General features: G+C 42.0%; 42 protein-coding genes and 1 tRNA gene. 23 read left to right on the top strand and 20 right to left on the bottom strand.

Features of this window, described 5'->3' with window-relative positions; translation table 11 throughout:
* On the bottom strand, positions 1–1,745 hold a 1,745-nt coding region (locus tag LC605_RS10475), incomplete at its 3' end, for an SNF2 helicase-associated domain-containing protein (protein ID WP_229547486.1).
* A 124-nt stretch (positions 1,746–1,869) separates the two neighbouring features.
* On the opposite strand from LC605_RS10475, the gene LC605_RS10470 reads away from it, so the two are divergent.
* The 4 genes from LC605_RS10470 to LC605_RS10455 all read left to right on the top strand — a co-directional run bounded on the left by LC605_RS10470 (position 1,870) and on the right by LC605_RS10455 (position 6,436).
* Positions 1,870–2,430 (top strand): GNAT family N-acetyltransferase, encoded by a 561-nt coding sequence (locus LC605_RS10470; protein ID WP_229547485.1) that lies wholly within the window; start codon positions 1,870–1,872, stop codon positions 2,428–2,430.
* A gap of 284 nt (positions 2,431–2,714) precedes the next feature.
* Positions 2,715–4,871: a polyribonucleotide nucleotidyltransferase gene (locus LC605_RS10465; protein WP_229547484.1), complete on the top strand. Its 2,157-nt coding sequence runs from the start codon at positions 2,715–2,717 to the stop codon at positions 4,869–4,871.
* A 492-nt stretch (positions 4,872–5,363) separates the two neighbouring features.
* The gene (locus tag LC605_RS10460; RefSeq protein WP_229495593.1) at positions 5,364–5,588 is read left to right on the top strand and encodes a ferredoxin family protein; all 225 of its coding nucleotides are present in this window, start codon (positions 5,364–5,366) and stop codon (positions 5,586–5,588) included.
* A gap of 119 nt (positions 5,589–5,707) precedes the next feature.
* Positions 5,708–6,436, top strand: a complete 729-nt coding sequence (locus LC605_RS10455; RefSeq protein WP_229547483.1) for an ABC transporter ATP-binding protein — start codon at positions 5,708–5,710, stop codon at positions 6,434–6,436.
* A 673-nt stretch (positions 6,437–7,109) separates the two neighbouring features.
* Here the strand turns inward: LC605_RS10455 and LC605_RS10450 are convergent.
* Complete coding sequence (locus LC605_RS10450) at positions 7,110–7,880, bottom strand: pentapeptide repeat-containing protein (RefSeq protein WP_229547482.1); 771 nt, start codon at positions 7,878–7,880, stop codon at positions 7,110–7,112.
* A 396-nt stretch (positions 7,881–8,276) separates the two neighbouring features.
* Here LC605_RS10450 and LC605_RS10445 point away from each other — a divergent pair, with 396 nt between their 5' ends.
* Positions 8,277–8,543: a type II toxin-antitoxin system HicA family toxin gene (locus tag LC605_RS10445; RefSeq protein WP_229547481.1), complete on the top strand. Its 267-nt coding sequence runs from the start codon at positions 8,277–8,279 to the stop codon at positions 8,541–8,543.
* Entirely contained in the window at positions 8,527–8,739 is a 213-nt protein-coding gene (locus tag LC605_RS10440) for a type II toxin-antitoxin system HicB family antitoxin (RefSeq protein WP_229547480.1), read from the top strand. The genes LC605_RS10445 and LC605_RS10440 overlap by 17 nt, the downstream gene beginning before the upstream one ends.
* A gap of 217 nt (positions 8,740–8,956) precedes the next feature.
* On the opposite strand, the gene LC605_RS10435 is transcribed toward LC605_RS10440, so the two are convergent.
* The 3 genes from LC605_RS10435 to LC605_RS10425 form a co-directional block, all read right to left on the bottom strand.
* Positions 8,957–9,808: a zinc metalloprotease HtpX gene (locus tag LC605_RS10435; RefSeq protein ID WP_229547479.1), complete on the bottom strand. Its 852-nt coding sequence runs from the start codon at positions 9,806–9,808 to the stop codon at positions 8,957–8,959.
* Between the two features lie 544 nt (positions 9,809–10,352).
* Positions 10,353–10,493: a hypothetical protein gene (locus LC605_RS10430; protein ID WP_229547478.1), complete on the bottom strand. Its 141-nt coding sequence runs from the start codon at positions 10,491–10,493 to the stop codon at positions 10,353–10,355.
* 76 nt (positions 10,494–10,569) lie between these two features.
* Positions 10,570–11,652 carry an L-histidine N(alpha)-methyltransferase gene (locus LC605_RS10425; RefSeq protein ID WP_229547477.1) on the bottom strand — a complete coding sequence of 361 codons (1,083 nt, stop codon included), beginning with the start codon at positions 11,650–11,652 and terminating at the stop codon, positions 10,570–10,572.
* 316 nt (positions 11,653–11,968) lie between these two features.
* Between LC605_RS10425 and LC605_RS10420 the strand changes: the two genes are divergently transcribed.
* The 8 genes from LC605_RS10420 (at position 11,969) to rdgB (ending at position 22,827) form a co-directional block, all read left to right on the top strand.
* On the top strand, positions 11,969–13,747 hold the full coding sequence (locus LC605_RS10420) for an ABC transporter ATP-binding protein (protein ID WP_229547476.1): 1,779 nt from the start codon (positions 11,969–11,971) through the stop codon (positions 13,745–13,747).
* Positions 13,744–15,546: an ABC transporter ATP-binding protein gene (locus LC605_RS10415; protein WP_229547475.1), complete on the top strand. Its 1,803-nt coding sequence runs from the start codon at positions 13,744–13,746 to the stop codon at positions 15,544–15,546. The genes LC605_RS10420 and LC605_RS10415 overlap by 4 nt, the downstream gene beginning before the upstream one ends.
* A 26-nt stretch (positions 15,547–15,572) precedes the next feature.
* Positions 15,573–15,827, top strand: coding sequence for a TIGR03643 family protein (locus tag LC605_RS10410; protein WP_229547474.1), 255 nt, complete (start codon positions 15,573–15,575; stop codon positions 15,825–15,827).
* A 659-nt stretch (positions 15,828–16,486) separates the two neighbouring features.
* Entirely contained in the window at positions 16,487–16,861 is a 375-nt protein-coding gene (locus LC605_RS10405; RefSeq protein WP_229547473.1) for a 2TM domain-containing protein, read from the top strand.
* A gap of 389 nt (positions 16,862–17,250) precedes the next feature.
* Positions 17,251–18,135, top strand: a complete 885-nt coding sequence (locus tag LC605_RS10400) for a ParA family protein (RefSeq protein ID WP_229547487.1) — start codon at positions 17,251–17,253, stop codon at positions 18,133–18,135.
* A gap of 352 nt (positions 18,136–18,487) precedes the next feature.
* Positions 18,488–19,861, top strand: coding sequence for a hypothetical protein (locus LC605_RS10395; protein ID WP_229547472.1), 1,374 nt, complete (start codon positions 18,488–18,490; stop codon positions 19,859–19,861).
* 527 nt (positions 19,862–20,388) lie between these two features.
* Entirely contained in the window at positions 20,389–21,825 is a 1,437-nt protein-coding gene (locus tag LC605_RS10390) for a phosphoglucomutase/phosphomannomutase family protein (protein WP_229547471.1), read from the top strand.
* Between the two features lie 405 nt (positions 21,826–22,230).
* Positions 22,231–22,827, top strand: a complete 597-nt coding sequence (gene rdgB / locus LC605_RS10385) for an RdgB/HAM1 family non-canonical purine NTP pyrophosphatase (RefSeq protein ID WP_229547470.1) — start codon at positions 22,231–22,233, stop codon at positions 22,825–22,827.
* A gap of 19 nt (positions 22,828–22,846) precedes the next feature.
* Here rdgB and LC605_RS10380 read toward each other — a convergent pair whose 3' ends face one another.
* From LC605_RS10380 to thiD, 3 genes are all read right to left on the bottom strand, one after another.
* Positions 22,847–23,185: a P-II family nitrogen regulator gene (locus LC605_RS10380; protein WP_010996475.1), complete on the bottom strand. Its 339-nt coding sequence runs from the start codon at positions 23,183–23,185 to the stop codon at positions 22,847–22,849.
* A gap of 239 nt (positions 23,186–23,424) precedes the next feature.
* The gene (locus LC605_RS10375) at positions 23,425–24,033 is read right to left on the bottom strand and encodes a cell division protein ZapB (protein ID WP_229547469.1); all 609 of its coding nucleotides are present in this window, start codon (positions 24,031–24,033) and stop codon (positions 23,425–23,427) included.
* A gap of 176 nt (positions 24,034–24,209) precedes the next feature.
* The gene (thiD, locus tag LC605_RS10370; protein ID WP_229547468.1) at positions 24,210–25,031 is read right to left on the bottom strand and encodes a bifunctional hydroxymethylpyrimidine kinase/phosphomethylpyrimidine kinase; all 822 of its coding nucleotides are present in this window, start codon (positions 25,029–25,031) and stop codon (positions 24,210–24,212) included.
* 810 nt (positions 25,032–25,841) lie between these two features.
* Here thiD and LC605_RS10365 point away from each other — a divergent pair.
* Positions 25,842–28,256: a choice-of-anchor D domain-containing protein gene (locus LC605_RS10365; RefSeq protein ID WP_229547467.1), complete on the top strand. Its 2,415-nt coding sequence runs from the start codon at positions 25,842–25,844 to the stop codon at positions 28,254–28,256.
* Between the two features lie 496 nt (positions 28,257–28,752).
* Here LC605_RS10365 and LC605_RS10360 read toward each other — a convergent pair whose 3' ends face one another.
* Together LC605_RS10360 and LC605_RS10355 are read right to left on the bottom strand one after the other, a co-directional pair.
* Entirely contained in the window at positions 28,753–29,334 is a 582-nt protein-coding gene (locus tag LC605_RS10360; protein WP_229547466.1) for a thermonuclease family protein, read from the bottom strand.
* Complete coding sequence (locus LC605_RS10355; RefSeq protein WP_229547465.1) at positions 29,324–29,692, bottom strand: 2Fe-2S iron-sulfur cluster-binding protein; 369 nt, start codon at positions 29,690–29,692, stop codon at positions 29,324–29,326. The genes LC605_RS10360 and LC605_RS10355 overlap by 11 nt, the downstream gene beginning before the upstream one ends.
* Positions 29,693–29,798: 106 nt before the next feature.
* On the opposite strand from LC605_RS10355, the gene LC605_RS10350 reads away from it, so the two are divergent.
* The 3 genes from LC605_RS10350 (at position 29,799) to LC605_RS10340 (ending at position 32,616) form a co-directional block, all read left to right on the top strand.
* A tRNA-Ser gene (locus LC605_RS10350) sits at positions 29,799–29,883 on the top strand.
* A 1,410-nt stretch (positions 29,884–31,293) separates the two neighbouring features.
* Entirely contained in the window at positions 31,294–31,974 is a 681-nt protein-coding gene (locus tag LC605_RS10345) for a HEAT repeat domain-containing protein (protein ID WP_229547464.1), read from the top strand.
* Positions 31,975–32,049: 75 nt separating this feature from the next.
* Positions 32,050–32,616 carry a phycobiliprotein lyase gene (locus tag LC605_RS10340; RefSeq protein WP_229547463.1) on the top strand — a complete coding sequence of 189 codons (567 nt, stop codon included), beginning with the start codon at positions 32,050–32,052 and terminating at the stop codon, positions 32,614–32,616.
* 536 nt (positions 32,617–33,152) lie between these two features.
* Here the strand turns inward: LC605_RS10340 and LC605_RS10335 are convergent.
* Positions 33,153–34,661, bottom strand: a complete 1,509-nt coding sequence (locus tag LC605_RS10335) for a UbiD family decarboxylase (RefSeq protein WP_229547462.1) — start codon at positions 34,659–34,661, stop codon at positions 33,153–33,155.
* Positions 34,662–35,249: 588 nt separating this feature from the next.
* On the bottom strand, positions 35,250–35,972 hold the full coding sequence (locus LC605_RS10330; RefSeq protein ID WP_229547461.1) for a carbonic anhydrase: 723 nt from the start codon (positions 35,970–35,972) through the stop codon (positions 35,250–35,252).
* Positions 35,973–36,485: 513 nt separating this feature from the next.
* On the opposite strand from LC605_RS10330, the gene LC605_RS10325 reads away from it, so the two are divergent.
* The 4 genes from LC605_RS10325 (at position 36,486) to LC605_RS10310 (ending at position 40,880) form a co-directional block, all read left to right on the top strand.
* Positions 36,486–38,105: a tetratricopeptide repeat protein gene (locus LC605_RS10325; RefSeq protein ID WP_229547460.1), complete on the top strand. Its 1,620-nt coding sequence runs from the start codon at positions 36,486–36,488 to the stop codon at positions 38,103–38,105.
* A gap of 404 nt (positions 38,106–38,509) precedes the next feature.
* A complete protein-coding gene (locus LC605_RS10320; RefSeq protein ID WP_229547459.1) occupies positions 38,510–39,064 on the top strand; it encodes a hypothetical protein in 555 nt (184 codons plus the stop codon).
* 205 nt (positions 39,065–39,269) lie between these two features.
* Positions 39,270–40,052, top strand: a complete 783-nt coding sequence (locus tag LC605_RS10315; protein WP_229547458.1) for an ABC transporter permease — start codon at positions 39,270–39,272, stop codon at positions 40,050–40,052.
* 99 nt (positions 40,053–40,151) lie between these two features.
* Complete coding sequence (locus tag LC605_RS10310; RefSeq protein WP_229547457.1) at positions 40,152–40,880, top strand: hypothetical protein; 729 nt, start codon at positions 40,152–40,154, stop codon at positions 40,878–40,880.
* Here LC605_RS10310 and urtE read toward each other — a convergent pair.
* The 4 genes from urtE to LC605_RS10290 all read right to left on the bottom strand — a co-directional run bounded on the left by urtE (position 40,843) and on the right by LC605_RS10290 (position 43,286).
* A complete protein-coding gene (gene urtE, locus LC605_RS10305) occupies positions 40,843–41,541 on the bottom strand; it encodes an urea ABC transporter ATP-binding subunit UrtE (RefSeq protein ID WP_229547456.1) in 699 nt (232 codons plus the stop codon). The two genes, LC605_RS10310 and urtE, sit on opposite strands and share 38 nt — an antisense overlap.
* 48 nt (positions 41,542–41,589) lie before the next feature.
* Complete coding sequence (locus LC605_RS10300) at positions 41,590–41,994, bottom strand: type II toxin-antitoxin system VapC family toxin (protein ID WP_229547455.1); 405 nt, start codon at positions 41,992–41,994, stop codon at positions 41,590–41,592.
* Between the two features lie 17 nt (positions 41,995–42,011).
* Complete coding sequence (locus LC605_RS10295) at positions 42,012–42,293, bottom strand: hypothetical protein (protein WP_229547454.1); 282 nt, start codon at positions 42,291–42,293, stop codon at positions 42,012–42,014.
* A gap of 120 nt (positions 42,294–42,413) precedes the next feature.
* Positions 42,414–43,286, bottom strand: a complete 873-nt coding sequence (locus LC605_RS10290) for a PIN domain-containing protein (protein WP_229547453.1) — start codon at positions 43,284–43,286, stop codon at positions 42,414–42,416.
* A gap of 130 nt (positions 43,287–43,416) precedes the next feature.
* Here LC605_RS10290 and LC605_RS10285 point away from each other — a divergent pair, with 130 nt between their 5' ends.
* On the top strand, positions 43,417–44,016 hold the full coding sequence (locus LC605_RS10285) for a Uma2 family endonuclease (protein ID WP_229547452.1): 600 nt from the start codon (positions 43,417–43,419) through the stop codon (positions 44,014–44,016).
* Positions 44,017–44,054: 38 nt separating this feature from the next.
* On the opposite strand, the gene LC605_RS10280 is transcribed toward LC605_RS10285, so the two are convergent.
* The 4 genes from LC605_RS10280 to urtC all read right to left on the bottom strand — a co-directional run bounded on the left by LC605_RS10280 (position 44,055) and on the right by urtC (position 47,091).
* Positions 44,055–44,237, bottom strand: coding sequence for a type II toxin-antitoxin system HicB family antitoxin (locus tag LC605_RS10280; protein WP_229547451.1), 183 nt, complete (start codon positions 44,235–44,237; stop codon positions 44,055–44,057).
* A 407-nt stretch (positions 44,238–44,644) separates the two neighbouring features.
* On the bottom strand, positions 44,645–45,259 hold the full coding sequence (locus LC605_RS10275) for a Uma2 family endonuclease (RefSeq protein WP_229547450.1): 615 nt from the start codon (positions 45,257–45,259) through the stop codon (positions 44,645–44,647).
* A gap of 73 nt (positions 45,260–45,332) precedes the next feature.
* Positions 45,333–46,079, bottom strand: a complete 747-nt coding sequence (urtD, locus tag LC605_RS10270) for an urea ABC transporter ATP-binding protein UrtD (RefSeq protein ID WP_229547449.1) — start codon at positions 46,077–46,079, stop codon at positions 45,333–45,335.
* Positions 46,054–47,091 (bottom strand): urea ABC transporter permease subunit UrtC, encoded by a 1,038-nt coding sequence (gene urtC / locus LC605_RS10265; RefSeq protein WP_229547448.1) that lies wholly within the window; start codon positions 47,089–47,091, stop codon positions 46,054–46,056. The genes urtD and urtC overlap by 26 nt, the downstream gene beginning before the upstream one ends.
* Positions 47,092–47,210 lie beyond the last annotated feature (119 nt).

Here is a 47,210-nt window from a genome sequence, read left to right as displayed (position 1 = left end):
CGATCTAAGCTTATGAGTTTATCAAACTCAGCTTTGGAAATAGTTTGTCCCCCAATTGCCAATTGCCATTGGAAATTTAGTAGACTCTGTAACCCTAAACGTTCCTGCTTTTTCTTTGGGGTTTCGGCAGTAATTTTCAACCCCAAACGGTTTGCCCATCCTTCACGGTTTGCTAAACTGGGAGGCAAAATTACTCCCAAACCACTGTCTTCCAACCTCCAAGCTACAGCTTTGATAAACTCATAAGCTTGCATGGGGGTGATACGAGAAGATTGGGGATATTCGGTTTCTAAACTGGGTGCGTAGGCGCTTTGTGCCTTGTCGCCAGACATCGCTGGATATAATCGAGAAGCTAACCCCAAACCTCGCAAAAATGTTTCTTGTGGTTGGTCAATTGTCCGATTTTTATAAACCAATCGTTCAACTGGATTGTTCCAAATAGTTGCTGCATCCACCAAAAACTCAGGATCGTCAGCCGCTTGCAGAAAATACGCCAATGTCCAATCTGTTTCGCCAGACTCTGGAGAACGCAGTTTAAAACAAGTACGAAATAGAGTTTTAAGAGTTAATTGGTATTGTAGCGGCATAGTCCAAGCCTTCAGTGCCGCTTCCAGTCGTTCCACTTCCATTGTATCTGCATTAACTGTACCAGATGCACTAGTTAAGGCTTGCAACCACTGTCGCACCCCAGATGGTAAAGATGCGTAGGCGGAGTCCGTCGTAGACATCGCCTTAGCTTCAATTGGAAGTTGAGAACCCATCATTTCTCGCACTTGGGCATCTATCGTACTGTTGAGAAATCCCAAAAGTAATTCTTGAGGTTCGGCTGGGAAGTCTACTGCTAAGTGAGGGGATGAGGGGGATGAGGGGGATGAGGGGGATGAGGGGGATGACGAGGATCTTACTCCCTCATCCCCCCCTGCTCCCTCATCCCCCCCTGCTCCCTCATCCCCCCCTGCTCCCTCATCCCCCCCTGCTCCCTCATCCCCCCCTACTCCCTCATCCCCCCCTGCTCCCTCATCCCCCTGATAGGTGCGACAAACCAACGGCATCTTCGCAGAAAATTTTTCTAAGCGGGTTCCATCTACAGCACTATCTACGAGTACTTGCCATTTGGCAGCAAATTTACCATCTGATTGGCGGTCAATTGTTGGTAAAAACTTACACCGAGAGATTAAATCTAAACTCCAACGGGCAATCTGCGACCAAAAGCGTAAATCTCCACCCAAAAAGGCATCTTCCCCTTTCGCAGCATTTAGGGGAATAGCAGCGAGAAATTTGACTGCTTCGCTGGGGTTGAGGCAAAAACCTTCAACTCGCCACGGTTGCAAATATTGTGGCGAGTCTGTATTTTCCACCAAACTGCCAGAATGTACCGGAAAAATCGCTCCTGTTCCTTCGCTACTATCTTCTAGGATATAAGTTGGTAAGGCAATGATTTGGGAATGCGTTGGCAAGCTGATCTCATTGACACTGGCGGCTTTGCGTGTTCGCCCAGTAGTTGCGATGGCTGCGGCCGCGGAAGGCATCGCAGTTTGAGGTTGCTGAATAAAGTTGGTAATTGCCATGTTCTGAGAACGCAACCATTCACTCAACTCACCTGATGTCATTGCCAATGGATGCACTGGCATATCTCCAGATCCACTAAACTCAATATTCACTCGTGGCGATCGCCAAGTTTCCCCCCAAATAAATAAACAACTATTCCTATTTTTTAGTAACCAATTACAATGTAAAATCGCCATTTGCTAACTATTTAGATGTTCCCAAAACTCAATGCAGTCATTCTATTTTCTCAAGAAGAATTGTTAGTTAAATTTTGCATATAATAAATATTTAAGCAAATATTCTACATAAACCTTGTTAATAATGAAATTTCCTCTAATTAAAGTTTTAAAAAATGGGATATTGGTGGAACTAGATTATATGCATCCTCAAGAGGAGGAGGTTATAAGAGGATTACTCAATGTTGTAATTGTTGAAGGTAAAACCTATCCCCAAAGTCAATCTCTATCTCAGGCAGAATTCTCAGCTTACTGGTTAAGTAAGGATGCCTTTGTTGTCAGGACATCTGTTGTAGATCCTACACGGAAGCTAAAAGAAATATTAGGGGCGTTTTATTTAAAGCCAAACTTTCCCGGTCGGTGTAGCCATATTTGCAACGCTGGTTTTATTGTACAACCAAGGTTACGCGGTCAGGGTATAGGGCGGTTCATGGGAGAGGCTATGCTGTTGATAGCAGCAAACCTGGGCTACGAAGCAGTAATGTTTAATTTGGTCTTTGAAACTAATATACCTTCAATTACACTTTGGCAGTCGTTGGGATTTGAGATCATTGGGCGCATTCCGGGTGCGGCGAAGTTAGAGAATGGGCAGGTGGTAGACGCGCTGATGATGTATTTCAGTTTTGCAAATATACCTGGCGATTAGAAATCGCGGCTACACAAACGAACGCGAACAGCGTCTCTAAGAGTTGTCCGCCTGCGCGGACTTAAGAAATTGGAAACCCACGTAGGCGGGTTTTGTGTGTGTAGCCGCGAATTCCATTCGCTAGAGCTGTTTACACTCATTGAGATGCTCTCCACGCTGATCTTCTACCACACTTTGGGTTGAACGACTTGTCTATCTTTGTATGTACAAGGAGTCAGCTATAGGGCATAAATGTTAGGATTGCCACAGAAAGAGAATAGCGAAAGAGAAGGAAAAAAAACTGAATGGCAGAAGTTGATAAGTCAATATCCTTCGATGGTAGGGATATTCGACTGAAAGTAGGCTTACTAGCTCCCCAGGCAGGTGGGTCGGTTTTGATAGAATCAGGGGACACATCAGTTTTAGTGACGGCTACGCGATCGCAAGCCAGAGAAGGCATTGATTTTCTTCCCCTCACAGTAGATTATGAAGAAAGGCTATATGCAGCTGGTAGGATTCCCGGCGGGATCATGCGGCGGGAAGGTCGTCCACCAGAAAAAACAATCCTCACCAGCCGTCTTATAGACCGTCCCATGCGTCCTTTGTTCCCCTCATGGCTACGGGATGACCTGCAAATTATTGCCTTAACCCTATCGATGGATGAGTTAGTGCCGCCAGATGTGCTGGCGGTTACAGGCGCTTCCATTGCGACCCTGATTGCCCAAATCCCTTTTAATGGGCCAATGGCAGCAGTACGCGTTGGTTTAGTAGGAGATGATTTCATTATTAACCCCACCTATGCAGAAATTGAAGCCGGAGATTTGGATCTGGTAGTAGCAGGTTCACCACATGGCGTAATCATGGTGGAGGCGGGAGCCAATCAGTTGCCAGAACGAGATATTATCGAGGCAATTGACTTTGGTTATGAAGCAGTGCGGGACTTAATCAAAGCCCAGGAAGATTTAGTAGCAGAACTGGGTCTGGTAATAGTGCAAGAAGCACCACCAGCAGTAGACCAGACGCTAGAAAATTATATCCGCGATCGCACTAGTAGTCAGATTAAGAAAATTCTGTCTCAATTTACTTTCACCAAACCCGAACGCGATGCAGCTTTAGATGTCGTCAAGGATGAAATTGCCACGACCATCGCCCAACTGCCACCAGAAGACCCAATTCGAGTTGCCGCAACCGCAAATAACAAGGCACTTGGTAACACTTTTAAAGATATTACCAAATACTTCATGCGGCGACAAATCATCGAAGATAACGTTCGGGTTGATGGTCGTAAACTCGATCAAGTGCGTCCTGTTTCTTGTTTAGTTGATGTCTTACCAAAGCGAGTCCACGGAAGCGGTCTATTTAACCGGGAACTAACTCAGGTATTATCCACTTGTACTCTGGGTACACCTGGGGACGCTCAAAACCTCAACGATGACATGCAGCTAGACCAACACAAGCGTTATCTGCATCATTACAACTTCCCGCCTTTCTCAGTCGGTGAAACCAAGCCAATGCGTGCCCCAGGAAGGCGCGAAATTGGTCACGGGGCATTAGCAGAGCGAGCCCTACTACCTGTGCTACCGTCAAAAGAACAATTTCCCTACGTGATTCGCATCGTATCGGAAGTACTTTCCTCCAACGGTTCCACTTCAATGGGTTCAGTCTGCGGTTCCACCCTCGCTTTGATGGATGCTGGTGTACCAATTATCAAACCCGTCAGTGGCGCAGCAATGGGTCTGATTAAGGATGGGGAAGAAGTGCGAATCCTGACCGACATCCAAGGCATTGAAGACTTTTTGGGCGACATGGACTTCAAAGTTGCCGGCACAGATACCGGGATTACCGCCTTGCAAATGGATATGAAAATCTCCGGTTTGTCTTTGGAGGTTATAGCCCAAGCCGTCCACCAAGCCAAAGCAGCCCGGTTGCACATTCTGGAGAAAATGCTTGCTTGCATTGACACGCCGCGCACTGAAACCTCACCATACGCCCCACGTCTGTTAACAATCAAAATTGATTCAGACATGATTGGTCTGGTTATCGGGCCTGGAGGCAAGACTATTAAGGGAATCACCGAGGAAACTGGTGCAAAAATTGACATCGAAGATGATGGCACCGTGACCATTTCGGCTGTGGATGAGAACAAGGCCAAGAGAGCCAAAAACATCATCCAAGGCATGACCCGCAAGCTGCATGAAGGGGATGTGTATGCAGGACGCATCACTCGCATTATACCGATAGGTGCATTTGTGGAATTTCTGCCCGGAAAAGAAGGCATGATCCACATTTCTCAACTAGCTGACTACCGCGTTGGCAAAGTTGAAGATGAAGTAGCGGTGGGCGATGAAGTAATTATCAAAGTGCGCGAAATTGATAACAAAGGTCGGATTAATCTCACCCGCTTGGGTATCCACCCAGATCAAGCAGCAGCAGCAAGAGAAGCTGCGGCGGTAAATCGGTAACTCGATTTGGGATTTTAGATTAGATTAAATCTAAAATCCGCGATGCCTATTGTGAAGGCATCGCCGTATGCTTCTCTAATTAGGGCTTGCTGAAAAAGTCATAAAAAAGCAATTTTAAGGGTTGACCAGTTATTCAAGCATGGACAGAGATATTTTTATGTTATCTATAGCTTAATGTAAGTAGGTCGGCGCAATTAAAGCTAACTGGCTAAGGCTGTCATTTGTCATTTGTCCTTCGTCATTCACAAGGGTTTTAAGCCTATTTACGTTTTGTAACATATTTATGTTTTTTCGCGCCAACTTACTTATTTTTATTCCCTATTGATATATTACGGTAAAGCGATCGCTTAAAGTTGTCGCATCTACAGCCATCGCTAGACGTTTTGGCCCCATACTTCGGCTACCCTCAAGACAGGCTCAGTACAAGTGCCCTATGCCCCACTCCCCTGCTAGGCTAGAAATAGCCGATACAGAAAAGAGGGAATCGAAAATATGCCGCATACAATTGTTACAGAAGTCTGTGAAGGCGTTGCTGACTGCGTAGGTGCTTGTCCAGTAGCTTGCATTCATGAGGGCCCAGGCAAAAATGCCAAGGGAACCGATTGGTACTGGATTGACTTTGCCACTTGCATCGACTGTGGTATATGTCTCCAAGTTTGCCCAGTAGAAGGGGCGATTCTTCCAGAAGAACGACCGGAGTTGCAAAAAACTCCGTAATAGTCCATAGTCAACAGTCAATAGCTAATACTTATGTTTGACTTGACTGTTGACCAATGACAAATGACCAATGACAAATGACAAATGACCAATGACAAATGACCAATGACCAATGACCAATGACAAATGACTATTTACTAGATGTTCAAAATGTCCATGCTGGATACATCAAAGATGTAGATATCCTGCAAGGTGTGAATTTCCAGGTTGCACCAGGGGAATTGGTAACAGTGATTGGCCCCAACGGTGCGGGTAAATCTACTTTGGCAAAAGCAATTTTTGGGCTTTTGATTCCCCACACAGGCACAATTACCTTCAAAGGTGAAAGTATCGTGGGGCTAAAGTCCAATCAAATCGTCCAACGAGGAATGTGCTACGTACCGCAAATCACCAATGTCTTCCCCTCTCTGAGTGTTGAAGAGAACTTGGAGATGGGTGCTTTTGTGCTTAACGTTCCCCTGAAACCAATTAAAGATAAAATATTTACTATGTTCCCCAGACTAAGCGATCGCCGTCGTCAACGTGCTGGTACTCTCTCTGGAGGAGAACGCCAGATGCTAGCGATGGGCAAAGCTTTGATGTTGGAACCTAGTTTGCTGATTTTGGATGAACCATCTGCTGCTTTATCTCCCATCTTGGTGACACAAGTGTTTGAGCAGATTAAACAAATTAATCAGGCGGGTACTGCGATCGTATTAGTAGAACAAAATGCCCGTAAGGCTTTAGAGATGGCTAATCGCGGATATGTACTGGAGTCTGGACGCGATGCGATCTCAGGCCCAGGTGAAGAATTGTTGAATGACCCGAAAGTGGGTGAACTATATCTGGGAGCAGGTAAGAGACATTAAGTTTTTTTAATCACTCTTGCCCCATTCAACATAACACCAGTTTTAATATGGGAACTTCGTCAGGCGATAGCGATGACTGGGTTGGGCTGCATCTACGCTATCTATAACTAATACAAAAGCCATAATACTTCCTGCCACTGCCGCGGCCGTCGTTTTCGATGCTCAAAGAATTCTCCCCAATAATCCTTGCGTTTCTAATCACATCTACAGCTAGTTGAGAAGTAAAACAGGACATTCATTCAGGAAAAAGTGACCAGAACGTAAATTACCCGAATCTGCCAAAACCCCTATTAACAATTCGTAATTATTAGTTAACCTGAGTTTGACGAGTTAAATGGCGTCCGCGTAATTAGAAGAATCAATCTTAGTACAGCTTTGCGTAAAATCGTGGCCAATTGAGGGTTGAAATTTAAACGCATAGGCGCCTCGCCTTCCCGCAGGGTAGGGGCGCAAAGGGAAGCGCAAAGGAACGCAAAGAGAATTCGCTACGAATTAATGAAATGTTGTACTTAGGATTTACGCATTGACAATAAATCCAAAATATGAATCAGGTAAAAACCAGATCTTTAGGATCAAAGGATAATTAAGAAAAACCTGAAATAACCTATTTTCGTTAATTCAGATCACGATGAATTTGTACAGTGGGTGAGTCCTAAATCTGTTATTATCTCCCTCAAAAGGGTAAGAACTGGAGCAAGACTGAGCCAAGACTTCCCAAAAAGTCAACGAAACTGGGGCTACCAGCGCTTACCTTCTCATTTACAGGTGTTTGCAGCTCTTTAATAAAAGCTTGGGCTGTTAGGGTTCCAGGGCTGTTGTTTTGGGATGTAAACAATTTTTCAGCAACTTGGGCATCTTGGAATGCACCTTGTCTATCTAATATTTGGTAACGGGCGACACCACGAGCTAAATAAGCACCCGCATATTCTGGCTTAATAGCGATCGCTTGATTAAAATAATTGATTGCTTGCTGTTGGTTGCCTTTTTGCGCTTCTGCTACACCCCAAGCATAAAATTCTTCTGGTGAAGCAATTTGTGATGGTATCCCAACTGCACCCTGGAAGTTAACACTATTCAAGTAAGCACCAGTCAATTCTGCATTTGCTAAGTAAGTATTTCTCAAATCAGCACCGGTCAAATTTGCCCCACCAAATTTAGCTTTGCTGAGGTTAACACCAAATAAACTAGCCCCACTCAAGTTTGCACCCCGTAAATCTGCACCGCTCAAGTTTGCACGGCTGAGGTTAGCACCTGTGAGATTAGCACCGCTCAAATTGGCTCCAGATAAGTCAGCCATCACTAAACCTGCACTGCTCAAATCGCAGTTTTGACATTGTTTGGTTGCCAATAACTGTCTAATATCTTCAGAATTTGCTGCTTGTACGGTTGTTGTCAGACTAATCGTGGTTAAAAATGCAGCTGCACCTACAATTTGGTTTTTCATATTCGCGTAATATTTCTTACTCAATACTGAACATTAACTGAGACGGATTTATACCTCAGCCTATGATATGAGCAATGTCAACGATTTGTCCTCTGTAGTTGTGTATATCACTTGTAAGTAGGTCGGCACGATTAAAGCTAACTGGATAAACCTGTCATTTGTCCTAAGTCAATTGGTCATTAGTAAAGATTTTAAGCCTATTTACGTTTCGTAATATACTTTAATTTTTTTCGCGCAACTTACTTAAATTGGCGATCGCTTTTCTACAGAATGATGCGCCCCTACGTTCGCAAAGCGTCCCGCAGGGATGGGATATTTTTTTAACTGAAAGTCCCTTTTATTCCCTGATTGTAAAGAAATATGAGACGATAGAAACATCAAGACAGTCAGAAAAACGTGAGTCAGCAAGACAAACTTTTGGAAAAAATCCTCTCTGGGACTTCTGATACAGACATCCCTTTTGCCCAATTATGGCAACTTTTATATCGACTAGGCTTTGATGAACGGATTCGTGGCGATCATCGTATTTTTATCAAAGCCGATGTTGAGGAAATCTTGAACCTGCAACATAAAAGAGGAAAAGCCAAAAGCTATCAAATTAAACAAATTCGGGCAGTGATTCTCAAGTATAAGCTAGGAACTAAAAATGATGTTTCGCTATGAAATTATTCTTTACTGGAGTGAATTAGATCAAGCTTTTATTGCGGAAGTACCAGAATTATCAGGCTGTGCTGCTGACGGTGATACTTATCAAGAAGCCTTGCATAATGTAGAATTAGTCATGGAAGAATGGATAGAAACAGCTAAAGATTTAGGGCGTCAAGTTCCTCACCCTAGACAGCGTTTGATCTACATTTAATCTTCCTCTGGGTTCTAGCCAACTGAGCAAGATTGAGATTAAAGTTGCATAATCAGGGCGGGCTTTTTGGCCCACCCCACAAGATATTGAGAGAATTTTGATAAATTAGCCTCAGCTTAAAGGCGTCTTTTTAGCGCCTCAATCAATGCTTTGGTTTCGCGTTTCACCTGATCAGTTTCACCAGCCATTTCGGTTTAAGAACTTATTTCTACAATTACTAAAGCTGGTCTAATTTTAGCAATGCTGCAACTCGTAGTTCTGTTGCAGGGTGACTGGAGAATAAGTTACCCAAAAATTGTCCAGAGATGGAATTGATAATTAATAACGGCTCATAAGCTGGATTGGCATTTAAAGGCATCTCTTTTGCTGAGGCTTCTAACCGTTGTAACGCTCTGGCTAAAGCGCGGGGATTACCAGTTAATTTAGCCGAACCGGCATCAGCAGAAAATTCTCGTGTCCGCGAAATTGCTAGCTGAATAATAGTGGCAGCCACCGGCGCAAGCATGACTGTTAATAAAACACCCAAAGGATTTCCACCTCTGTTGTCATCTCGTGAACCACCGCCAAACCATAGACTGTAACTAACCATTTGCGCTAGGAATGAGATAGCACCAGCGACAGTAGCAGCAACGGCTTGTGTGAGGGTGTCACGATTAATAATGTGGGTCAGCTCGTGGGCGATAACGCCCTCGAGTTCATCTTCTGGTAATATATTTAAAATACCTTGGGTGACAGCCACAGCAGCGTGTTCTGGATCGCGCCCTGTGGCGAAGGCATTAGCACCTTGACTCGGAACGATATAAACTTTCGGCATGGGAATGTTAGCGCGATCGCTCAATCTCTGCACCATCCGATAAAGTCCTGGTGCTTCTCCTTCAGTTACAGGCTGTGCCTGGTATACTGCCAAGGCAATTTTATCTGATTGATACCATGAAAATAGGTTTGTTACTGCTGCTAAACCAACTCCGATAATTAAGCCACTATAACCGCCAATTACCCAGTAACTAATTCCGATTAAAAGACCACTTAGCGCAGCTAGCAAAGCAGCCGTTTTTAATTGATTTGTCATATTTTCTGCTCTCCTACTAATGCTGTCCAATGCTGTGTAAATTTTCAGAAAACAGCATTACTTCAGCTACATTTTGATTGTATCCAAGCTAAAATTAGATATATGGTAGAGAAAACCTATCACATAAGTGCGGTTTTCCCACTTAACTTTTTGAAATCCTAATTTAGTTGTTTTTGATTGGTGGAGTTGAGTGCGATCGCAAATTCCAACTACAGGTTCAATCAGTTCAAGATTATTTTGAGAACTTCTGCTGCGCCAAAATCTTATCTAGTCGCATTTCCCAAAAATTAAAGGTGCGATCGCTACTTTCAATGATCGCTCTTTGCACTAAGTACAGATGCAGCATTAATTCGTGGTGAATTGAGGGTTGAAATTTAAACGCATAGGCGCAACTCTACCAGACGCACTCGCGTTCGCCTTCCCGCAGGGTAGGGGCGCAAAGGAACGCAAAGAGAATTCGCTACGAATTAATGAAATGTTGTACTAAGTAAGTCGGCGGAAATAAATCCAACTATGTTACAAAACGTAAACAGGCTTAAAACTCTTACCAATGACAAATGACAAATGACCAATGACCAATGACCAATGACCAATGACCAATGACCAATGACCAATGACCAATGACAAATGACAAATGACAGCCCCCACCAGTTAGCTTTAATTGCGCTGACTTAGTTAATGCCATCGCTATTTTGTTACCCCGCATCATCAAAAACTGTGCGATCGCGTTGTTGTTCTTCTAGTGAGACTTAAACAACCTTTTACCCCCTCATGTTCTCAAAAATGGATAAATCGAGCTTACAAATCACCATAATATGTGATTTATATTTGTCAGTACTGTAGTGAATAAGTTGTAATCCAGAACGTTCTATTTCTTGCAACAGGTTAGGGATTTCATACTTATGATGTCGCCAAATAGTAATCTCTTCACCTTCAGACATTTCAATCTTTTTATCGATCCTCATCTGACTGAAATTTATAGTGTAATTATGACGGAGTTTCAGATTAGCAACTATACTATCTGTTTTTAAATCATACTTTCTCACCAGTTCACAATCTTCTGATTTAATTCCAATTTTCTTTTTAACCCATCCATATACTTCCTCTACATGATACTTGCAGCCACCTCTAACTATTCCATCCCATTTAGAATTAGAACCAGTTTCGTTAGTGAATATGAGAAAATCATTTTTTCCCATGCTATCTCTAAAATTTTTGAGTACCTCATCTCGATTTTGATGATTTCCAATGGTAACTCCTAAGTGTAAAAATATTTTTGCTGTGTCGTCCATTTCAAGACTAGCTTGATTTTGGAATAATATTTCGGGTATACAATGATTCTCTATATCAATTGTGGAACTAATAAACTCGATGAGAGGAAACCATTTTGTAAAATTATTTTTGGAGACATGAAGTAGTTCTTCACTAATATCTAAGGCAATATATTTGTTAATTTTATCCAATTTATTAAGTCTTTGAATAAAATTTTTAACAGGATATGAATTTCCGGCACCAACGTCTACGATATTGACTTTTTCGCCAGTTTTAATATTGCCATTAAAGTATTGAAAATTATCCTTTAAAAGTTCAATTTCTACATTGGATGTTCGATACCATCTAGGAATAATATATTTTAGATAAAAGTCGTTCCAAATTTTTGCACCTCTACCTTTATAAGAATACTTTAGAGGTATTTCTCGTCTAACTTCTAATGCATCAATTATCCCGAAAACTTCTTCCTGAGAAAAAAGAGAGTAGAACTCAGAACTGGGCTTTGCTGTGCGACTGCTAGTAGTTGAGATATCTGAGGGAAGTTTAGAATTGCTATGAAAATTTTGAGCCATTGTTCTTGTTCTTTGGTTTTCTTAGATATTGAAAAGGATTAGCCGCAATGCTTGCCAAATAGGTATTCTCCCATACCACTGTCCCAAAAGTCAGAATTTACACCACAAATAAGAGAGGTACTCTATATCGCAATACGGTTCACTTAAGGGCTGAAACTCTTTTTTTTACGAACCACAGAGGCGCAGAGAACACAGAGAGAAGAGGAAATGCTTGACTGAACTTGCTCTATATCGGCCATTCGCTACTCTCAAATGGCCGATTGTTTTTTTACAATCAAAGTATGATAATTTTTCAAAGATACAGGGGTAAATACCATTGGTTGAGCAACCAGAACTCCAGGAAACTTCGTCGATACAGTCAATCCAGCGCGTGCTTGGGAGTTTGAACACTTACCGATGGACTTCGCTGGGAGCATTGGTCAGCCTGTTACTGTTGACGATCGCCAACGCACTCACCCCACAACTATTTCGCTGGGGAATTGATCAGGGTATCATCAAACAAAACCTCCAAATTGTGCTACACAGCGCCGCCTGGATGGTACTCGCCGCGATCGCTCGTGGTGTATTTAACTTTGGACAAAGCTATTTAGCAGAAGCGTTGTCTCAGGGTGTAGCCTATGATCTACGGAACAAAATTTTTAGCAAAATTCAAAATCTCAGTTTCAGTTATCATGACCAGGCGCAGACTTCCCAACTACTAACCCGTGTCACCAGCGATGTAGAGCAGATTCGTACCTTTATTGGCACCAATTTAATTCAGGTCATTGGTGGAGTTGTGACATTGGTGAGTGTTTCAGTGATTTTGCTGGTGATGAACTGGCAATTAGCACTGATTACCCTGACAGTAATACCCATAGCCACATGGTTGATGGCACGATTTATTACCCGAAATAACAAACTTTTTCGGCAAGTACAAGAGCAACTGAGTAATCTGAATGCTGTATTGCAAGAAAACTTACTAGGAATCCGGGTCGTAAAAGCCTTTGTGCGGGAGTCAAGGGAAAAGTCGCGTTACACAACCCTGAATGATGCCCTAGTCAAGGCAAACATCAAGACCATTAGCGCTATCCACAATACCTTCCCGTTTATCTTTTTGCTGAGTAATTTGGTAACACTGGCAGTTTTTGCCTACGGGGGAGCGGAGGTAATTGGGGGTAGATTTTCTATTGGCGAATTGGTGGCCTTTAACTCCTATTTAGCCTTGATTCTTCAACCAATTTTGTTAATTGGATTTGCTGCACCTGCGATCGCTCAATCAGCTGCTTCCGCCGAACGAGTCTACGAAGTTGTAGATGCAGAGGTAGAAATTCGCGATCGCCCCGGCGCTGTCCCATTTGATACCTGTGGAGGGAGAATCACCTTTGAAAATGTTTCCTTTCGCTATCCAGGAGCCACAACGGAAACTCTCAAAGAAGTGTCTTTTGAAACCAAGCCCAAGGAGTTGATCGCCGTTTTAGGGATGACTGGCTCCGGAAAAAGCACAATTATGAACCTGATTCCCCGCTTTTATGATGTCACAAAGGGTGTGATTCGCATTGACGGACGAGATATCAAAAGTTTCACGCTCAAAAGCCTCAGATCGCGTATTGGCATTGTATTTCAGGAAAGCACCCTTTTCTCAGGCACAATTAGGGAAAATATTGCCTACGCAAAACCCGATGCAACTATAGAGCAGGTGATTGAGGTGGCAAAAACTGCCCAAATGCACGATTTTATTACCAGTCTACCCGATGGCTACGAGACAATTGTGGGTGAGCGGGGCGTGGGCTTATCTGGTGGACAAAAACAACGAATTGCGATCGCTCGTACCTTGCTAACCGATTACAGCATTCTGATTTTGGACGATAGTACCTCAGCTGTGGATGCCAAAACTGCTGTCCAAATTCAAGCTGAACTAGATGACTTAATGCGTCAAAAAGCTTGTACAACTTTTGTGGTAGCTCAACGCATCAGCACCGTCAAGAATGCTGATCGGATTTTTCTCATGGATAAAGGACGATTGGTGGCACAAGGCACTCACGAGGAATTGATGCAAAGTAGCCCACTCTACGGTGTGATTTTGGAATCTCAGGTAAAGCCGAAGGAGAAAAAATGAGAGGCACTATTCCCGTTGTTGCATCTGAGGAAAACGCGAATCAGCAACTCTCCACCCTGCGGCGCTTTTTGCAATACTTCCTACTCTATCGCCAAGAAATTCCCATCGCCCTGACATTAGTATTGATTGGTGCTATAACCCAGGCAATTGGGCCATTCTTTCTCGGCTGGTCGATTGATCATCTGATAAAACAAGGGAATTTGCAGGGACTGCTGCTGTTATTAGGTCTACTAGCGCTGAATTATGGACTTGGTATTTTGGCAATCCGGGGGCAAATTATTCGAGTCGGCTGGATTATGCAGCGATTGCTGGCTCAATTAAGGCAAGACATTTTTATTAAAATCCAAAGTTTACCACTCAGCTTTTTTGACCGCAGCGAAGCAGGTGATTTAATGAGCCGCTTGCTGAATGATGTTAATACCGTGAATCAAGCATTTGGACTGACGATCGCCCAAATGCTGGGCAACACTTTTAGTTTGGTCGGTATAATCATTGCGATGCTCTCAATCAACCTGCAACTCGGTTTGTTAAGCAATCTGGTTGTGCCACTGATGATTTTTACTACCAGCTTATTTGCACGTTGGGCAAGAGCCAGATTTCGCGTCACCCGACAAACCATTGGAGAGCTTTCTGCCAAGTTAGAAGAAGATATTGTCAGTGTGCGAGAAGCACAGGCATTTAATCGTGTACAAATGAACATCGAAGAATTCGACATTCTCAACGCCGCCAATCGGGATGCCAACGTTGAGGCTGTAGCAATTACTTCAGCCTTTTTGCCCTCCATCGATTTTCTCAACACACTAGCAACCGCAGGGGTGCTAGCTTATGGTGGCTATCTCGCCGTAACAGGAGGAGCAACAGTAGGTGTAGTCACATCCTTTTTACTTTACGTTCAGCAGTTCTTCCGCCCGATCCAAATTCTCAGCCAGTTTTACACCCAAGCTCAATCTGCCTTCGCCGGATTAGAGCGAATCTTTTTATTACTAGATGAACCGTCACAACTCAAAGACGCACCCGATGCGACAGAAATGCCGGCCATTCAGGGTGAAGTTAGATTTGAAAATGTCAAATTTGGCTACAATCCAAATCAGCTAGTTCTCAAAGGAGTGAATTTACACGCCTATCCAGGGCAGATGGTTGCCTTAGTAGGGCCGACCGGTTCCGGAAAAACCACAATTATTAACTTGATTTTGCGCTTCTACGATGTATCTGGCGGTGCAGTGAAAATTGATGATACTGATGTGCGTAGTGTTACTCAAGCAAGTCTGCGCCGTCAAATAGGCATCGTCCTACAAGACAATATTCTATTTAGCGGTACCGTCGCTGAAAACATTGCCTTTGGCGCTCCTGACTCCACCCAAGCTGATATCGAAGCGGCTGCACAAATGGCAAATGTGCATGAGTTCATTACCTCACTACCACAGGGTTATACAACTCAATTGGGTGAACGGGGAGCGCCCTTGAGCCAGGGACAGCGACAACTGATCAGTATTGCCCGTGCGGTGTTAATTAACCCCCGGATTTTGATTCTTGATGAAGCCACCAGCAGCATCGATACCCGCACAGAAGCGCTAGTCCAAAGTGCGATCGCCCGTTTGCTGCAAGGTCGTACCAGTTTCGTAATTGCCCACCGCCTGAGTACAGTTACTCAGGCAGATCAGGTATTAGTAATTCAGCAGGGACAAATTGTCGAGCAGGGTACTCACGCCCAACTGATCAATCAGCAGGGTGTTTATGGCAACCTCTATGCTCTCCAACTGGGTGCAGCAGACACAATGGTTCTTCAAAACGAAAAGTAAAATAAATTATCAATTGCAGCAAAAGAATGAAGCTACCTGATTTAGATTCACAAACCATCGATCGCATCATTGAAATGGCGTGGGAAGATAGAACATCTTTTGATGCCATTGAAGCTCAGTTTGGGCTGCTGGAGAAACAAGTAATCGCCCTGATGAGGCGGGAAATGAAGGAATCTAGTTTCCAGATGTGGCGAGAGCGAGTCACCAAACGCAATACAAAGCATTTATCTAAGCGAGAATTTATTGCCGGTCGGTTTAAATCGCATAATCAAAAAGCATAAGTGATAAATAGAGGTATTGACGAATACAGTAGCCCTAAATTAACTGTGAGAAAATAATAGTGTTTTGAATGTAACCAAGTATTGGGCAGGGCTATTTCATTCTAGACATAAACCACCCGGAACTGAAGTTCCTGGCTCATAACTAAAGTCCGTTTTAACGGACTATAACCCAATACGCTTGGGTTAAGAGAATAGTAGGTTGGGTTGAGCGTAAGCGTTACCCAACAAAGTCTCGATAATGTTGGGTTTCGTTCCTCAACCCAACCTACTGAAGTTCCTCTCTTATAACTCAAGTCAGTTTTAACGGACTATAACCTTTTCTCAGTCGTCTAAAGACTACTTTCGCTATTAGACTCAGAATTAATTCTGAGGCGGGCTAGATGAGAATGAAATAGCCCTGAAGTATTGGGTGCAAAATGCTGATGCGATCGCTAACTGAATTGAACCTACCTTTTCACGGCGTCTGGAAAACCTCTCTTCTATTTCTCTCTTCCTTTAAGGAGAGAGACTTTGAATTTCCCCCTTAGAGCATCGAGAAGGGGGTTAGGTTTTTAGTGGACTTTTCCACATAACCTGAATTGTCAGGAATTGAACCAAGCCTATCAATAATTTTGTGGAATCAAAGGCGCATTTACACACAAACTTATAAGGTAATTAAAATGACTTACGATTCAGAAGATGTGCAAAAAATCCTTGAAATAGCACTCACTCGTAAACAGGAAGGTGAATTTTCACGAGAACAGCTTATAGAAATGGCATCTGAGCTAGGTATTTCTTCTAATATTTTGAAAACAACTGAACAAAATTGGTTGGCTCAACAAGAAGAGGAACGTTCGCAACGCACATTTAATACTTTCCGACGCAAAGCCTTTTGGGCACACTTTGTTTCCTTCCTAGCGGTGAATTTATTCCTCATTCTCTTGAATTTAATCACTAGTCCTAGTTATTTTTGGGCTATCTTCCCAGTCCTAGGATGGGGGTTAGGACTATTTTTTCATTGGCGCAGTATTTATCAGACTAAATCACAGGATTAGAAGATAGCTTTTTATTTCCCTCGTTTTTAAGTAGGACTTACGCAATAACTCTCTGAAACCTTATTCCTTTGTCTCCTTTGCGTCCTTCTCCCAGGGGGAGACGCACTCGCGTTTGCGGTTCGTTTTCTCATGATTTTGCGTAAGTCATGTTAAGGTAATGCACTTGAGTTAGGGACTTCCAAATAGGAAAATACTCAACTACGTTTTGTGGGGTGGGCGACACGAGAGCCCGTAGGCAAGGGCGTCAAGCGGATGTGGGATAAAACACCCAAATCGGCACAATTTTTTTCTGCTGAGTTTCCGAAAATATTAAATTTAATGGAAGATTTAATCAATTGAGAGGGGTTTACGCTACCTAGATGGGAATGCGTCAACAAAGGACTCAATCAATGGGATATGTAATTGCTACTGCGAATATGAAAGGTGGCGTTGGTAAAACAACTCTCACCGTCAACTTAGCTACTTGTTTAGCTAAAAATCATGGAAAGCGGGTGCTTGTCCTTGATTTAGACAGCCAAATTAGCGCCACACTCAGTTTGATGTCACCTTTAGATTTTGCCAAGCGTCGGAAACAAAGCAAGACATTTAGGTATCTGATAGACGAAGTTATCAATCCAGATCCACAAGCAAAACTCACAATTCAAGATATCATTCAATCTCAAGTTTGTAATCTTCCCGGACTGGATTTATTACCGGGAGATATCGACTTATATGATGAATTTGTGGTTTCAGAAATGCTGTATAAACAAGCAACTGCTTTAGGTGAACAGGACTTTGAAACCATTTGGAATCGCTTTGAAAGAGTCTTAATTAATAACATCTTAAAACCAGTGCGCCAAGAATATGATTTTATCCTTCTCGATTGTGCCCCTGGCTATAATCTCTTGACTCGTAGCGCTTTAGCCGCCAGCGATTTTTACATACTTCCTGCTAAACCAGAACCATTATCTGTAGTGGGTATTCAACTGCTAGAAAGACGAATTGCCCAATTAAAAGACAGTCACGGACATGAAACCAAGATAGATATAAAAATGCTGGGAATTGTATTTAGTATGTCCAGTGCTAACCTTCTCACTGGCAGATATTATAAACAAGTGATGCACCGCGTTGTTGAAGATTTTGGTGTAGAAAAAATTTGTAAAGTACAAATTCCAGTTGATGTCAATGTTGCTAAGGCTGTTGATAGTTTTATGCCAGCAGTTTTAAATGCTCCTCAATCATCCGGTTCAAAAGCTTTCTTTCAGTTAACTCAGGAGTTGTTGCAAAAGCTATAGCCCAATGGCAGATTTCGGCTTTGTTCGATAAGTCACAAGATAATTGTAGGTTGGGTTGAACTTTAGTGTTACCCAACAAACCCCGCTCTTCGGTTGGGTTTCGTTCCTCAAACGCCACGTGCTTCAAGTCGGGGAACCCGCCCAACGCAGTGGCTCCCCAACCTACGCAATACAAGGTTTTTGACGCTAACCCAAGCGTATTGGATTAAGGGGAGCCAGTGCAGTCTTCTCCCTTGGCGCTAGCCTCTCCCCTTGGGAGAAGGGGAGACGTGGGAAATAATTTATACCTCTTTCCAGAAACTTTTAAGAGATTTTATCAGTCTGGTTCTCCAAATTCTGGAAAAATCTGCCAATGTCATCTTCTGCTCAAGGTATTCCCGGATTACCTGATTTGACGCATCCGGTTGAGCTTGTCCAATTTGGAACCGAGGCGCTCAAAACTTCACTGTTATTAGTATTTTTGATTGTAGCTTTAGGAGTTGCGATCGCTCTGATTAGTTTTTCCCTGCGTCGAAGCCAGTCGGAACAAGTAATAATCATCGGCGAGTGGGCTATTCGTTATTCCCAACTTTTGCAGGGATTACAGCATTTAACTCTAGTATTCGTTCTGTTAGTACCGGGATTTTTTCTCTGTTCAACTTTAAGCAATCGTTACCACCACTGGGAACAAGCAAGGGTGGCTCAAGTAGCTGAAAGTGTTGCAGGTGAAAAACTCGAACAATTTGCGCCTCAAGTCCGCTACTCTATTCAAGAGCCATACTCTTATAACACTCAAGTCAATGGCAAGATTGTCAAGGTAAATGAGACACGAGAAATCAACCGCTTCTTAACGTTGGCTGGTTCGCAAATTCAAGTCAAGCTTGACCAAAGTGTAGATGTTCCAGGTCGTAGTTCAATTTATCGGGCAAATTATACTGCCGATTATAAAGTAGTTAACCAACTCAAGGATATTAATAATTTTTTCTTTGAAGCACGCCCACCCAACGGCTCCATACTGCTTTCTAGCTACAAAATCGAGCGTGACGGGACTAGATTGCAACAAATCAATCCAGAAGACTATGGTTTTCCGTTCCGCCTGCAACCAGGGGAAGAAACCAGCTTTCGAGTTACCTATGAGGCTAGAGGCGGGCCTCGCTGGGTTTATAGTGCAGAGGGACAGATTTTATCTAACTTCCGCCTCACAGCAATTGCTAACTTTGCTCCGGCTAATTTTGCCAGTGGTATTGAACCTAATGAGATTAAATCTGACGGACGCAGTACTCAATTTACTTGGAAATTTGATGATAATGTTTCAGTCAAAAATCCATTTGGAGTATTTACCAACACCGAACCTATTAGGAATACGGGCGTAATTCCGCGTCTTTTATTACTAGCACCAGCAATATTTTTATGGTGGATATTGTTGTTATATTTGTCACTGCCAATGAGGTTCAAAAATGTAGCGATCGCTGGTAGTATTTTCTTTGCTTGTCTGTTAACGTTGACCTATCTAGCTCGCGTTATAAATGCTCAGTTGGCTTGGACTTTAATTTCCATTATCTTACTAATTTTGACATGGGGATTGGGAGCGAGCCGCAGTGCTTCCCTTGCTGCAATTATCTGCACAATTGCTGGAGCAGTTTTACCTATTTTTGGATTATTAGTACCCTTCAGCGGCCTCACACTTAGTCTAGCGGGTTTGCTTTCAGCCGTCTGGCTAGCAGTTCGTCACTGGTATGGCTATTGAGGGTTGAAATTTAAACGCATAGGCGCAACTCTTGGAGACGCACTCGCGTTCGCCTTCCCGTAGGGTAGGGGCGCAAAGGTTCGCAGAGAATTCGCTACGAATTTATGAAATATTGTACTAAGTCAATTGGTCATTAGTAAGGATTTTAACCATATTTACGTTTCGTAACATAATTGGTTTTTTTCGCACCAACTTACTTAGGTGATTCCGCTATGATTAACAAAGTTTTAACAAATGGTACTCATGGATAACGATTTACTAGCTTTCTTTGCAGGCGCTGGATTACTCATTCTCTATCTCATCTTCTCTGCATTAACTGAGATGGGAACTAAGCTACCTTGGAAAAAATAAGCTGATGGGGCGATCACAATTCAAAATTGTTAAATATCGCACCTCTACAATAATAATGCACGAATTTGCTTACTTTTATGTTGAATATTATTAATGCATATTATTACTAGATTCTTTTTTTACTTTCTACACTGTATGAATGCTAAAATCCTCAAGTAGACAGTTAGGATACCTAGATGCCAGTTGTAGCTAACTCAATCAAGTTTGGTACAGACGGCTGGCGGGGCGTTATTGGTGACGAGTTCACCTTTGAACGTCTAGCCCTGGTCGCACCAGTTGCCGCAAAAGTATTATATGACACATATTTTTCTACGGCGGGTAGCCGCACTATAATTGTCGGTTACGATCGCCGATTCATGGCCGAAGACTTTGCTCGTGCTGTTGCCGATACTGTCAGTGCTGTCGGATTTGATGTCCTACTGAGCGAAACCTACGCCCCAACCCCAGCTTATAGTTGGGCGGCAAAACAACTCAATGCTTTAGGAGCGCTGGTAATTACAGCCAGTCATAATCCAGGGGCATATTTGGGTTTAAAAGTCAAGGGTTATTTTGGTGGATCGGTACCGCCAGAAGTCACAAAAGAGATCGAAGCGCAGTTATCAGTGGGAGTACCATTAGCAGCTACCCCAGGCAAACAAGAGAAGTTCGATCCTTGGCCCAGCTATACCCAAGCGTTAGAAGGTAAAGTTGATATTGTCAAACTTCGAGAAGCGATCGCATCTGGCAAATTGACGTTATTTGCTGATGTGATGCATGGCGCGGCGGCTGGCGGATTGGCGAAACTACTAGGCAATCAGGTCAAAGAAATCAACTCAGAACGCGACCCCCTATTTGGTGGCGGTGCGCCGGAACCCTTACCTAAATACCTTTCAAAGCTATTTGAAGTTATTAAAACTCACCGAGAAACCGATAAATCAGGTTTAACAGTGGGGTTGGTATTTGATGGAGACTGCGATCGCATCGCAGCAGTGGATGGACAAGCCAACTTCCTAAGTTCCCAAGTATTAATCCCAATATTAATCGACCACTTAACCTTAAGACGCGGCTTTAGTGGTGAAATAGTCAAAACTGTTAGTGGTTCGGACTTGATGCCCCTTGTGGCATCATTACATAACCTGTCAATATTTGAGACAGCAGTTGGTTATAAATACATCGCTGACAGAATGTTAGCAGCAAAAGTGTTACTGGGTGGCGAAGAATCGGGCGGAATTGGCTATGGGAGCCATATTCCCGAACGTGATGCACTACTGTCAGCATTGTACGTCCTAGAGGCGATCGTCGAATCCGGTTTGGATTTAGGGGAATATTATCGCTACTTACAGAAACAAACAGGGTTTACCTCAGCATACGATCGCATTGATTTACCCTTAGCAAGTATGGAAGTGCGATCGCGTCTTTTGCAACAACTACAAACCCAACCCTTAACGGAAATTGCCGGGTTAGCAGTAATTGATTGTCAAACAATTGACGGCTACAAGTATCGCCTAGCTGATAAAAGTTGGTTAATGATTCGCTTTAGCGGTACTGAGCCAGTTTTACGCCTGTACTGCGAAGCCCCAACAATTGAGCAAGTGCATCAAACTCTTACTTGGGCGAAACAGTGGGCGGAGTAAAATTAATTATTAACCATTTGTCATTAGTCCTTTGTCCTTGGTAAATGACCAATAGACATAGGAGTGAAAAAGAATTGTTTTGACGTAGCACTGCTACGTCTCTACAAGGGTTCTGGGTAACGCATATTTAATTTCACCAGATGTCTAATGATATCATGTCCGTTTAATTACTTATTAAACCCGAAGAACCCCAAAGAGCCAAAACTACGCTTATTCTGCCCTCCCCAAAGCATCGGGGAGGAACTGGGGGTGGGTGCAATGACTGTGCGAATCATAACTAATTAATTATGCGGACATGATATGACAAATGACCAATGACAAATGACCAATGACAAATGACAAATGACAAATGACCAATGACCAATGACCAATGACAAATGACCAATGACCAATGACCAATGACAAATGACCAAATTACTTGTAGTAGCCACAGGAAATCCAGGAAAGTTGCGGGAAATGCAAGCTTACCTAGAAAATTCAGGTTGGGAATTAACCCTCAAACCTGAAGAATTAGACATTGAAGAGACGGGCGAAACTTTTGCCGCCAACGCTTGTCTGAAAGCGTCACAAATTGCTAAAGCCACAGGAAACTGGGCAATTGCTGATGATTCTGGCTTGCAAATAGATGCCCTAAATGGCGCACCAGGAGTGTATTCTGCACGTTACGCCAAAACTGACTCAGAACGCATTGCTAGGGTATTGAAAGAATTGGGTAACGCAGTCAATCGACAAGCTCAATTTGTTTGTGCAGTAGCGATCGCTCGTCCTGATGGTGCGATCGTATTAGAATCTGAAGGTGTTTGTCGCGGCGAAATTCTCCACGCACCTCGTGGTGATAGTGGTTTTGGCTACGACCCAATTTTTTATGTGCAAGAGTTGCAATTGACCTTTGCTGAGATGACACGAGAGTTGAAGGGGTCAATTAGCCATAGAGGCAAGGCTTTTACAGCTTTACTTCCGCAACTCGAAGAGTTAGGAGTACGCCTAACTCCTAACTCCTAACTCCTAACTCCTAACTTTTTTAAACTGCTTCCGTGTTCTTTTCGCCGGTGCGAATCCGAATCACTTGCTCAACAGGCGAGATAAAAATTTTACCATCGCCGATTTCGCCAGTGCGGGCAGCAGCAATAATTTTGTCCACCACCATATCAACCTGATTGTCTTCAACTACGATTTCCACTTTGAGTTTTTGCAGAAACTCAACGGTGTACTCAGAACCACGATAGCGTTCAGTTTGACCTTTTTGCCGTCCGAACCCCCGGACTTCAGAAACAGTCATGCCAACGATACCAGCGTTAACTAAGGCAATTTTCACCTCATCCAGCTTAAATGGGCGGATAATAGCTTCTACTTTTTTCATATTCTGGACTCCTGACTTCTACTAGCTTCGTTTATATATCTAACCAGATCCGCAGTCGGAAGCTGTAACTAGCAGTGCTTTTCCTAAAAGATATGTAATAATTACCACTTTTTTTAAATGTAAATGCTTTGCTTGAGAGTTTGGGACATGAGAAGCAGCAAGGATTTATTAATTGGATAATCTTCGAGGTTCTAACATCGGACTTACGCAATAACTCTCTGAAACTCTTATTCCTTTAACTAACGTTTCTGATGTTCAAACAAGGGACGTACAACGAAATATCCAGCGCTAAAGGCAGTCAGCATGATTAGCAAGATGGTGATAATTAACCACCAACCACTAACTTCCTTGGCATCTGGCTCAGTAGTAGAATAATAACTTACTTGTTGCTCTTCTATAAAAATGGGTTCTGGTATCGAAAAATTCATTTCCATTACAGGTGCAGAAGATTCTTGGCGGCAACTTTTATCGGGTGGTGCTTTGGGCACAACAGATGGACGCGAACGAGAAACCTGCTGACGTGGAGGCGCTTGTGTTGGTGGCTGTTTCGCAACACTTTTTACATCGCCAGAAGCTTGGGTAGCTCGATAATAACTAGGTGTAGCATGGGAATCCACAAAATTTTGCAACTGAGAAAAAGACTCAACAACTTTAGTAATTTCTTGGCGTAATAGTTGATTTTCTTGTGCTAGTTGCTGATTTTGGGTGGTGAGTGCATTTAGCTTCGCCTGTGCTGCTTGCAACTCTGTTGACAATTCCCTGTATACAGATAGTGGTACAGAGGGTGGGTAGGCTTGAGTAGTCTGTGTTGGCGAATTCCTGTGAACAGAACCTATGGTTGTTCGCATCGGGGGCTTGGTATTAAAAATCAAAGTAATTAGATCGTACAGAGATGCTAACAGAGATAGTCACCCCTGAAACTATGCCCAAGAATAATGGAAAAATATCCAAAGGGCAAAGATTTCTGATTGGCGCATGGGTTATTCTCCTTGTCCCCCCTCTGCTCTAATTTCCGTGATCACGGTTAATTTCGTAACAGTGGGAAGAAGTGCCCTACAGGGCCTTGCCCTTCGCCAATATCTAGGGCGTAAGTGAGTGCAGTAGTCACATACTCTTTTGCTTGTTGCACTGCCTGCCATAAGTTTTTTCCCTTAGCCAGATTAGCAGCGATCGCAGCCGATAGTGTACAACCAGTACCATGAGTATTTTTTGTTTCTACTTGCTGGCAAGTCAAAACTTCCAACTTCTCCCCATCAAACCAGATATCAATGCCACGCAAATCTCCCTGCATACCTCCACCCTTGACTAAAACAGCCTTCGTCTTTAAAGTCTTGTGAATAATTTCAGCAGCAGCTTGCATATCCTCCAAGGAATTAATTTGTAAACCGCTCAATATCTGCGCTTCATAGCGATTGGGCGTGATTATAACCGCTTTGGGAATCAGGACATGGCACAGAGTCTTCACAGCATCATCATTAATTAATTGTGCCCCTGTACGTGACACCATTACTGGATCAACTACTAGATTATTGATTTGTAAAGCTTCTACCTGCTGGGCAACTGCAAAGATAATTTCCTGATTGAGCAACATTCCTGTTTTGGCAGCTTGTACGCCAATATCCTCAACTACTGCCTGAATTTGCGCCATAACAGCCTCTGTTGGCATGGCATCAACTCTTTTCACTCCTAGAGTGTTTTGTGCGGTGACGCAGGTTATAGCGCTAGTACCGTGGACACAGTGAAAAGCAAAGGTGCGTAAATCAGCTTGAATTCCTGCACCGCCACCACTATCTGAACCAGCAATGGTTAAAGCAACCGGTATTCTGGAGTTTATTTGAGTGTTCATATTTTGAAGATTAAGTAAGTTGGCGGCATAAGTAGGTTGGCGCAATTAAAGTTAACTGGCTAAGGCTGTCATTTGTCATTGGTCATTGGTCACTTGTACTGCCCTTCTCTACGAGAGGCTGCGCCAACGACTACGCTCAGGAACCGCGAAGTCGTTGGCGCAGACTCTCCAAGAGTTGTATTGGTCATTAGTAAAGACTTTAAGCCTATTTACGTTTCGTAACATACTTTGATTTTTTCGCACCAACTTAGTTAAACAAACTGGGAATTAACAGAACTCCACCACAACCCTTCCATAATATTTCTGCCTTTGTTGTAAAAAAGTTTACTGTAATACGGAGAATTACTGTTATCAAGTGCTTTTTTTAAAGGTTACTTTTAATTAAGTTCACAAAGCTCAATTACACCGCTTGGAACAGGTTCGACTAAGTTGTTACATTAGTCCCCTTAAGTTAAAGGGTGAACTTACTAAAGTTTCAACCAATTTAATTTTGAACACTGCAACTTTAAGTCCTCAGTTATCAGCCAGGGGTGCATTTTACCATGCCGATTTGGCAACCTTCTGAGCGAAGCGTCTATGCGCTAATCGTCCGATTGTTCTCAACAAAACCCTGACGATTGACCATATCGATACCCCTAGTTTAACCATCAACGGTTGACAGCAGAGAAAATTTTCAGTTTTACAACAGCGTTTTTACAACCGACGCGATTTCAAGTCGCGATCGCACAACTGCGACTGTTTTGAAGAGTCCAGACAGATCACCCATTCAAATAACTACCAATCCCCTTTATATACATTCGGAGTAAATCTATGGCTGGCAAAACATACTACGTTTCTGGAACAGGTAATGATCAAAACTCAGGATTAAAAGAAGACGCAGCATTCCGCACTCTTCAAGAAGCTGCATACTTGGTGGAAGCAGGTGATACTGTCTATGTGATGAATGGTACTTACACCTCGCCTTACTCTACGATTCTGAATATTGCAAATAAGCATGGTAGGGCTGACGCACCGATCACATTTACTGCGTATCCTGGACACACACCTGTTTTAGAAGCAGGCAAAAATATTTGGAATGGTGTATCAATTTCAGGCTCTTCTTACATAGTAGTTGAAGGCTTGACATTAGTAGGAGCACGAGATGAAATTACATTAGAATATGCGCTCCAGGAAAAAGAGAATATGAATAACCCAGCAACATCTGGGAACGGTATTTATGTTGGAATATTCAGGAATAGCAACAAAACGCTAAATTCACATCACATCACAATTAACAATAACAACGTTTCTAAGTTTCCAGGAGCCGGGATTGTAACAACACAAAGTGACTACGTTACAGTAGAAAACAATGTCGTTTCTGGAAATGCTTGGTACTCACCTCATGGAAACCAAGGAATTACAATGTTTGAACTTTGGAACTATGATCAAAACGTCACAGATTACAAAGTAATTATTCGAGGTAATACCTCTTTTGATAATAAACAATTAGTTCCTTGGCTGAAGGCAGGAGAAATAACTGAGGGTCATGGAATAATGCTTGACTACTCTTATGTTGGAAGGGTTGCTTACACTGGTAAAGCCTTAATCAGTGATAACACCATTTACAACAATGGTGGGGCAGCTATTCAGCTTTTCAAAGGAGTAAACTCTGTAGACATTGTAAATAATACAACTTATCACAATTCCCAAATACTTTCAAAGGGAGAAATTTTCCTTAACAGTGTTAAAAATGTTCAGGTCTACAACAATATCATGTATGCAAGTAACGGAGAGTTGACCATTCTCACTGAGAATTCTAGTAATACTACATTTGGCAATAACATTGCTTACAACGGAGCTGTTAAAGGTAAAGGTACAGGATTAGAAAATACTATAAACAAAGACCCGTTGTTTGTTGATGCAGCAAATAGTGACTTTCGGCTCAAACCTGGAAGTCCTGCGATCGATGCTGGTTCCAATATCTTCAATAGCATCACTAAGAATATTCCTGTGGATGGTGATGGTAATGGCACCGCAGTGATTGATATGGGTGCAAAGGAAGCCGGTATTAAGCCTACTCCGGAAATTCAAGTTCTTAATGGCGCATTTAGCATTGTGGACGGCAGTACTAGTGCTATTGATTTAGGTAACGCCCTTGTTGGCGACACCCTGACCAAAACCTTTACTATTCGGAATACGGGCACAGGCGCACTCAAACTAAGTAATCTGCAAGTTCCCAAAGGCTTTAGTTTGGTAGGAATCTTACCTACGACTGTGGCTGTAAATGCTTCTGCCACTTTATCTGTAGGACTGGATACGACTAAAGCTGGAACCTACAAGGGCAAGCTGAGTTTTAACAACAACGATATTGACGAAAGCCTCTTTGACTTTGCGATCAGTGGCAAAGTTAATACTGCTCCAGAAATTCAAGTTCTCAATGGCAAACTTGACATTGTGGACGACACCAGTAACATTGACTTCGGCAACGTCCTTGTTGGTAGTACTTTGACTAAAACCTTCACTATTAAGAACACAGGCACAGCCACACTCAAACTGAGTAATCTGGAACTTCCCAAAGGCTTTAGTTTGGTAAAAACCCTACCTGCGACTGTGGCTGCCAAGGCTTCTACGACCCTATCTGTGGCACTAAACACCACTACACCAGGAACCTACACTGGCAACCTCAGTTTCAAAAACAATGATAGTGACGAAAGCCCCTTTGACATTGCTATTACTGGCACAGTTGCTCAACTTCTCAATGGCACTGACGATTCGGAGTACTTAAAAGGGAATGCCCCAGCCAACAGGATTTATGCCCTTGGGGGAGACGATACCATCATCGGTAATTTCGGAAATGACCAACTTTGGGGAGGCAACGGAAACGATACTCTCTGGGGACAAAGTGGTAATGACGTGCTTTACGGTGATAATGGTAACGACTGGCTTTACGGTGATAACGGTAACGACTGGCTTTATGGTGGTAAAGGTAATGATGTGCTGACTGGTGGAGGCTCTGGTACTGACACCTTTGTATTGGCTCCTGGTGAGGGCACGGACTTGATTACTGACTTTAAAGTAGGTACAGATCTGATTGCTTTATCGGGTGGTCTCAAGTTCGGTCAATTGTCCATAGGACAACAAGGAAGTCAATCCTTGATTGTGAATACTTCTAACAATCTAGTCTTGGCGAAGTTAGATGCGGTCAGTGCGGTATCACTCTTGGCTGAAACTTTTATCACTATTTAGTTGAGTCTGATTCATGGCTCAGTTAAGACAAAGTAAGGGAGGTAGGAGGGAGTTAGTTGTCTCTTTTGCTCCCTACTCTTGAACGCACCGCCAAGCAAATCTTGCGATTATGGTTGGGGATTCTTGCGCTTTTGAAGCCAAAAGACTTCTAAGCGTTCCCAGGCATAATGGCGTCCTCAGTGAATCGTAGAAACTTTTGTCTACCCAAACCCCAGAAAAACTAGCAATTCCTAAATAAATAATTGCTGTAAATGGTCGTGCCTCTACGAAATTTCGCTTTGCCGTACCAGTATTATTCTACTACAATGAAGATTCACTTTTATTTTGGTTCTCCCTAACCCCACCTAAAATGTAAACATTTCCAAGTATTTTTAGGTGGGGACTGCGGAAGAACATTTCTGTTCAAAAGACATCTGGTGAAATTAAATATGCGTTACCCAGAACCCTTGTAGAGACGTAGCACTGCTACGTCTCTACATTCTTTTCACTCCTATGTCTAAAGATTTTGGCGGCGAAACTCAGAGGGCGTGAGGCGCATGGGTTTTTCCGGGTTCCAGATTCCTTTGCCCATGAGTCTAGCCCATTGTTGGGCACGTTCTAAACGCTGGTCATATTTGTGGTTAGGCGATCGCTCAACAAACATTGCATTCCCTTGTTTCACCAATTCTTCATTCAACAACAGCTGATTTTTCCACACATAAGCTAGAGTTCGCCCGATTTTATCTTTTGCTTCTAAATCAAACTCCAGCGTTACCGACTGTTCTGCGCCACCAATTAGATTCTCTAACTGTTCTTTTGCTCCTTCCCCCCAAGGCCTCTGTCGCAAATCTGGTGCATCAATACCAACTAAGCGCACTTGGGAAATCAAATTTGGTTTTTCATCCATACCTAACACTTCCAAGCTTTGCCCACTAACTACCCGCGCTACTTTTACCTGAGCCTCATTGTTTGGCCGCTGGGTTTTACCTTGACAACTCACCAAGAGCAATAAGCAAGCCAAAATGGCTATTTTTCGCACCCAGTCACCAATACGCACAGCCATTAATACTTTGGTGAGGTTGAATTTTTTATTCCTCATCTAAGGGTAAACCCGCTTTAACTCTCCCCCTAGCAAAATAGCGTCCAAATTGGAGTTCGTAGACTTCATCTTCGTCTTGTGTTTCTACCTCCAAGTCAGAACGAGGATAACTTACACACAACAAGGCATAACCTTGGCGACGTAAATCTGACGATAATCCCATCGCCTCTGGTTGGTAAATTTCTCCCGACAACACCCTCACGGCACAAGTGGTACAAGCCCCGTTGCGGCAGCAAAATGGTAGTTCCACCCCTTGTTTTTCAGCAGTGTGTAGGATGTAGCGGTCTTCTGGCACTTGTAGGGTGGATGTTTTGCCAGTGGCGCGATCGCGAACTCTAATTGTGTATGTACGGGACATCTGGATTTGCGTTTTGGGATTGGGACTTTCAGATTCAATGGAAAATATCTTACTTTATCTTTGCATTTTCTAGGATTCTATAGTATGATCGTAACTTGTGACACCTGGAGAGGTGGCCGAGCGGTTTAAGGCGCAGACCTGGAAAGTCTGTTTAGGGAAACTTAACGGGGGTTCGAATCCCCCCCTCTCCGTTCTCAAACCTAGTCTAAATATATAGTTTTAACTAGACTTCTACAAATAGTCAGGTTCAGAAAGTAGCAGGATATTGGCAAATAAGTAGGTCGGCGCAATTAAAGCTAACTGGCTAAGGCTGTCATTTGTCCTAAGTCAATTGGTCACTAGTAAAGATTTTAAGGCTATTTACGTTTCGTAACATACTTTGATTTTTTCGCGCCAACTTACTTATATTCCAATACGCTTGGGTTAAGGATTTTCTGGAGAACCATAGGCCTGTAGAGACGTTGCATTGCAACGTCTCTACACTGTCCACTGGACAAGGGTTTTAGTCTTATCCCTACCCCTTTCAAGGTGACTCGTAAAATCTGTGTTTTTCTCTCTGCGCTCTCTGTGCCTCTGCGGTTAAAAAGTAATTTATTTAACCACGGAGGCGCAGAGGACACGGAGTATAAAGCTTAAAGAGGAATTTATTGACCAAAATTTTTACTCACCTTGAAAGGGCTAGTCCTATCCCAAGCGTATTGACTTATATTAGGCGATGTGCAACTTATTCTTAAAACCCCACTTCCATTCAATACTGCACGCTTTGTGAATATTCGTAGGTTGGGTTGAGGCAATGCGTTACCCAACAAACCCCGCTCTTCGGTTGGGTTTCGTTCCTCAAACGCCACGTGCTTCAAGTCGGGGAACCGCAAGGGCGCAGTGGCTCCCCAACCTACACATTTTTATTTTTTAGCCAAAACCTACGCAGTATTGGACTTCCATTCCTCTCCCCGAAACGGGGAGAGGCTTTGATTCTTGCTCCCCAACGCTACAAGGGTTGGGGGTTAGGTTTGAGAGTAAAGTATGGCGTTATATTCGTGAACCACTCCGCCGTAAGACGGACGAAGCTTCCCAATTCATCGGGAATAGCTTCCAGAACTCCATAGTACTAGAAAGTCTGACATTCCCTCCAAGGGCAGGAGTCCTGGTTCCCAAGACCCAAATCTTCTTCTTGCAGCATATACCTGTTAGCTTGGTTTTCGCTTATGGCATTGATGGTCAAGACCAAATAATTCTATCAGAAAATTCTGGGGATTCGTCATACATCTGATATTGATTTTTTGCAAGAGCAAAAAATCAATATTCAGATGTAATCCTTATACCCCGCTCCCTATCCCCACCCTATGAGTACATTGAGGGTGGGGACTTCCGCGACACGTTAAAATTGCTTTGAAAGTGCCTTGCTCTGATGCTTGTCTGGGTGCAGCACTCGGTAGAAAAGCTTACCGTACCCACACAATCTCGCGGTAAGTAACATTTGTTTATTTTTCACTCATAATCGAGCCATTTTGTAAAGTCGCCAAACTCCTACTTCACTATGGCGACAGCCTGATGAACGGATCAGGTAAATTAAGATAAGTAAAGAAAACGCTTTGAACTAAATGGCAGCTCTAAGCTTACAAGAAATTTCTACTCAGTTAGAAAGTCCGAATTTACGCGATCGCATGGTAGCCCTTGCCAATTTGCGTAATGTACCCCCTGAAGATGCAGTCCCTTTGATTAAAAAGGTACTAGACGACGAATCTTTGCAACTGCGATCGATGGCAATATTTGCCCTCGGAATCAAGCCAACGCCAGAATGTTATTCAATTTTAGTCAGAATTCTCGAAAATGACCCCGATTATGGTATACGCGCTGATGCCGCCGGTGCTTTAGGATATTTGGGTGATGCCAGGGCCTTTGAGGTGCTTTCACGAGCATTTTATGAAGATACTGATTGGCTAGTACGCTTTAGTGCAGCCGTTTCTTTAGGTAACATTAAAGACCCCCGTGCCCGTCAAGTTCTTCTTCAGGCTTTAGATAGCAAAGAAGTCGTGTTGCAACAAGCTGCAATCTCTGCACTAGGAGAAATTAAAGACATTGAGTCTGTTGATCAGATCCTGCGCTTCGCCCAATCAGATGATTGGCTAGTAAGGCAACGTTTGGCAGAAGCCTTGGGAAATCTTCCCACTCCCAAGAGTGTCTCAGCTTTAAAATACCTGGAAAAAGACAATCATTTTAATGTTGCTGAGGCAGCCAGGATTGGTCTCAAGAAGCTTGAAGAAATAGACAATCAAGCTTAATATTAAAGCCTCCTGCTACCTTTTAATAATAATTAAGTGGGAATTTTCGCATTTTGATGCAGGGTAATTTCATTCATGAATATTGAAGAGTTTTTTCAGTTAAGTGCTGGTAAATGGTTTTCTCATCGTACTAGTCAACATTTGGCTTTTAACCAATCTGAAAATAGCAAGTCAGACATCATCATTGAGACGCTGGCAGTAGATCACCCAGAAGTGATCAAACTCTGCGAAAATTACAAAATTAATCCTAGTTCTGCTTCCTGTGCTGCCAAAATTACCTGGAACGGCACAATGGAAAAGGATCAAGCAAAACACAATGGTTCAACTGTGTTAGTTTCAGTACCTGATGCAGATAATCCGACCCAAGGTAAGTTACTGCGAGAAATAGTTGATGCCAATAAAACTCCAGTTGCCGGAGACTATAAAATAGATAGTGATGGGGCTTTGACCCTGATTACAGAGGATGAAACCATGAGTTCTGAGGAACGCCTGTGGTTTGCTAGCCCCAATTTACGAATGCGGGTGAATATCCTCAAGAGTTTTGGTGGATTTAGTATCACTTCCTTCACTTCTGAGATTCGCATGGGTGGCTTTCCACCAGCCGCGAAGGCTTCGGAGGCGGCTAATTCAGTATCTAGTTAGTTTGATGACAAAATATTCCCCCCAGAAGCGGGGGGAATAAAGTAGAGATGGGTTAGCATTCAGGAAAGCTTTTATCTGATTTAGTTTGCTGGTATAAACTTATTTAATTTTATTAACTGACGGGATGTGCAACTTATTCTTAAAACCCCACTTCCATTCCTCTCCCCGAAACGGGGAGAGGCTTTGAAACCCAGTTGTTGTTTTTCTCTGCTTGTATGAAACCACCCTGCTTCCCGCCAGAAGAATACCTAATTTTTTTTACGAACCGCAAACGCGAGTGCGTCTCCCCTTCTCCCAAAGGGAGAGGCTAGCGCCAAGGGAGAAGGACGCCAAGGACACCAAGGAAGAGAGAGAAAAATCAATAGGTAATCTTGTAGGGGGAAGGGAGTAATTACCCGGACATGATAAGTAAGTTGACGTGAAAAAACCTAAATATGTTACGAAACGTAAATAGGCTTAAAACCCTTGTAAATGACGAAGGACAAATGACAAATGACAGCCTTAGCCAGTTAGCTTTAATTGCGCCGACCTACTTATTACCTGATATCATAGCCAAACAAATTCGGGTCTACTTCTCCTAACTGCAACTCTGCTAAACCATACTCCGCCCATCGCCTCTCTACCATTGCCGCCACGTCTGGGTCAGATTCCAAAGGCGAACCCCATTCATGATTTGTTTCCGGCGGAATTTTAGTAGTCGCATCAATTCCCATCCGTCCACCTAAGCCAATCTTCTCACTGGCAAAATCCAACGTATCAAAAGGTGTATTCGGCAAAATAAAGACATCCCGCACTGGGTCAACTTTGGAACTAATCGCCCACACAACTTGACGCGGATCGCGAATATTTATGTCTTTATCTACAACAATTACAAATTTGGTGTATGTAAATTGTGGTAAAGCACTCCAAAACGCTAAAGCCGCCCGTCGTGCTTGTCCTGGATATGCTTTATCAATGGAAATAATTGCGGCTTTGTAACTCAAAGCTTCCATTGGTAGGAAGAAATCGACAATTTCTGAGACTTGTTGCCGCAAAATAGGTGTATAGATGCGATTAAGTGCGATCGCCATCATCGCTTCTTCTTTCGGTGGACGACCGCTAAATGTTGTTAAGTAAATCGGATTTTTCCGGTGCGTCATACACTCAAAGCGGATCAACGGCGAATCTTCCACGCCGCCGTAATAACCCATGTGGTCGCCAAAGGGCCCATCTGGTAAAACTTCCCCTGGTGTAATGGTTCCTTCCAAGACAAATTCCGAATCTGCGGGAACTTCCAAATCTACAGTTTTACACTTCGCCAACTGCACACCAGAACCACCGTAGAGTCCAGCAAACAGCCATTCTGATAAATCTATAGGGATGGGTGTGGCAGCTGCCATAATAATTAGAGGATCTACACCAAGTGCGATCGCAACTTCTAATTTCTTCCCACGTTCGGCCGCTTTTCGCAAATGCCTCGCCCCACCCCGCACCGATAACCAGTGAACCGTCATCGTATTTTGAGATTGTAGTTGTAAGCGATACACACCTACATTTGGTGTACCCGTCTCACAATCTTTGGTAATTACCAGTCCCAGCGTGATAATCTTGCCAGCATCACCAACATAAGGACGTATTAAAGGCAACTTATTTAAATCTAAATCATTACCTTGAAGCACAACTTGCTGACAAGCGGGGAAAAAGTCACGTCCTGGTTTCGCCTTCACCACATCAAACAGCACTTTTCCAAAATCTATCGCTTGGGAAATCTTCTTCGGCGGTTTTGGCTGTTGCAGCATACTTAGTTTTTTCCCCAGAGTTTCCAACTCCTCTGGATGCTGCATATTCATCGCCCAGCAAATCCTTTCCACAGTTCCCATCAAATTCACCGCCACAGGGAAGGAAGCACCTTTGACGTTTTCAAACAACAACCCTGGCCCACCTTTTTGCAGCATCCGGTTAGAAATCTCAGCAATTTCCAAATCTGGGTCAACTAAAGCTGAAATTCGCCGTAATTGTCCCTTTTCTTCCAAAATTTTGATGAATCCCCGCAAGTCTCTCGCCATTGTTCTAATAAAGCTGATTATTTAAGAAGTGTGAAGCGCTTTCTTATATTATCGGGCATTGGATACTTGTACTGCCCTGAAGAGCGGGACGCACTCGCGTTCGATAAACTCACCAAGCGCGAACGCGAGTGCGTCTGCTAAAGTTGTATTGCACATGGTTTCTCCTTGTCGCCCTGCTACCCATTCAGGAAATTGTTGGTTTTAATTGGAAATTAACCTATTTAGTAACTTTTCTTAACTCTGTTTTCCAAACTATTTAGTTATTGTATCTAGGGATACGCAATTATTTTTTATAAATAAGCGCTAACCTAATCAAACATGGCCGGAATATACTATACCTCCCTGGCAGGCGGCCTTGTTATATGGCCCCTGCTGGGTTTATTTATTATCAGCTTGGACAATACCTTGCTTTTAGGTTTTTATAAATTTTTTTGCGTTTGGGTTAGCGTAGCCTAATCCACACATTGTAATATAATACCATTTTCAAAAAATGAGCATTAAGATTATCAATAAAAAATATTTTTTATAATATATTTTTTTTGCGAGTTCATTAAGCTCAGAATTATATACCTAAAGAATGTGAGATTTTCAAGTAATAATGTTGACTTTACCAGTGTCAATATCGTAACAAGCCCTAACAATTTTTAGTTTACCTTGACGGAGTAATTTTGCTAAAATTGTCGATTTTTCTTGCAATTTTTCAGTCTGATATTGAATGTTGGCTATCACCACATCTTGCATATGATCACCCGTTCTGAACTTTACTCTTTCCACAGATGGTTTGATACCCTCAATAATCAAACCCATTCTGCCAGGAAGTGGTTTGTTTTTGATTGCTTCTGCAACTGCACCGCATCTTCTATGACCCAAAACCACAATCAACTGCGCACCCAATACTGCTGTAGAATATTCTAAACTCCCGATAACCGTGTCACTAACGACATTACCAGCAACTCGCACGACAAATAAATCTCCAAGTCCTTGATCGAAGACAATTTCCGCAGGTACTCTAGAATCTGCACAGCCCAATATGGCAGCAAAGGGATACTGAACTTTAGCAACTAATCGTAGATGTTCTAATGATTGATCGGGATATTTGCGTTTTTGATCAATAAATCTTTGATTACCATCCAATAAGCGTCTGACGGCTTTATTCGGACTGATTGGATTAGAGTTAACTGGGTGAATATCAGCAACAGCAGTTTGTTCTAGATTCCAAAAGCTATCACCAAAAGTAGTCGCCGCAATGCCTACTACACTTGCCAATTTTAATAAATCACGTCGCCCCAAAAATCCATTAATTCGACTCATCAATCTACCTGAAAACAACAAAGCTGTTTCCAATAAGATATCAGACTTAACCAAGATGTAAAGGTACTTTATTACACGGTTTAAGAGTCATTTAATCTCCACATTTTATGGTAATTTATAACTTATATAAGAATCGGAAATTGTTTTTGAAAAAATCTCAGTAGTCTTGTAGGGTCTGTTAGTACAACTTGACCTCTCTCCTAAAAGGAGAGAGGCTTTGAATCTTACTCCCCAACGCTAGTAGGGAAGGGGTTGGGGGTTAGGTCTGTATTGCACTAGACAACTATCTATTCACAGCGTATACTGAGAGAGCTTTTTTACCATTTCTCTGACTTTTCAAGCAGTCTCTTAATCCCATCTCGTCCTCTGCTATTTGAATATATTAAGTTAAATTAAGAATTATTGCAAAATAGTAAACAATTTTTGGGAATATCACCCAAGCTAATTAAAAGGTTTACGCCAACTAGATATATTAATAGAATAATCTCATTATAAAGATTCGCAGAAATATAAATGGACTGGATTACACTACTGCGATCGCTACAGTCTGATTTTATTAAAAGGTTAACATCTGGTTGTCTACTTCATTGTGAAACAGAAGGTCAATATAGTGAATTAACTATAATCTCTGGAGAAAGGTTAAAGGCACTACGGGAATTTTGCTGGCAGATGGCTGAGAAATATAAGCGGGTTTTACCAGTGCGTGATGTTTTTATTAGCTATCTCAAAGGGAAGTTGGGTGAGGAAGTTGTCAAAGAACGTTTAGCTGATTTTATTACGGAAGTCGATTATGAAAAGCGATTTGGGGGCGATGGCAATATAGATTTTACCTTGACTTCTGATCCGTCTATTGGTATTGAAGTAAAATCTCGTCATGGTCAGATTGATCGAGTAAGATGGTCAATTAGCTCTGAAGAAGTTGAAAAAAATGCAGTTGTAGTTTGCATTTTGATTCAAGAGGATGTGAGTGAAGCACAATCTGAGTATCACCTTTTTTTGGCTGGCTTTCTCCCAACCCGGATGATTAAGTTGAAAACTGGTAAAATTTCTTTTGGGATAGAACAATTACTATATGGTGGTGGTTTATGGTGTTATCTAGAGCAGTTACAATTTTCTCTAAATCATTCTTCTAGGCAACAACCACCAATTTCCAAATATCTCCCGAAACAGGAAATTTTATCTAAGCCAACTATTAATCAGGTTGTAGAGTATTCTTTTCAGCCTGAATATAGTGATGAATATTTAAATATATCTTACGTAAAACTGGGTGATAAATGTTTTGAAAAGGGAGAATATACAAATGCAATTACCAATTATAATCAAGCTTTAGAAGTTAATCATGGTGATGTTGATTTATATTATAAACGAGGTTTAGCTCACTATCAAATAGGAGATTATGAAACTGCGATCGCAGATTATTCTCAGGCAATCCAAATGAATATCCATGATGCTAAATCTTACAATAAACGAGGTCTAGCTCTCTATCAACTGGGGCGATTAGAAGAAGCAATTAATGATTATACCGAAGCTATTAGAATTAATCCTCATGTTGCTGTAGCTTATAAAAACCGGGCTGAAGCTCGTTCTCATATAGGAGATAATCAAGGAGCGATTGAGGATTATACCCAGGCGATTAAAATTAATCCTGATTATGCTGATGCTTATAAAAACCGTGGGATTGCTCGTTATTTATTAGGTTCTAAACCCGGATTTCCCCAAGCAATCAAGATTAATCCTCAAGATGCCATAGCTTATAAAAAACGTGGTAATGCTCGTTCAGATTTAGGAGATTTTCCGGGAGCAATTGAAGATTATACTCAGGCAATCCAGATTAATCCTAGTTATGCCGATGCTTATTATAACCGTGGTAATGCTCGTTCAGATTTAGGAGATTTTCCGGGAGCAATTGAAGATTATACTCAGGCAATCCAGATTAATTCAAATTATGCTGATGCTTATTACAATCGTGGCAATATTCGTTTAGAAATGTCAGATAAACAAGGAGCAATTGAAGATTTTGAAAAAGCAGCAGATATCTATCGTAAAGAAGGTAAACTTGAAGCACTCAAAGATACAAGAGAAAGAATATTAGATTTAGAAATAGAAGAATCATTAGATATTTTAAACTTCTAAACAATTGCTCAAGTGCCACATATTAGCCCCCTCTCGAAGAGCGAGGAGGGGGTTGGGGCAGGGCTATTTCATTCTCATCTAGCCCGCCTCAGAATTAATTCTGAATCTAATAGCGAAAGTAGTCTAAAGACTACTGAGAAAAGGTTATAGTCCGTTTTAACGGACTTTAGCTATGAGCCAGGAACTTCAGTTCCGGGTGGTTTATGTCTAGAATGAAATAGCCCTGGGTTGGGGGTAGGGTTCTACCAACTCTGGAAGTATCCCTGTGAAATGCGTAATTTGATACTCAAAATGGGTATTACAAATAAGTACTTTATAGGACTTACGCAACTGGCATATCATAAAGCTTTTATTTTTTGTGACACTTGCGTAAGTCCTACTTTAGATGAAATAGGTTTTTAAAGATGATTTTAAGCTTCAGAAATACTAGTGCTGTGTGTGCCGTATTTTTATTAGTCAGCGTTAGCAGCTTTCACAAGTCAGCCATAGCCACTATCAATAACCAGTCCAAACTGATAGCACAGCAGAGTAAAACCGAGTTACACCCAGTTTTTAAATCTATTCTGCCTAAATTAAAGCAAAAAACTCAAATTAAGATTTTATTGCCCAAGTTTATTCCTGAGTCGGATGGGGAAAATCCAATTTACGCAATTATAGAAACTGCTACGCAAAAGAAGTATGATATTTTACTGGGTTTCACTCCCGATTGTACTGGTGGAACTGCTTGTCGTTTGGGCGTTGTTTCTGCTGAAGCTGTAAGCCGGAAAACACCTCATCTTACTGGTAAACCTGTATCCTTAACTAAGGGCGTCACTGGCTATTTTGTGGATTTTACTTGTGGCGCTAATTGTTCAGATGCTACCTTGACTTGGAGACAACAGGGTGTGCAATATGTTGTTGGGTTGAAAGCAGGCGATCGCACTTCTTTGGTAAAAATGGCTAATTCTGCGATTAACTAATTCTGTGGGTTTAAGTTCCTTGAGCTTCTAATCACTTCTGGTAAATCCAGATGCATAAAATTTTTTAGCTTTCAACAAGAGATCCACAACATCTTAACGTTTAGCAATTTTCCTGAATAAAAAGTAATATTAAATTTCCGTAAAGTTATTGTGTAATCTTAGGAAATGTAATGACAGATGGACGGTTTTAAGTTATTGGTGCAATATGCAAAGATATTTGAAAGTACTAAGACTATTTTGGAGTGCTGCGATCGCAGCTGAGTTGGAATATCGGATTAATTTTTTTATAGCTACCCTCAGCAGCTTGGGAAATCTTGTCGGCAGCCTCTTTGGACTATTCTTGTTTTACCGCACTGGCTACACTTTTAGTGGCTGGTCATGGGAAGCAGCTTTAGTAGTTCTAGGAATTTTTACCTTACTGCAAGGATTTTCTGCGACTTTTTTGGCGTCGAATTTGAATCTGATTGTCCGTCATGTCCAGGAAGGTACTTTGGACTTTATATTATTAAAACCTATCCGCAGTCAGTTCTGGCTTTCCACCCATACCCTTTCACCTTGGGGACTACCGGATCTAATTTTTGGTAGTATTATTATTGGCTATGCAGGTAAACGCCTCGGTGTCGGGATAGACGGCTATCTACTTGCAGTGCTGCCATTATTCTTCAGCTTGGTGATTTTGTATAGCCTGTGGTTTATGCTGGGAGCGACGAGTATCTGGTTTGTCAAAATATACAACGCTACGGAAGTGTTGCGTGGTTTGTTGGACGCTGGAAGATATCCCATTGCCGCATATCCCACTGCTTACCGCTTTTTCTTCACCTTTGTGATGCCAGTAGCTTTTTTGACTACTATACCAGCCCAAGCGTTCCTGGGTCGGAGTGAAATTACCTGGTTGATAGGTGCGGTAATATTAGCAGTAGTGCTGTTTTTTGTTTCTACTTGGTTTTGGCGGTTTGCATTACGATTTTATACTAGTGCTTCGAGTTAGAGAGATATGAAAAGTAATGCTGTTTGCTATTAGAGTTTTTTAGGTATTTTTTTTATTTGGAAGGTTACGGGTTAGATTTCAACCTCGGTAAAATCTTTTATGGCATCTCAAATAGATATACATTTACCTAATGGAGTTTTAGAACGGTGGCAAAATGTGAAAACTTTTGTGGGCGGAAGTGTTAACTCGCTAAGTAACTCAGCACAACAAGTTGGCGAGTCTTTGAATACAACAACTGATAGAGCAATTGATCAGGTTACGACAACCTTAGAACAAAGTTGGCAAACAGCCGAGCAATTTAAGAGTACAACATCGGGAGCAGTAAAAACAGCATTGGCATCTTCTGCAAGTGATTGGCTAACACAACACCCGATATTTTTTCGGTTAGTTCAAATACTAGGTTGGGGGGCTAATCATCCAATTATTAGTGTAGTAATTCTGCTGTTTGGACTTGCTCTACTTTGGAGTATCATCAAAGCAATTGTCCGCTTAATTGAAACAGCTAGTTGGTCAATACTCCAAGTTCCGATAAAATTACTTCAGGCTTTGATTAAAGTTAGTTTTCTATCCTTAATTAAAGCTGGCAGTTTTGCTGTTCAACAAATCACAGGCGCTAAAAAAACTGATGACCTAGCAGTTTTGTTACCTGAAAATTTTCAACCAAATAAACAACAGCGATTAGCAGAAATTTCTCATCGTTTAGAAGCAATTCAAAAGGAACAAAATGAGCTTTTACAAGAAGCCGCAGACTTGATTGCTTCAGATACAATTGATATAGAAATACCAAAAATTAAACAGCTAAAAAACGTTGAATCACATCTTGGCTGAGTTCAGATGTGGAACCGGAGGCGACAATACCGCCTTTTTGCATGGCGTAATAGTAATCAGCCTGACGGACGAAATGTAAGTGTTGCTCTACTAATAAAACCGAAATACCTGTAGTTTCGACAATGCGACGGACTGCGGCTTCAATTTCTAGAATGATCGAGGGTTGAATACCTTCAGTGGGTTCATCTAAGACGAGTAGTTGAGGTTCTCCTATTAAAGCACGGGCGATCGCTAATTGTTGCTGTTGTCCTCCACTCAAATCACCACCCGTCCGCGAAAGCATAGTTTTTAATACCGGGAATAAGCTAAAAACTTCTTCTGGAATTTCTGCTTTTTTTACTGGTTTGCATCTAGCTTCCAACCCCAGCACCAGATTTTCTTTGACTGTCAAACGAGGGATAATTTCTCGTCCTTGAGGGACATAACCAATTCCTAACTTTGCCCTTTGGTCGGGAGATTTGGAGTTGATTAATTCTCCAGCTAAATTAATTGTACCACTGCGGGGTTTGAGTAAACCCATAATTGTTTTCAGTAATGTGGATTTACCTACGCCATTGCGTCCAATTAGGCAGATCATTTGCCCAGATGGTACGCTTAAATCTACATTGCGGAGAATGTGGCTTTCACCGTAGTAAACATTAAGGTTAGAGATTTTTAGCATTGTAAATTACGTAGATATTAAAATTTCACGCAGAGGCACAGCGCAGTGTTAGTCTGCTAACCCTAACAAACGAGTAAAACCTTCTTGCTCAAAGTGTTTATCAGTTGTTAATGCTTCCATAATTCCTTGCCTACGCATTAACACAAAGCTTACAGCATCACATAACGAATAGGTTTTATCCTGTCTTGCTAACAATAAATCTATTGCCTCTCGATGTAGTGGCTCATCAACCCATACAATTTGAACGTTTGAATTGTTGATAAGTTCAAGGCTGTATGACAGTACAATTGAACGGGAAAAGCCTCTAACTAATGCTAGAGCCACTAATTCTGCTAGAACACAGTTGTGCGTAAGCCGAGTTCTGGTTGTAGTAGCAATCAGTTCAACTGCCCTTTCATGTTGTGACTCATCTTTATGGAGAAAGCAGAGCAATCCTGATGTATCAAGCAGCATAATCTACATTCCAATGCTTAAAAGTCATTGGCGTAAGCTTTTGCCAAATCAGCATCAATGCTTTCGTTGTCTATACCTGTGAGATAACCCAAGCTAATTGCACCTGCATAACTAAGTAACCGTTGACGTTCTTCTTCTGGCTGAACTTCTGGTTGTAGCTTTGCACCAGGAAGAAGACCATGCTGTTCATCAAGAGATGTCACAATCAATTCTGCTACCGAAAGCCCGATGGCATCAGCTTGCTGCTGCAAAGCTGCATAGACATCATTACTTAATTCCAGTGTTAGCAGTTGGCTCATAAGAATAAACGATTTCAACTAAAGCTAGGGCAATTATAGCTTTTTTCCACAAATACTCGGTCGGGTGTGGGTGCATGGGCATTGTTAGGCTGCTGGAAGGCAATGTTAAAAGCATTTCAATTAATCCAAGAAATCCCCTGTGTCTAGCAATGCTCCACATCTTGCACAAACCAAATGCCAAGAGAGACCACCACCAAACTGAGAATGAAACCATCGTCCTTTATCGTCATTGAAAATATGTTCTTCTGCACTAGTGCAAGGCGATGAAGCATATCGGATCATTCGTAAACGGCTTTCAAAAAGATCAAATTCATCTGGAGGAATATCTTCAAGTTCTATTTTCTCTAATGCTTTATAAGGATCTATGTGGTAATAGACATTATTTTTGGAAAAAATGATGAGATTTTCATGAGGATCACGATTGTCCTTACTTGAAGAAAAATCTGTGTGATTGTCTGTTACAAAATGGAAATAATCTTTATTCTCAATTGATTCAGTTTCTTTAACCAAATTCTCGAATTGAAGATAGATTACAGTATCTGCAACTGAGTTTTTGCCTTTATGGCAAGGAGCTTTTTTTTCAAGAGCAATTTGAGCAGCATTTGCTAATATTTTAGTAGAACTAGACAATCTTATAGTGTTTCTGTGATCAAAAGTACTTTCGATTATTCTTAAGGCATTTACACCTTCTTTGCCATCCGATTTTATATTCTCATTAGCTTTATCTAAAAGAAGCAGAAAAGTTGAACGCTCCGAACCATCAAGATAATTTTGAATCTTTTTGGCATTATTGAGGTGACTTTTTAACGAGCTTGTGTATTTGCTAACAATAGTATCTTTGTTACGACTGTACTCTTCAACAGTTACGTTAGAAAGCAGTATTTTTAATTTATTTTGGTTAAGACCAGATAGAATACTCTTCAACAGAGGACGTGATTCTGGTTTTTGAGCTAAATTTAACCAAATACATGTATCGAAGAGAATATATTGCATGGTTACACGGTATAAACCAATTTTTCTGTATGCTATTATACTATAAAAATTGCATATTTAATTACTGACTGTTTAGCTAACTGGAATATATAGCTCATACTTCATAATATACAGATGCTAGACAAAGCAAATGACCAAAACCCAAAAACTACTGACCTTTGAGGAGTATCTTACCTATGACGATGGTACAGACACGCGCTATGAGTTGGTGGATGGAGAACTAGTTGAGATGCCACCAGAAAGTCAGGAAAATAGCGATCTGGCAAGATTTCTATTCGTTGAACTCCTAAAACGTTTTGCATTTTATTTAGTTGCTCACAAGGATACAGAAATTGAGGTGGCGGGACGAAGGGCAAGATGTCGTTTACCTGATTTAATGGTTCATACGGAAGAATCTTATGCTGCGCTTATCGGTGCTACTCGTGCTACTCTCACTCGTGATATGCCGCCGCCTGTTCTAATAATTGAAATTGTTTCTCCGGGAACGGCGAACCGTGTTCGTGATTACCGCTACAAGCGGACGGAGTATGCCGCTAGGGAAATATTGGAGTATTGGATTGTTGACCCACAGATGCAACAAATTACGATTTGCCAGTGGGTAGAGGGACAGTATGAGGATAAGGTATTTACAGGTGTGACTTGCATGGAATCAGTGGTAATTGCTAATTGGGTGCTAACAGTAGAGCAGGTGTTTAACAGCGTAAACCGACCAGAATTACCAAGCAAATAGAATCTTATTGAAAAATAAAAACTGGGATGCACTCCGCATCAAATTATGGTAAGTGGCAAACCGCGCTCGGCACGAACTTGTAGGCAGGCAGCTATCGCATCTTTGATATTCTCTACTGCTTCTTGCTTAGTCTGACCTTGACTGACACAACCCTGAATGCTGGGGCATTCTACTATCCATGCACCATCTTCATCACGGTCAACCGTTACATTGAACTTCATAGAACCTGATACACGCTTGTAACTATAGTATATAGCGCTTCTCGTTTGCGTGAGGTACACCCGTAACGGCACGGCAGTGCCCATTGGTGTCAACTTAACGTCAAACCGCATGTCCGCCAGGGATTGTAAATCCCTGTCTTATAGCTAAAGTCATCTGAAGATGACTAAAAATATCACCAAAAATCCCTAGTCTACTTCAGTAGACTTGCGCTATTAGTCAGGGAATTATATTCCCTGGCGGGTGAACAAGACCCCGCGATATAATGTTGTATTGCACCCAACTGAGAACCGCTATATCTAAGCCTTGTAGAGCTTGTAAGAGAGACCCCGACCCAAAACGTTCTGCCTGTAGAGACTCTTTACTTAAACCCCCAAAGTTCGTTAAAGCGATACGTTCAAAGCGAAATTTATAAAGCAGAATCAAAAATTTGTTGTGCTGTCAAGTTGATATCGGGGAATAAAGGCGATGCAATAAAATTATTTCCCCTAAACACAGTCATTTGATAATCTCCGTCAACTAATTCGCAAATTGTAATAGTTTTTTGTTTAGGATTATCAGTAAATCTCTTGCCACCGATCGCAGCATAGTCTACAATCCAATACTCAGGAATCCCCATCTCTTCATAATCCCTGAACTTGTCATAGTAGTCGTCTCGCCAGTTGGTGCTAACCACTTCAACAGCTAGTGGGATAGATGCAGCTTGAATAACAGTCGATTGCTTGCTCCACAGAGGTTCATTCACGAGATTGTCATGATTTAATAGCAAAATGTCAGGAGAATAGGTTGAGTTATTGCTCTGAATTTTGACAAAGGCAGTTTTGGGGATGCGAAACGGAAGTGCCATTTGCAAGAACTGGAAGGTTATCTGCGCCGCCAAAAATCCAACAACATTTTCGTGTTCACCAGTTGGGGGTGGCATTTCTACAATGACTCCTTTATGTAGTTCATATCGCGCCCCGTTTGAGGGGTACCACTCGATAAATTGTTCAAAGGTTACTAACTTGGGTATGGTTTGAGTCATAGTTACCACCTCCACATATATTTGACTTTACCATCGCTGCCCCTGGATTGTGCCGCAAGATAAGGGAGGTTTTTCATTCTTGCTGTTTTCCTAAATATACTTCAATCACACGAGAGTCATTTTGCACTTCCTCAAAATTCCCTTCGCACAGCACCGAACCTTCATGTAACACTGTTACTTTTTTGGCAATTTGACGCACAAATTCCATATCATGTTCAATTACTAAAATTGAATGACTTTGTGCGAGTGCTAAAAGTAATTCACCGATATTATAGGTTTCTTCATCTGTTAAACCCGCAACGGGTTCATCAACGAGTAATAAGTCTGGTGACTGTGCTACTAACATCCCAATTTCTAAACGTTGCTTTTCACCATGAGAAAGTAAACCTGCTATGATGTCAGCTTTAGGAGTTAAACCAATGGTTTCTAATAATCCTTTTATATTGTTTTTTTCAATAGAATTAGAAGGTTTAAACAAAGTAGAAAAGACATTTTTATTGCGGTTACTAGTAATTTCTAGATTTTCTCGGGGCGTTAAGTTCAGGTAAATTCGGGGTGTTTGAAACTTGCGCCCAATTCCCAATCTGGCAATTTTATGTTCAGGTAAAGAACGCAAGTTTTTACCTTTGAATAAAACTCGTCCTACAGTTGGTTGCACTTTCCCGGTAATTACATCCAGAAATGTTGTCTTTCCCGCGCCATTTGGGCCAATTACTACTCGTAATTCACCCACATCCATACTAAAGTTAAGCTGGTTTAGCGCCTTAAAACCGTCAAAAGTAACAGTTACGTTTTCAGTTTCCAATATTTTCGCGTTCATGTTGCACTTCTGGGTCTTTTTCCAAGGTAGGATATGTAGCAATTTGTTGGCGGCGGTGGAAAAGCGAAATATTCTGACTACGTAACCATCCCACTATGCCGTCAGGAAGCACTGTGACGACTATTAAAAATAGTGCGCCTTGGAAAAATAGCCAGATTTCAGCAAATTGTTCACTTAAAAAAGTGCGGGCATAATTGACTAATAAAGTTCCGATAATCGCCCCAATTAAAGTAGCGCGTCCGCCTACAGCGACCCAAATCACCATTTCAATCGAAAAGGCAATATCCATTGATCTGGGTGAAATAGAACCACTCTGAATGGTGTAAAATGCTCCTGCTATCCCTGCGATCGCACCTGAAACTGCAAACACCACCACCTTAAAATCTGTAGGGTCATAGCCAGAAAATCTTACCCGACTTTCATCATCCCGAATCGCTATCAATAATCTCCCAAAGCGTCCACTTGTCAACCAGCGACAAATCCCGTAGGTGGCGGCGAGAAACACTACGGTCAAAATGTAGAAAACAAATTGCGTTTTCGCATCGCTAACCGTTGCCCCAAACAAAGTTGTAAAATCTATCAGTCCGTTTGTACCGTTGAAAAATTGTTGTTGACCGTTAAAGAAGTTGAAAAATACAATAGTTCCGGCTTGGGTCAAGATAGAAAAATAAACTCCCTTGAGACGATTCCGGAAAACCAAATATCCCAATAATCCCGCCAATAACCCTGGAATTAGTACCACACCAGCCATTGTCAAAGGAAAAGAATAAAAAGGTTGCCAAAACGCGGGAAGTTCAGTAACTCCATAGAGCAACATAAAATCAGGTAATTCACCAGTAGGAACTTGCAGTTTTAGGTACATTGCGATCGCATATCCACCCAAACCAAAGAAAATACCATGTCCCAAACTTAGTAAACCAGTATAACCCCAAATCAAATCAATACCCAAAGCTGCGATCGCCAGCGATAAAAATCGCCCCAACAAATTTAGACGAAACTCCGACAGCACCATAATAAATAGTCATTAGTCATTAGTCATTAGTCATTAGTCACTTGTACTGCCCTTCTCTACGAGAGGCTACGCCAACGACTACGCTCAGGAACCGCGTACTCGAAGTATTAGTCATTAGT

Origin of the sequence: Nostoc sp. CHAB 5836 (genome assembly GCF_020829445.1) — a bacterium.
Taxonomy (GTDB): Bacteria; Cyanobacteriota; Cyanobacteriia; order Cyanobacteriales; family Nostocaceae; genus Nostoc.
This window is presented reverse-complemented; position numbering and strand designations above follow the sequence as displayed.

What these genes read in the sequence shown, in the direction of transcription:
- LC605_RS10335 (WP_229547462.1), bottom strand. Translation starts at nt 34,661, where the DNA reads ATGGCGAGAGACTTGCGGGGATTCATCAAAATTTTGGAAGAAAAGGGA.
- LC605_RS10415 (WP_229547475.1), top strand. Translation starts at nt 13,744, where the DNA reads ATGAGAGGCACTATTCCCGTTGTTGCATCTGAGGAAAACGCGAATCAG.
- LC605_RS10435 (WP_229547479.1), bottom strand. Translation starts at nt 9,808, where the DNA reads ATGACAAATCAATTAAAAACGGCTGCTTTGCTAGCTGCGCTAAGTGGT.
- LC605_RS10410 (WP_229547474.1), top strand. Translation starts at nt 15,573, where the DNA reads ATGAAGCTACCTGATTTAGATTCACAAACCATCGATCGCATCATTGAA.
- LC605_RS10330 (WP_229547461.1), bottom strand. Translation starts at nt 35,972, where the DNA reads ATGAGTCGAATTAATGGATTTTTGGGGCGACGTGATTTATTAAAATTG.
- LC605_RS10450 (WP_229547482.1), bottom strand. Translation starts at nt 7,880, where the DNA reads ATGAAAAACCAAATTGTAGGTGCAGCTGCATTTTTAACCACGATTAGT.
- LC605_RS10430 (WP_229547478.1), bottom strand. Translation starts at nt 10,493, where the DNA reads ATGGCATTAACTAAGTCAGCGCAATTAAAGCTAACTGGTGGGGGCTGT.
- LC605_RS10390 (WP_229547471.1), top strand. Translation starts at nt 20,389, where the DNA reads ATGCCAGTTGTAGCTAACTCAATCAAGTTTGGTACAGACGGCTGGCGG.
- thiD (WP_229547468.1), bottom strand. Translation starts at nt 25,031, where the DNA reads ATGAACACTCAAATAAACTCCAGAATACCGGTTGCTTTAACCATTGCT.
- LC605_RS10360 (WP_229547466.1), bottom strand. Translation starts at nt 29,334, where the DNA reads ATGAGGAATAAAAAATTCAACCTCACCAAAGTATTAATGGCTGTGCGT.
- LC605_RS10290 (WP_229547453.1), bottom strand. Translation starts at nt 43,286, where the DNA reads ATGCAATATATTCTCTTCGATACATGTATTTGGTTAAATTTAGCTCAA.
- LC605_RS10405 (WP_229547473.1), top strand. Translation starts at nt 16,487, where the DNA reads ATGACTTACGATTCAGAAGATGTGCAAAAAATCCTTGAAATAGCACTC.
- urtC (WP_229547448.1), bottom strand. Translation starts at nt 47,091, where the DNA reads ATGGTGCTGTCGGAGTTTCGTCTAAATTTGTTGGGGCGATTTTTATCG.
- LC605_RS10425 (WP_229547477.1), bottom strand. Translation starts at nt 11,652, where the DNA reads ATGGCTCAAAATTTTCATAGCAATTCTAAACTTCCCTCAGATATCTCA.
- LC605_RS10325 (WP_229547460.1), top strand. Translation starts at nt 36,486, where the DNA reads ATGGACTGGATTACACTACTGCGATCGCTACAGTCTGATTTTATTAAA.
- LC605_RS10320 (WP_229547459.1), top strand. Translation starts at nt 38,510, where the DNA reads ATGATTTTAAGCTTCAGAAATACTAGTGCTGTGTGTGCCGTATTTTTA.
- LC605_RS10440 (WP_229547480.1), top strand. Translation starts at nt 8,527, where the DNA reads ATGATGTTTCGCTATGAAATTATTCTTTACTGGAGTGAATTAGATCAA.
- LC605_RS10340 (WP_229547463.1), top strand. Translation starts at nt 32,050, where the DNA reads ATGAATATTGAAGAGTTTTTTCAGTTAAGTGCTGGTAAATGGTTTTCT.
- LC605_RS10395 (WP_229547472.1), top strand. Translation starts at nt 18,488, where the DNA reads ATGTCATCTTCTGCTCAAGGTATTCCCGGATTACCTGATTTGACGCAT.
- LC605_RS10315 (WP_229547458.1), top strand. Translation starts at nt 39,270, where the DNA reads ATGCAAAGATATTTGAAAGTACTAAGACTATTTTGGAGTGCTGCGATC.
- rdgB (WP_229547470.1), top strand. Translation starts at nt 22,231, where the DNA reads ATGACCAAATTACTTGTAGTAGCCACAGGAAATCCAGGAAAGTTGCGG.
- LC605_RS10300 (WP_229547455.1), bottom strand. Translation starts at nt 41,994, where the DNA reads ATGCTGCTTGATACATCAGGATTGCTCTGCTTTCTCCATAAAGATGAG.
- LC605_RS10400 (WP_229547487.1), top strand. Translation starts at nt 17,251, where the DNA reads ATGGGATATGTAATTGCTACTGCGAATATGAAAGGTGGCGTTGGTAAA.
- LC605_RS10280 (WP_229547451.1), bottom strand. Translation starts at nt 44,237, where the DNA reads ATGAAGTTCAATGTAACGGTTGACCGTGATGAAGATGGTGCATGGATA.
- LC605_RS10275 (WP_229547450.1), bottom strand. Translation starts at nt 45,259, where the DNA reads ATGACTCAAACCATACCCAAGTTAGTAACCTTTGAACAATTTATCGAG.
- LC605_RS10365 (WP_229547467.1), top strand. Translation starts at nt 25,842, where the DNA reads ATGGCTGGCAAAACATACTACGTTTCTGGAACAGGTAATGATCAAAAC.
- LC605_RS10470 (WP_229547485.1), top strand. Translation starts at nt 1,870, where the DNA reads ATGAAATTTCCTCTAATTAAAGTTTTAAAAAATGGGATATTGGTGGAA.
- LC605_RS10310 (WP_229547457.1), top strand. Translation starts at nt 40,152, where the DNA reads ATGGCATCTCAAATAGATATACATTTACCTAATGGAGTTTTAGAACGG.
- LC605_RS10380 (WP_010996475.1), bottom strand. Translation starts at nt 23,185, where the DNA reads ATGAAAAAAGTAGAAGCTATTATCCGCCCATTTAAGCTGGATGAGGTG.
- LC605_RS10455 (WP_229547483.1), top strand. Translation starts at nt 5,708, where the DNA reads ATGACAAATGACTATTTACTAGATGTTCAAAATGTCCATGCTGGATAC.
- LC605_RS10465 (WP_229547484.1), top strand. Translation starts at nt 2,715, where the DNA reads ATGGCAGAAGTTGATAAGTCAATATCCTTCGATGGTAGGGATATTCGA.
- LC605_RS10375 (WP_229547469.1), bottom strand. Translation starts at nt 24,033, where the DNA reads ATGCGAACAACCATAGGTTCTGTTCACAGGAATTCGCCAACACAGACT.
- LC605_RS10295 (WP_229547454.1), bottom strand. Translation starts at nt 42,293, where the DNA reads ATGAGCCAACTGCTAACACTGGAATTAAGTAATGATGTCTATGCAGCT.
- LC605_RS10285 (WP_229547452.1), top strand. Translation starts at nt 43,417, where the DNA reads ATGACCAAAACCCAAAAACTACTGACCTTTGAGGAGTATCTTACCTAT.
- LC605_RS10460 (WP_229495593.1), top strand. Translation starts at nt 5,364, where the DNA reads ATGCCGCATACAATTGTTACAGAAGTCTGTGAAGGCGTTGCTGACTGC.
- LC605_RS10355 (WP_229547465.1), bottom strand. Translation starts at nt 29,692, where the DNA reads ATGTCCCGTACATACACAATTAGAGTTCGCGATCGCGCCACTGGCAAA.
- urtE (WP_229547456.1), bottom strand. Translation starts at nt 41,541, where the DNA reads ATGCTAAAAATCTCTAACCTTAATGTTTACTACGGTGAAAGCCACATT.
- urtD (WP_229547449.1), bottom strand. Translation starts at nt 46,079, where the DNA reads ATGAACGCGAAAATATTGGAAACTGAAAACGTAACTGTTACTTTTGAC.
- LC605_RS10345 (WP_229547464.1), top strand. Translation starts at nt 31,294, where the DNA reads ATGGCAGCTCTAAGCTTACAAGAAATTTCTACTCAGTTAGAAAGTCCG.